The 57,671-nt window shown below is 33.6% G+C and carries 54 protein-coding genes and 2 tRNA genes (2 of these 56 cut by a window edge); 26 read left to right on the top strand and 30 right to left on the bottom strand.

Annotated features, from left to right (window positions below; all coding sequences use genetic code 11):
* Both C4S35_RS16295 and C4S35_RS15560 read right to left on the bottom strand, forming a co-directional pair.
* A protein-coding gene (locus C4S35_RS16295) for a GNAT family N-acetyltransferase (RefSeq protein WP_103998886.1) crosses the window boundary here: on the bottom strand, window positions 1-96 show its 5' portion. The gene continues 192 nt to the left of window position 1, outside the view; only the first 96 of its 288 coding nucleotides appear in the window; it begins with the start codon at window positions 94-96; its stop codon lies beyond the left edge, outside the window.
* A 3-nt stretch (window positions 97-99) separates the two neighbouring features.
* Window positions 100-255, bottom strand: a complete 156-nt coding sequence (locus C4S35_RS15560) for a hypothetical protein (protein ID WP_159916637.1) — start codon at window positions 253-255, stop codon at window positions 100-102.
* A gap of 532 nt (window positions 256-787) precedes the next feature.
* Between C4S35_RS15560 and C4S35_RS03685 the strand changes: the two genes are divergently transcribed.
* The 3 genes from C4S35_RS03685 to C4S35_RS03675 all read left to right on the top strand — a co-directional run bounded on the left by C4S35_RS03685 (window position 788) and on the right by C4S35_RS03675 (window position 4,736).
* Window positions 788-2,755 (top strand): S9 family peptidase, encoded by a 1,968-nt coding sequence (locus C4S35_RS03685; protein WP_244175193.1) that lies wholly within the window; start codon window positions 788-790, stop codon window positions 2,753-2,755.
* Window positions 2,756-3,404: 649 nt separating this feature from the next.
* A complete protein-coding gene (locus C4S35_RS15555; RefSeq protein ID WP_159916634.1) occupies window positions 3,405-4,007 on the top strand; it encodes a sensor histidine kinase in 603 nt (200 codons plus the stop codon).
* A 6-nt stretch (window positions 4,008-4,013) separates the two neighbouring features.
* Window positions 4,014-4,736, top strand: a complete 723-nt coding sequence (locus C4S35_RS03675) for a LytR/AlgR family response regulator transcription factor (RefSeq protein ID WP_103998884.1) — start codon at window positions 4,014-4,016, stop codon at window positions 4,734-4,736.
* 106 nt (window positions 4,737-4,842) lie between these two features.
* On the opposite strand, the gene C4S35_RS03670 is transcribed toward C4S35_RS03675, so the two are convergent.
* Window positions 4,843-6,069, bottom strand: coding sequence for a 3-deoxy-D-manno-octulosonic acid transferase (locus C4S35_RS03670; RefSeq protein WP_103998883.1), 1,227 nt, complete (start codon window positions 6,067-6,069; stop codon window positions 4,843-4,845).
* A 168-nt stretch (window positions 6,070-6,237) separates the two neighbouring features.
* Between C4S35_RS03670 and C4S35_RS03665 the strand changes: the two genes are divergently transcribed.
* Both C4S35_RS03665 and galE read left to right on the top strand, forming a co-directional pair.
* Window positions 6,238-7,368, top strand: coding sequence for a DegT/DnrJ/EryC1/StrS family aminotransferase (locus tag C4S35_RS03665; RefSeq protein ID WP_103998882.1), 1,131 nt, complete (start codon window positions 6,238-6,240; stop codon window positions 7,366-7,368).
* 6 nt (window positions 7,369-7,374) lie between these two features.
* Complete coding sequence (galE, locus tag C4S35_RS03660) at window positions 7,375-8,388, top strand: UDP-glucose 4-epimerase GalE (protein ID WP_103998881.1); 1,014 nt, start codon at window positions 7,375-7,377, stop codon at window positions 8,386-8,388.
* Window positions 8,389-8,540: 152 nt separating this feature from the next.
* On the opposite strand, the gene C4S35_RS03655 is transcribed toward galE, so the two are convergent.
* From C4S35_RS03655 to C4S35_RS03605, 11 genes are all read right to left on the bottom strand, one after another.
* On the bottom strand, window positions 8,541-8,792 hold the full coding sequence (locus C4S35_RS03655) for a hypothetical protein (protein WP_103998880.1): 252 nt from the start codon (window positions 8,790-8,792) through the stop codon (window positions 8,541-8,543).
* Between the two features lie 115 nt (window positions 8,793-8,907).
* Window positions 8,908-9,780 (bottom strand): ACP S-malonyltransferase, encoded by an 873-nt coding sequence (gene fabD / locus C4S35_RS03650; RefSeq protein WP_103998879.1) that lies wholly within the window; start codon window positions 9,778-9,780, stop codon window positions 8,908-8,910.
* A gap of 229 nt (window positions 9,781-10,009) precedes the next feature.
* On the bottom strand, window positions 10,010-10,165 hold the full coding sequence (locus C4S35_RS03645; protein ID WP_167386504.1) for a (4Fe-4S)-binding protein: 156 nt from the start codon (window positions 10,163-10,165) through the stop codon (window positions 10,010-10,012).
* Window positions 10,166-10,219: 54 nt separating this feature from the next.
* Window positions 10,220-10,534: an OsmC family protein gene (locus tag C4S35_RS03640; RefSeq protein ID WP_103998878.1), complete on the bottom strand. Its 315-nt coding sequence runs from the start codon at window positions 10,532-10,534 to the stop codon at window positions 10,220-10,222.
* 92 nt (window positions 10,535-10,626) lie between these two features.
* Window positions 10,627-10,911, bottom strand: a complete 285-nt coding sequence (locus C4S35_RS03635) for a GNAT family N-acetyltransferase (RefSeq protein WP_103998877.1) — start codon at window positions 10,909-10,911, stop codon at window positions 10,627-10,629.
* Between the two features lie 11 nt (window positions 10,912-10,922).
* Entirely contained in the window at window positions 10,923-11,639 is a 717-nt protein-coding gene (locus tag C4S35_RS03630) for a pirin family protein (protein ID WP_103998876.1), read from the bottom strand.
* Between the two features lie 283 nt (window positions 11,640-11,922).
* Complete coding sequence (locus C4S35_RS15925) at window positions 11,923-12,156, bottom strand: cyclic nucleotide-binding domain-containing protein (protein ID WP_244175185.1); 234 nt, start codon at window positions 12,154-12,156, stop codon at window positions 11,923-11,925.
* Between the two features lie 244 nt (window positions 12,157-12,400).
* Window positions 12,401-12,727 carry a DUF6370 family protein gene (locus tag C4S35_RS03620; protein WP_103998875.1) on the bottom strand — a complete coding sequence of 109 codons (327 nt, stop codon included), beginning with the start codon at window positions 12,725-12,727 and terminating at the stop codon, window positions 12,401-12,403.
* Between the two features lie 4 nt (window positions 12,728-12,731).
* On the bottom strand, window positions 12,732-13,892 hold the full coding sequence (gene purT / locus C4S35_RS03615) for a formate-dependent phosphoribosylglycinamide formyltransferase (protein WP_103998874.1): 1,161 nt from the start codon (window positions 13,890-13,892) through the stop codon (window positions 12,732-12,734).
* 259 nt (window positions 13,893-14,151) lie between these two features.
* Entirely contained in the window at window positions 14,152-15,339 is a 1,188-nt protein-coding gene (locus C4S35_RS03610) for a pyridoxal phosphate-dependent aminotransferase (RefSeq protein ID WP_103998873.1), read from the bottom strand.
* Between the two features lie 75 nt (window positions 15,340-15,414).
* Entirely contained in the window at window positions 15,415-16,509 is a 1,095-nt protein-coding gene (locus C4S35_RS03605) for a fatty acid desaturase family protein (RefSeq protein WP_103998872.1), read from the bottom strand.
* Window positions 16,510-16,613: 104 nt separating this feature from the next.
* On the opposite strand from C4S35_RS03605, the gene rsmG reads away from it, so the two are divergent.
* On the top strand, window positions 16,614-17,243 hold the full coding sequence (gene rsmG, locus C4S35_RS03600; protein WP_103998871.1) for a 16S rRNA (guanine(527)-N(7))-methyltransferase RsmG: 630 nt from the start codon (window positions 16,614-16,616) through the stop codon (window positions 17,241-17,243).
* 120 nt (window positions 17,244-17,363) lie between these two features.
* Here the strand turns inward: rsmG and pruA are convergent, their stop codons facing one another.
* From pruA to C4S35_RS03585, 3 genes are all read right to left on the bottom strand, one after another.
* Window positions 17,364-18,992 (bottom strand): L-glutamate gamma-semialdehyde dehydrogenase, encoded by a 1,629-nt coding sequence (gene pruA / locus C4S35_RS03595; protein ID WP_103998870.1) that lies wholly within the window; start codon window positions 18,990-18,992, stop codon window positions 17,364-17,366.
* 324 nt (window positions 18,993-19,316) lie between these two features.
* Window positions 19,317-19,703: a Co2+/Mg2+ efflux protein ApaG gene (gene apaG / locus C4S35_RS03590; RefSeq protein WP_103998869.1), complete on the bottom strand. Its 387-nt coding sequence runs from the start codon at window positions 19,701-19,703 to the stop codon at window positions 19,317-19,319.
* Window positions 19,704-19,784: 81 nt separating this feature from the next.
* On the bottom strand, window positions 19,785-21,044 hold the full coding sequence (locus C4S35_RS03585) for a type IX secretion system plug protein (protein WP_103999097.1): 1,260 nt from the start codon (window positions 21,042-21,044) through the stop codon (window positions 19,785-19,787).
* A gap of 174 nt (window positions 21,045-21,218) precedes the next feature.
* Between C4S35_RS03585 and C4S35_RS03580 the strand changes: the two genes are divergently transcribed.
* Window positions 21,219-24,029: a M16 family metallopeptidase gene (locus C4S35_RS03580; protein WP_103998868.1), complete on the top strand. Its 2,811-nt coding sequence runs from the start codon at window positions 21,219-21,221 to the stop codon at window positions 24,027-24,029.
* A gap of 74 nt (window positions 24,030-24,103) precedes the next feature.
* Here the strand turns inward: C4S35_RS03580 and C4S35_RS03575 are convergent, their stop codons facing one another.
* The 9 genes from C4S35_RS03575 to C4S35_RS03535 form a co-directional block, all read right to left on the bottom strand.
* Window positions 24,104-24,937, bottom strand: coding sequence for a class I SAM-dependent methyltransferase (locus C4S35_RS03575; RefSeq protein WP_103998867.1), 834 nt, complete (start codon window positions 24,935-24,937; stop codon window positions 24,104-24,106).
* Window positions 24,937-25,755 (bottom strand): type I methionyl aminopeptidase, encoded by an 819-nt coding sequence (map, locus tag C4S35_RS03570; protein WP_103998866.1) that lies wholly within the window; start codon window positions 25,753-25,755, stop codon window positions 24,937-24,939. Before map ends, C4S35_RS03575 begins: the two co-directional genes overlap by 1 nt.
* Window positions 25,756-25,799: 44 nt before the next feature.
* Window positions 25,800-27,188: a TolC family protein gene (locus tag C4S35_RS03565; protein WP_103998865.1), complete on the bottom strand. Its 1,389-nt coding sequence runs from the start codon at window positions 27,186-27,188 to the stop codon at window positions 25,800-25,802.
* Window positions 27,188-28,534, bottom strand: coding sequence for an HlyD family secretion protein (locus tag C4S35_RS03560; protein ID WP_103998864.1), 1,347 nt, complete (start codon window positions 28,532-28,534; stop codon window positions 27,188-27,190). Before C4S35_RS03560 ends, C4S35_RS03565 begins: the two co-directional genes overlap by 1 nt.
* Window positions 28,528-30,198 carry a peptidase domain-containing ABC transporter gene (locus C4S35_RS03555; RefSeq protein ID WP_103998863.1) on the bottom strand — a complete coding sequence of 557 codons (1,671 nt, stop codon included), beginning with the start codon at window positions 30,196-30,198 and terminating at the stop codon, window positions 28,528-28,530. Before C4S35_RS03555 ends, C4S35_RS03560 begins: the two co-directional genes overlap by 7 nt.
* Window positions 30,199-30,210: 12 nt before the next feature.
* On the bottom strand, window positions 30,211-30,882 hold the full coding sequence (locus tag C4S35_RS03550; protein ID WP_103998862.1) for a TetR/AcrR family transcriptional regulator: 672 nt from the start codon (window positions 30,880-30,882) through the stop codon (window positions 30,211-30,213).
* 125 nt (window positions 30,883-31,007) lie between these two features.
* Window positions 31,008-32,525 (bottom strand): 2,3-bisphosphoglycerate-independent phosphoglycerate mutase, encoded by a 1,518-nt coding sequence (gene gpmI, locus C4S35_RS03545; RefSeq protein WP_103998861.1) that lies wholly within the window; start codon window positions 32,523-32,525, stop codon window positions 31,008-31,010.
* Window positions 32,526-32,665: 140 nt separating this feature from the next.
* On the bottom strand, window positions 32,666-35,083 hold the full coding sequence (locus tag C4S35_RS03540; RefSeq protein ID WP_103998860.1) for a DUF5916 domain-containing protein: 2,418 nt from the start codon (window positions 35,081-35,083) through the stop codon (window positions 32,666-32,668).
* 186 nt (window positions 35,084-35,269) lie between these two features.
* Window positions 35,270-37,663, bottom strand: a complete 2,394-nt coding sequence (locus C4S35_RS03535) for a DUF5916 domain-containing protein (RefSeq protein WP_103998859.1) — start codon at window positions 37,661-37,663, stop codon at window positions 35,270-35,272.
* 189 nt (window positions 37,664-37,852) lie between these two features.
* Between C4S35_RS03535 and C4S35_RS03530 the strand changes: the two genes are divergently transcribed.
* From C4S35_RS03530 to C4S35_RS03520, 3 genes are all read left to right on the top strand, one after another.
* Window positions 37,853-38,575 carry a murein L,D-transpeptidase catalytic domain family protein gene (locus C4S35_RS03530; RefSeq protein WP_103998858.1) on the top strand — a complete coding sequence of 241 codons (723 nt, stop codon included), beginning with the start codon at window positions 37,853-37,855 and terminating at the stop codon, window positions 38,573-38,575.
* A 604-nt stretch (window positions 38,576-39,179) separates the two neighbouring features.
* Window positions 39,180-39,252, top strand: a tRNA-Gly gene (locus C4S35_RS03525).
* Window positions 39,253-39,300: 48 nt separating this feature from the next.
* Window positions 39,301-39,373: transfer RNA gene (locus C4S35_RS03520), tRNA-Gly, on the top strand.
* Between the two features lie 60 nt (window positions 39,374-39,433).
* On the opposite strand, the gene pepE is transcribed toward C4S35_RS03520, so the two are convergent.
* Complete coding sequence (pepE, locus tag C4S35_RS03515) at window positions 39,434-40,141, bottom strand: dipeptidase PepE (protein WP_103998857.1); 708 nt, start codon at window positions 40,139-40,141, stop codon at window positions 39,434-39,436.
* Window positions 40,142-40,385: 244 nt separating this feature from the next.
* On the opposite strand from pepE, the gene C4S35_RS03510 reads away from it, so the two are divergent.
* From C4S35_RS03510 to C4S35_RS03470, 9 genes are all read left to right on the top strand, one after another.
* Complete coding sequence (locus C4S35_RS03510) at window positions 40,386-40,592, top strand: hypothetical protein (protein ID WP_103998856.1); 207 nt, start codon at window positions 40,386-40,388, stop codon at window positions 40,590-40,592.
* Window positions 40,593-40,598: 6 nt separating this feature from the next.
* On the top strand, window positions 40,599-41,075 hold the full coding sequence (locus tag C4S35_RS03505; protein WP_103998855.1) for a hypothetical protein: 477 nt from the start codon (window positions 40,599-40,601) through the stop codon (window positions 41,073-41,075).
* Window positions 41,062-41,829, top strand: a complete 768-nt coding sequence (locus tag C4S35_RS03500; RefSeq protein WP_103998854.1) for a carboxypeptidase-like regulatory domain-containing protein — start codon at window positions 41,062-41,064, stop codon at window positions 41,827-41,829. The genes C4S35_RS03505 and C4S35_RS03500 overlap by 14 nt, the downstream gene beginning before the upstream one ends.
* On the top strand, window positions 41,816-42,544 hold the full coding sequence (locus C4S35_RS03495; RefSeq protein WP_103998853.1) for a peptidase associated/transthyretin-like domain-containing protein: 729 nt from the start codon (window positions 41,816-41,818) through the stop codon (window positions 42,542-42,544). The genes C4S35_RS03500 and C4S35_RS03495 overlap by 14 nt, the downstream gene beginning before the upstream one ends.
* Window positions 42,534-43,289 (top strand): BamP family beta-barrel-assembly machinery protein, encoded by a 756-nt coding sequence (bamP, locus tag C4S35_RS03490; RefSeq protein ID WP_103998852.1) that lies wholly within the window; start codon window positions 42,534-42,536, stop codon window positions 43,287-43,289. Before C4S35_RS03495 ends, bamP begins: the two co-directional genes overlap by 11 nt.
* 125 nt (window positions 43,290-43,414) lie before the next feature.
* A complete protein-coding gene (locus tag C4S35_RS03485) occupies window positions 43,415-43,918 on the top strand; it encodes a DUF6702 family protein (protein ID WP_103998851.1) in 504 nt (167 codons plus the stop codon).
* A 65-nt stretch (window positions 43,919-43,983) separates the two neighbouring features.
* Window positions 43,984-46,227 carry a M1 family metallopeptidase gene (locus tag C4S35_RS03480; RefSeq protein WP_103998850.1) on the top strand — a complete coding sequence of 748 codons (2,244 nt, stop codon included), beginning with the start codon at window positions 43,984-43,986 and terminating at the stop codon, window positions 46,225-46,227.
* Between the two features lie 110 nt (window positions 46,228-46,337).
* Window positions 46,338-46,664 carry a Sec-independent protein translocase subunit TatA/TatB gene (locus C4S35_RS03475; protein WP_103998849.1) on the top strand — a complete coding sequence of 109 codons (327 nt, stop codon included), beginning with the start codon at window positions 46,338-46,340 and terminating at the stop codon, window positions 46,662-46,664.
* Window positions 46,664-47,233, top strand: coding sequence for a phosphatase PAP2 family protein (locus C4S35_RS03470; RefSeq protein ID WP_103998848.1), 570 nt, complete (start codon window positions 46,664-46,666; stop codon window positions 47,231-47,233). Before C4S35_RS03475 ends, C4S35_RS03470 begins: the two co-directional genes overlap by 1 nt.
* A gap of 158 nt (window positions 47,234-47,391) precedes the next feature.
* Here the strand turns inward: C4S35_RS03470 and C4S35_RS03465 are convergent, their stop codons facing one another.
* Window positions 47,392-48,033, bottom strand: coding sequence for an O-methyltransferase (locus C4S35_RS03465; RefSeq protein WP_103998847.1), 642 nt, complete (start codon window positions 48,031-48,033; stop codon window positions 47,392-47,394).
* An 80-nt stretch (window positions 48,034-48,113) separates the two neighbouring features.
* On the opposite strand from C4S35_RS03465, the gene rlmN reads away from it, so the two are divergent.
* The 6 genes from rlmN to dnaG all read left to right on the top strand — a co-directional run bounded on the left by rlmN (window position 48,114) and on the right by dnaG (window position 55,576).
* Complete coding sequence (rlmN, locus tag C4S35_RS03460) at window positions 48,114-49,157, top strand: dual-specificity RNA methyltransferase RlmN (RefSeq protein WP_103998846.1); 1,044 nt, start codon at window positions 48,114-48,116, stop codon at window positions 49,155-49,157.
* A gap of 210 nt (window positions 49,158-49,367) precedes the next feature.
* The gene (locus C4S35_RS03455) at window positions 49,368-50,345 is read left to right on the top strand and encodes a polyprenyl synthetase family protein (RefSeq protein WP_103998845.1); all 978 of its coding nucleotides are present in this window, start codon (window positions 49,368-49,370) and stop codon (window positions 50,343-50,345) included.
* Window positions 50,346-50,565: 220 nt separating this feature from the next.
* Window positions 50,566-51,126, top strand: coding sequence for an RNA polymerase sigma factor (locus C4S35_RS03450; protein WP_103998844.1), 561 nt, complete (start codon window positions 50,566-50,568; stop codon window positions 51,124-51,126).
* Window positions 51,113-51,832 carry a hypothetical protein gene (locus C4S35_RS03445; RefSeq protein WP_103998843.1) on the top strand — a complete coding sequence of 240 codons (720 nt, stop codon included), beginning with the start codon at window positions 51,113-51,115 and terminating at the stop codon, window positions 51,830-51,832. Before C4S35_RS03450 ends, C4S35_RS03445 begins: the two co-directional genes overlap by 14 nt.
* A 34-nt stretch (window positions 51,833-51,866) precedes the next feature.
* Window positions 51,867-53,462: an OmpH family outer membrane protein gene (locus C4S35_RS03440; protein WP_146059511.1), complete on the top strand. Its 1,596-nt coding sequence runs from the start codon at window positions 51,867-51,869 to the stop codon at window positions 53,460-53,462.
* Window positions 53,463-53,593: 131 nt separating this feature from the next.
* Window positions 53,594-55,576: a DNA primase gene (dnaG, locus tag C4S35_RS03435; RefSeq protein ID WP_103998841.1), complete on the top strand. Its 1,983-nt coding sequence runs from the start codon at window positions 53,594-53,596 to the stop codon at window positions 55,574-55,576.
* A gap of 162 nt (window positions 55,577-55,738) precedes the next feature.
* Here the strand turns inward: dnaG and C4S35_RS03430 are convergent, their stop codons facing one another.
* Together C4S35_RS03430 and nadE are read right to left on the bottom strand one after the other, a co-directional pair.
* Window positions 55,739-56,368 (bottom strand): response regulator transcription factor, encoded by a 630-nt coding sequence (locus tag C4S35_RS03430; RefSeq protein ID WP_103998840.1) that lies wholly within the window; start codon window positions 56,366-56,368, stop codon window positions 55,739-55,741.
* 102 nt (window positions 56,369-56,470) lie between these two features.
* Entirely contained in the window at window positions 56,471-57,262 is a 792-nt protein-coding gene (nadE, locus tag C4S35_RS03425; protein WP_103998839.1) for an NAD(+) synthase, read from the bottom strand.
* 95 nt (window positions 57,263-57,357) lie between these two features.
* On the opposite strand from nadE, the gene gldB reads away from it, so the two are divergent.
* Window positions 57,358-57,671, top strand: partial view of a gliding motility lipoprotein GldB gene (gldB, locus tag C4S35_RS03420; RefSeq protein ID WP_103998838.1) — the 5' portion only. The gene runs 643 nt beyond the window's last position; the window shows 314 of its 957 coding nt (coding positions 1-314); its start codon is at window positions 57,358-57,360; its stop codon lies off the right edge, out of view.

Below are 57,671 nucleotides of genomic sequence, written 5' to 3'. Positions count from 1 at the left end.
ATACAAATCGTCTAAGATGCCTATTCTGCTATGGTATTCAAAGCTGAAACTGAATGTTATGATTACATAACCGACTACCGCGTCATTCGTATAGATTAATTAAGCTAAACCAAACTCAGAATTGTCGGTAAATTGCCGGAATAACGCCTTTGATTTTTCGATATCTATAGGGTAGCCTTTTATGGCATAAAAATCTACCATCATAGCGGTAATGAGATCAATATTATTTTTGTCTAGCGGTTTAAAATGGATCATCTTGCTTTTTTTAAGAGCTGTAAAGGTAGGCGATATTGGTTTTGTTTGTATTTAATAACCTTGGTAACCGTTCGTCATTTCGATATAGCCGTTCGTCATTTTTTGTAAGAATACAAGTTGAGGTCGCTATATATTTGTCTCATCAAAACAAACTAACAAACAAAAAATAAAAACATGAAAAAAGAAAGTCTTAAAAATAGGGAAATTAGTAGCGTATGCATTATTAGGGTTTATAATAGTTTTTCAGCATAATACAGGATTCCATTTTTAATTAGTTAAAATTGAAATAAAATTTTAATGACAGGATCAATCAAATCAAATCAAATCAAATCAATCAAATCAATCGAATCATGAAAAAATTAAATTTTAAGAGAGTAGTTAAAAGTGTAATACTAATATTAGTTTGTATTGTCCTTGGAATTTTTATAAGTGGGGCAATGGAGGGTATAAAGGAGGTTTTGTAATAAATAATAAATCAAATCAATCAAATCAAATTATGAAAAAAAGAATAGTAGTAATTGCACTGGCAATTATGGGAATGTCAAGTGCAAATGCACAAATGGCCAAAACAGAAATCACTAAGCCTGGTGATGCTTCTCTTCCATCGTCAAAAGAAGAGTTAGAAAAGTTATCCACTTTTGAAAAAGGAACTTACAAATATAGTGTGGAGGATTTCTTTAAAAAACCAAAAGCATCAAATTTTCAATTGTCCCCTGACGGCAAGTTTCTTTCTTATCAAGAGAAAGATGTCTCAGGAAAAAATCATGTATATGTTAAAAACACAAAGACTGGCGAAGTTGTCTTGTCAATAAAAGAAAAAGAGGAATTGATTAGAGAGTATTCTTGGATAAACAATGAAAGGCTTGTGTATTCAATGGACAAAGGAGGGAATGAGAATTACCATATTTACGCCACTAATTTAGATGGCTCTAATGCCATTGATTTAACACCTTATGATGGTGTAAAAGCTGGAATTTTGAAAACACTTAAGGAACAAAAAGATTATTTGATCATTTCAATGAATAAAGACAATCCGCAAGTTAACGAGCCTTATAAAGTTAATGTTGTTACAGGGCAACTGGAGAAATTACATACAAATGATGATGTGAGTATTCCGATTGTGGGTTATGATTTTGATAAAGATGGTAATTTAAAAGGATTTCACCGAATTGTTAATGGTCTAGAAAATCATTATTACTACAAAAGCAACGGTTCTAAAACGTATGAACACTTTAATAATGCTAATTGGGATGAAATTTTTAATGTGCTATCTTTTAATTACGCTACGGAAAATCCAGATGATGCCTATATATTGACCAATTTAGATTCTGACAAGATCAGAGTTGTTTTGTATGACTTCAAAGAGAAGAAAATTCTAAAGGAAATATACTCGAATGATACTTATGACGCTACTATTTTAAGTTTGTCAAGAAAACGAAATTATGAAATTGATTACGTTGGTTTCAATGGAGAAAAAGTTGAAGTATTGCCTGTTAGTAATACTTTTAAAAAATATTATCAAAAATTGAAAAAAGAATTTGGAGACCAACAATTTTATTTGATTGATAGAACAGAAGCAGAAGATAAATATTTGATATTGGTAACTAGCGATAAAATACAAGGAAAGTATTTTCAGTATGATGTTAAGCAAGATAAAGTTACTTTCCTGTTCGACTTACTCCCGCAATTAAAAGAAGAGGATATGGCTGGAATGCTCCCGATAACTTTTAAAAGTAGAGATGGTTTGACCATTCATGGATATATAACCTTGCCAAAAGAAGCACTAAATGGTAAAAAAGTTCCATTAATTGTAAATCCCCATGGAGGGCCTCAATCAGTAAGAGATTCTTGGAGTTTTATAAAAGATGACCAATTATTCGCTAGTAGAGGATACGCTACTTTACATGTGAACTTCAGAATTTCTGGGGGTTATGGTAAAGAATTTATGAGAGCAGGGTTTAAACAAATTGGCCGAAAAGTTATGGATGATATAGAAGATGGGGTTCAATATGTTATCGAGCAAGGGTGGATTGATAAGGATAGAATGGCTATATACGGGGCCAGTCATGGCGGATATGCAACTCTTATGGGATTAGTAAAAACGCCTGATTTATATGCTTGCGGGGTGGATTATGTTGGGGTATCAAATGTTGAAACTATTCTTGCCTCTTTTCCTGCGCATTGGAAGCCATACTTGAAGATGTTTAAGGAAACATGGTATGATTTGGATAACCCAAAAGAAGCTAAAATATCCCGTTCTGTTTCGCCAATTTATCATGTTGATAAAATTAAAAAACCTTTATTTGTAGTTCAAGGGGCTAATGATATAAGAGTTACAATCAAAGAAGCAGATCAAATTGTAACGGCACTTAGAGCTAAAAATTTCCAGGTCCCTTATATGGTTAAATACAATGAAGGTCATGGTTTTGGACGGGAAGAAAATAGAATTGAACTTTATAAAGCTATGATGGGATTTTTTGCTCAACATCTTAAAAAATAAAAATTAATTTTAAAAAGTATAACTTTGGCGAAGTGTCTGTGCTTCGCCAAATTTTTTAAATATTTATTATAATTTTAAACTCGAAAAAAAATGGTGAAACTTATTTTAATAACAGTAATAAAGTTTGTGGAGTATTGCACAGAACTGACATCATAAAAAGAAAACTAAGGTGATGGAAAAAATCTCAAATAGAAAAAATACTTTTTGGGTTATTCAAATTTTTATCTGGACAATTCTGTTGGGATTTATATTTATACCTCAAATGTTAGATCCTAAAAAAAATGTTTTAGGATATGAAAAATGGCAATTGGTTTTGGATTATGTATCCTTTACTATAGCTATACTTATTGTGACTTATTCAGTAAGGTATTTTTTTAACAAAAACATTGATTTTGAAAGTTTTACTAAAATTGATTTTTTTAAAATAATTGTAGTGTTTGTGATCTCAATTGCTACATATTATTCATTCATTATGGGGTATAACTATTTAATGCTTACGTATGTGTATAAAAGGCCAGAAGTTTTAAATCACCCCAGCCAAACTTTAGTGGCAAATATTATATTCATCATTTTGTTTTCTATTTTGTTTTTTTTATGGATAATTTCATATTCTGTTGTTAAGGCTATCTTGCTTTTAAAGGACAACAAAATGAATCGGTTAGAGTTAGAGTCTACGCTCAAAGAGTCACAAATCAATGCTTTGAAAGGACAAATTAACCCGCATTTTATGTTTAACAGCCTAAACAATATTCGCGGTTTGATTCTGGAAAATCCAGCTAAATCAAGGGAAATGATTACCAGATTGTCCGAGATGTTACGGTATTCTTTGACCAAAAGCGAGAACAATACCATTGCTTTAGATGAAGAAATTGAAATGGTCGAAAACTTTATCGCTATCTCAAAAATTCAACTGGAAGACCGATTGCAATTTGTTGCCGAAATAGAAGAAACGACTTTGAAATTGCACATTCCACCTATGATTATTCAAATGTTAGTTGAAAATGCCATTAAACACGGAATTTCGCAAATAAAAAACGGTGGTATTTTACTGTTGAAAATCAAAGAAGAAAACACCGATTTACACATTCAAGTCAACAATACAGGGCAACTGTCGCAGCAAAAAGGTACAACCCAATTAGGTCTCAAAAATATTCAAAGAAGATTACACTTAATTTATGGCGAAACAGCAACTTTTTCACTAAGTGAAGTTGAAAATGAAGTTGTTGCCAAGATAGTACTACCTATTTCTTAGTAACTGATGAAAAAAATAAAAGCTGTCATAGTAGAAGATTCCCGTTTGGCTCGCAATGAGCTGAAGGAATTAATAAAAAATCACCCTGAAATTCAAATCATTGGCGAAGCCGAAAATGTGGATTTGGGATTTGAACTCATCAATGCTGTTCAGCCCGACTTGCTTTTTCTGGATATCAACATGCCTGAAAAAGATGGTTTTACCTTGCTTGAAATGCTCGATAATGTACCTATTACGGTTTTTACGACTGCTTTCGATGAGTATGCAATCAAGTCTTTTGAGTATAATGCGCTCGATTATTTATTAAAGCCAATTAATCCAATAAGGTTTGCACAAGCGATAGAAAAAGTAAATACCAATTTGATTGAAAAGGCCGAAAAAAGTGAAAAGAAGCTGGCTTTGGACAATCAAATTTTTATCAGAGATGGTGAAAAATGCTGGCTGGTAAAAATCTCGGACATTTACTTGTTTGAAGTGGATGGTAATTACACGAAAGTATTTTTTCAAAATGAAAAAGCGATTATCAACAAATCATTAAACCAAATTGAGGAAAAACTTCCCGAGAAATTTTTCTTTAGAGCAAATAGAAATCAGATTGTAAATGTGCAATACATTGTCAAAATCGAAACGTGGTTTAGCGGAAATCTTTTAGCAGAGCTTCCAAAAGAAATTAAAGTGGAGATTTCCAGAAGACAAGCCAGCAATTTCAAGGAAAAGCTGAGTTTGTAGCCGCAATCATGGAATAAGACTTATAGAGATACAGATTCTACAAATTGTAACAAATTAAACAGTGACACTTTGTTGAATTTATATCTTTTCGTGTTTGAATTCGAGTTTATAGTCGACTCGTAATAACTTTGGTTGCGCCCTTATTCATTTGTACAAAAGTACTGCACATGTGTCCTTTTTCATTTCGGATGTGAGCATTGCGTATTAGGTTTTCAAGGGCTTCGTTCAATTCTTTTTGATTGGCAACCGCAACACAGGCATCCATATTGACCAGCGCGATTGCTTCTGCAAAATGGGAATAGTTGGGTCCAATAATGATTGGAACTCCAAAGGTTGCCGGCTCTAATACATTGTGAACTCCGGGATTCCCGAAACCGCCGCCGACATAAGCAATATCCGCATAACTGTAGATTTTTGTCAAAATGCCAATCGTGTCAATAATAAACACATCGAAATCAGCGAGATTCCGTCCTTCTTTTTCAGAGAATAAAACAGTTTTTTTGGTGATGCTGTTTTTTAAATTCTGAATTTGTTCTTCTTTTATGTTATGTGGCGCAATTATAAATTTGACATTGTATTTGTTAGAATTGATAAAATTCACTATTAAATCTTCATCTTTTGGCCATGAACTTCCCACGACAATAGTGAGTGTGTTGTTTTTAAAATCAGAGATAAAATCCAACGAATTGTCTTTTTCTAAAATTGTGGCCACTCGATCAAATCGGGTGTCACCAGAAACAGCAACATTACTTTTCCCTAACTGCTGCAGTAGCTTTTTAGAAGTTTCATTTTGAACAAAAAAGTACGTGAACGCATCCAGCGCTTCTCGGTAAAAACCGCCATACCATTTGAAAAACAGTTGGTTCTTTCTAAGAATTCCAGAAACTAAATAGGTTTTAGTATTTAATTTTTTGAGTTCAAATAAATAATTAGGCCAATACTCATATTTGATAAAAAACACTAAATCAGGATGTATAAGTTTCAAAAATTGTTGTGCATTTTTCTTAGTATCTAATGGCAAATAAACCGTGACATCCGCAACCGTATTGTTTTTACGAACTTCATAACCTGAAGGCGAAAAAAAAGTAACTACGATTTTATGGGAAGGAAATTTTTCTTTAATTTTTTCGATTACCGGAAGTCCTTGCTCGTATTCACCAAGTGATGCGGCATGAAACCAAATCGTTTTATCAGAAGGTTTTATTTTTTGTTCCAAAGTTGGAAAAGCAACTTTTCGACCGTCCACAAAAAGTTTAATTTTCGGACTGAAGGTAGCGACTAGTTTTAAGGCTTGTGAAGCGAAAACCACAAATAAATTATAAAGGAAAAGCATCGTTAAAAATTTGTGTGCTAAATTACATCACTTTGAATAATTTTCATTGTAATAAGTCATTAAATAACTATTTTTGTTCTACGTTTAAAAAAGGTGTTTAGCAACTTCAAACCTTAAACTAACGTCATCCTTAAATCAGTTAAAGGATAAATTTTAAAGAAAATCTCCATGAAAAAAATTCAAATGGTTGACTTAAAAAGTCAATATGATAAAATAAAGGATACTGTAAATGTGTCTATTCAAGAAGTTTTAGATACCAATACCTATATTAACGGACCGCAAGTTCATCAATTCCAAAAATCTTTAGAAGACTATTTAGACGTAAAACATGTAATTCCATGTGCAAACGGAACTGATGCGTTACAAATTGCTATGATGGGATTAGATTTGAAGCCTGGAGATGAGGTAATCACTGCTGATTTTACTTTTGCCGCAACTGTTGAAGTGATTGCCTTGTTGCAACTTACGCCGGTTTTGGTAGATGTGGATATCCATAATATGAATATTTCTATCGAAGGAATAAAACGCGCCATTACACCAAAAACCAAAGCGATTGTTCCCGTACATTTATTTGGACGCGCGGCGAATATGGAAGCAATTATGGCTTTGGCCAAAGAACATAACCTATTTGTAATAGAAGATAATGCACAAGCTATTGGAGCCAATTGCAAGTTTTCTGATGGGACAAAAAAGAAAGCTGGAACGATAGGACATGTAGGATCAACATCCTTTTTTCCTAGTAAAAATTTAGGATGTTATGGTGATGGTGGAGCCATTTTTACAAACGATGATACTTTGGCCCACAAACTTCGTGGGATTGTAAATCACGGAATGTACGAACGCTATCATCATGATGTAGTAGGAGTGAACTCACGTTTAGATAGTGTACAAGCCGCAGTTTTGAATGCAAAATTACCTTTGTTAGATGCTTACAACAAAGCAAGGCAAGACGCAGCCAGAAAATATTCGGCAGCTTTTGAAGGACATAAAAATATTGTATCGCCAAGTATATGTGACATTTGTGACTGCCATGTTTTTCATCAATACACATTGAGGATTGTGAATGCAGATAGAGATGGCTTGATGCAACATTTGCTTGACAAAGGTATTCCTTGTGCGATTTATTACCCAATTCCGTTGCATGCACAAAAAGCATATTTAGATGCAAGATATAAAGAAGAGGATTTTCCTGTAACCAACCAATTGGTCAAAGAAGTAATTTCGTTACCAATGCATACAGAACTAGACGAAGAACAAATTAAATTTATCACGGACAGCGTTTTAGAATTTTTGAAATAATAGATCATGAAAATACTAGTAACAGGAGGTTTAGGTTTTATAGGATCTCATACAGTAGTCGAATTACAAAATGAAGATTTTGAGGTACTAGTTGTAGATAATCTTTCTAATACTTCTTTGAGTGTATTAGACGGAATTCAAGCCGTTACAGGAAAAATTCCTGCATTCGAAAAATTAGATTTGCGTGAAAAAGATAAAGTGCAGGATTTTTTCAAAAGACATCATGATATTTCTGGGGTAATCCATTTTGCTGCGTCAAAGGCAGTTGGTGAGAGTGTTGAAAATCCTTTGTTGTATTATGAAAACAATATCAATGCGTTGGTATATGTTTTGCAGGAATTACAAAAAAAACAGGAAGCCAGCTTTATTTTCAGCTCCTCTTGTACTGTTTATGGTCAAGCCGAAAAAATGCCTATTACTGAAGATGCATCAATTCAAACGGCTATGTCACCTTATGGAAATACCAAACAAATAGGGGAAGAAATCATCACTGATGTAGCAAAAATATCTGATATCAATGCCATTCTATTGCGCTATTTCAATCCTATTGGAGCACATCCATCCGCTGAAATTGGGGAATTGCCTATAGGCGTACCACAAAATTTAGTGCCATTTATTACACAAACCGGTTTTGGTTTGCGAAAAGAATTATCCGTTTATGGAGATGATTATCCTACTCCTGATGGAACTTGTATTCGTGATTATATCCATGTAGTCGATTTGGCAAAAGCTCACGTAATTGCTTTAAAAAGGTTATTAAACAAAAAAAATCTAGCCAAAGTAGAAACCTTTAATCTGGGAACAGGGACAGGAAGTTCCGTTCTTGAAGTCATTCATACTTTCGAAAAAGTTAGCGGTAAAAAATTACCTTACAAAATAGTTGCCCGTAGAGAAGGTGATATTATCTCAGCATATGCCAATACCGATAAAGCTAATACTGTTCTAGGCTGGAAAGCACATTCCACCTTAGAAGAAGCGTTGACAAGTGCCTGGAAATGGGAACAAAAAATTAGAAGTTAGTTCAGTCTGCAGTTGCAGTATTCAGTTTAGAAAATAGAAATCCCAAATTATCAATATAATTTGGGATTTTTTCTGCTTAAGGAAAACTGCGGCCAAACATTGATTTTCTTAATTTATAATTCGTTAAGGCCTTCAATTCAGTTTTTTTGGAATTATTTTTTTCCTGCTTCTTTTAATTTTTCAGCGGCTTCATCCATTTTTTCAGCTCCTCTTTCAAGAGTTTCTCCAGCTTTAACCTTAGTAGAATCAACTGCAGCGTCAACTTTTACAGCTGCTGTATCCATAGCCTCTCCCATTTCATTCCCAACTGCTTCAGTGGCCTCTTTTACTTCGTCTTTTGTTTCTTTTTTACAAGAAGTCATTAAAGTGGCAATAAATGCTAATCCTAAAAGTGCTTTTTTCATTTTTTTTATTTTAATAAATTAATAATTGAGATGAACTCATATTATAAAGATAAAAAAAATCCCCACAAACTGATGTTCACTAGGATTTAATTTGTAATCATTTCAAAATTGAATACTATGCATTCGCAGTTACCGCTTCTTTATCGATTTTCCCAATCAACCCAGCTAATACTTTTCCTGGACCCACTTCGGTAAACAAAGTAGCTCCGTCTTTTATCATTTGTTGTACGGATTGTGTCCATTTTACTGGAGCAGTCAATTGTATGATTAGGTTTTTCTTGATCTCATTAGGATCAGAAACCGCAGTTGCCGTTACGTTTTGATAAACCGGGCAAATAGGAGTAGAGAAAGTAGTTGCTTCAATAGCAGCGGCCAGTTCTTCTCTTGCCGGTTCCATCATTGGAGAATGAAAAGCACCTCCAACAGGTAATAATAAAGCACGTTTTGCTCCAGCGGCTTTCATCGCTTCACAGGCTTTTTCTACCGCAATCGTTTCTCCTGAAATTACTAATTGTCCTGGGCAGTTATAATTTGCAGCGACTACGATTCCGTCAATCGAATCGCAAACTTCTTCTACGATGTTGTCCGCTAATCCTAAGACGGCAGCCATAGTCGAAGGTTTTATTTCGCAGGCTTTTTGCATCGCCAAAGCGCGTTGGGAAACCAATCGCAGTCCGTCTTCAAATGATAAAGAGCCATTTGCTACCAATGCTGAAAATTCGCCCAATGAATGTCCCGCCACCATTTCTGGTTTGAAATCTTCCAAAGTTTTAGCCAAAATAACCGAATGTAAGAAAACAGCTGGTTGCGTAACTTTGGTCTCTTTCAATTCCTCGGCCGTACCTTCAAACATGATATCTGTGATGCGGAAACCTAATATTTCGTTCGCTTTTTCGAATAATTCCTTTGCCAAGGGGGAGTTTTCATATAAGTCTTTGCCCATTCCGGTGAATTGTGCGCCTTGACCTGGAAATACGTATGCTTTCATTGTTGTCGGTTTAAATTTGTGGGGACAAAAATAGTATTTTTTTTAGGAGCACCAACTTTTGTTCTACTTATGAATATTTCTCCTGCTGTACGCTGCAATCTCTGCGAGGATTTCCGCTTCCATCAGGGCTAAAAAGAAACTATAGGATTTCAAGAAACAAGAAAAGCGTTGAATATGTACACAACGCTTTTCTTTCAAAATGAAATTTATTATTTATTCTTGTACTACGTTAACGCTCCCATGGACATTTCTTTACCGTATCGATAATTTTTTTTGTCGAAAAATATTCAATTTTAATCCACGATTTTTCTCTAGGTTGAAATACAGCGGGATTATTGCGAACGGAGTTGCCCGATTGAATGCATTTACCAAATTGCCATACCACGGTAACTTCAGCATTGGTATACTCTTTTTTTTATGTTTTCTGGATCCTTAATTACTAGTTGCTGTTAACAGTTATCTTTCCTTTTAAAACTCTGGAAACGGGACATTTTTCTGCAATTAAATATAATCGCTCTTTTTGTTCTAAAGTAATTTCAGTCGAAAAAGATATGTTTCGGGAGATTATAATCGTCAAATCATCCTCCGTTTCTTGCGTTGCATTCAATATATTATTGATTTCTAGAATTAGCCAGCCTTTTCTGTCAATATACATGCGTAAAGTCGATAAAGTGCAGCGTTCTAAAGAAGCAAGAAGAAAGGAGTAGCGATTTGGAGTAAGATCGTTTCGATCTGCACTTTTCCGTTGATTCATAATTAGCTGACCGTTTCGCCATGAAATGGTACACAAATATTTTTGTACTCCAATATGCCCGGTAATATTTTTGTCTACCAAGTTTTGGATAATTATAAAACGTCTCTAAATTCAGGGGTTTTGTCAAAAACACTTTTAACAAACGGGCATAAAGGAAGAATTGAAATGCCTTTTTCTCGAGCAAATTCGACTGCTTTTTCCACCAATTTCTTTCCATACCCTTTCCCGTTATTACCGGGATTTACTTCGGTATGGTCAATGATGATTTTATTTTTACCAGCAAAAACAAATGTCATTTTGGCTTCTATTTTATCATTTATTGTAATATAAAACGATCCTTTTTTTTCGTCGTATTCTAATTCTGGGATTTCACTCATAATAAAAAAAATTAATGTTGCATCGGGATTTCCATCAGTAAGAACTCGGCATCTGAGGTTACTTTAATTTCCAAAGAATTGGTATTCCAAATTCCAAAACCATCTCGAGTTTCTAACTCTTGTCCGTTAATAATTACAGTTCCTGAAAGGATAAAAGCATAAACGCCATTTCCCTCTTTTTTCAAATTGTAAGTTGCTGAAACGTCTTTGTCAAATTTACCCAAATGAAACCAAGCATCTTGATGAATCCAAACACCAGAATCGTCAGCATTTGGAGAAAGAATTTGTTGTAATTTGTTTTTTCGATCTTCAGGATTTAAAGTAATTTGTTGGTAACGTGGTTCTACGTTTTGTTGGTTCGGATAAACCCAAATCTGTAATAATTTAGTTCTTTGATCGGCATTTGGATTAAATTCACTATGTTTCACCCCAGTTCCGGCGCTCATAACTTGAATATCGCCACTTTTAATGGTTTCAGTATTTCCCATGCTATCTTTGTGTGCTAAATCGCCTTCAAGAGGAATGGTGATGATTTCCATATTATCGTGTGGGTGCGTTCCAAAACCCATTCCAGCTGCAACAGTGTCGTCATTTAAAACACGAAGTGCTCCAAACTGGACTCTTTCCGGGTTGTACCAACTGGCGAAACTAAAACTGTGGTAAGCATTCAACCAACCATGATCAGCATGACCACGTGTATTTGCTTTGTGTATAATTGTATTTTCCATGATTAAATAAATGTAGTAATTATTATGATACAAATTCACAATCATTGCGTGAAGAAAGTACTTAAAGTAGTTTAAGAAAATCAGTATTCAGCAAAAAAAAAGCGGTCAGTACTCAGTAAAAAAAGTATTCAGGAAAATTTTACAGTCTTAATAACTAAATACTAGAACTGATGAATGAACACTACTTTCTCAGCAGGCTCGACCTCATTTAACTAAAGAATTCGAGTGTTACACCAATATAAGAAGCAATTTGTTTCTGCGGTACTTTTTGAATCAGACTAGGCTATTTTCTGCAAAATTTCTCAACACGCTCTTTTACGGATAAACTTAAATTATCCATTAATCGCTCTTGGTTTGCCACCAATGAATTTTCAGTTAGAATTCTAATAAAGCGTTCTAGTTTTGGAATTTTTATATAAAATTGTTCTTGATTTTCTTTTAAAAGCATAGCAACTTCGGTTTCTGCTAAGACTTCAATAAAAAGATTACCAGTTGTTTGTGAAATCAAGTTATACATATTGACAATTTACCAACCTGCACCGGCAAAATTTAAAACATGCTCTACAATATTGTCATTAATATTGAAAATTTTCAAGATTTCTGCGTTCACAAAATAAGAATGTTTACAAAATTGCCCTGAATTTAGCAATAGGCTCATGGCTTTAAAATTGTGTATTTCAATTTCAGAAAAAAAAGCTTTTCTTCCGCTGGAGTAAGAATTATATGCTTGGAATATTTTGAAGAATTAAAGACAGATCTAATTATTTTTTCTTTTCCTCAGGAAGTAATTTAAATTCTGAAACTACAAAACGGTTGCCTTTTATTTCACCGACAACTGCTGCTTTTCTAATGGCAGCGCAAAAACCATCGCTAGCATGTGCATCACCATGAGAATCAATAGAAGTTCCATCTACAAAATAGCTTTTTCCGTCAATACGAACGGCTAACTCACAACCGTGTCCTTCCATTGCAAATTGACATTGTCCGCAAGCGGCATCTACAATCTGGGTTTTTTGCTTTTCTTTTTTATCTTGAGCATTAGCTGAGACTGCTAAAAACACAAATAGTATTGCTATTATATTTTTCATTTTTTTAAGAATTTACTTTTACTAAGATAGCTGCTTTTTTGGCACGTTCGACAATTTCCTCAATCGGCGTTTTTAAAGTGTCATTGATTAGTGCTACGCCCATTCTTCGGTACGGTCTTGAGGTTGGTTTGCCAAAAATCCTGAAATCGGTTTTGGGTAAAGCAGCAATCTTTTCGATTCCGGTGTACGTTGGGTTTGTTGAATTTTCTGAAGCTAAAATTACGGCACTTGCTCCTGCTTTTTCTAAAGTAATTTCAAAAATTGGTAAACTTAAAATGGCTCGTAAATGCAATTCGAATTCATTAAAGTTTTGCGTTCCCGCCAAAGTTACCATTCCGGTATCATGTGGACGAGGTGATAATTCCGAGAAATAAACGCCGTCATCCGTCAAGAAAAATTCCACTCCAAAAAGTCCTGCGCCACCCAAAGCTTTAGTTACTTTTTCAGCCATATCTTGCGCTTCGTATAAATCCTTGTCGGAAATTCTGGCAGGTTGCCAGCTTTCCTGATAATCACCTCGTTCTTGACGGTGACCAATTGGAGCACAAAAGAGTGTTGGATTATTATTTTGTACCACCGTCAATAAAGTAATCTCCGAATTGAATTTTACAAAAGCTTCTACAATAACTTCAACGACATCACCACGGGAACCTTCCACGGCATACTTCCATGCTTTTTCAATATCGGCTTCGGTTTTTATGGTGGATTGCCCTTTTCCGGACGAAGACATTAATGGTTTTACAACACAAGGCATTCCAACAACTTCAACTCCTTTTCTTAGTTCCTCGGCAGTTGTGGCGTAGCGATAATTGGCGGTTTTTAACCCTAATTCTTTGGAAGCTAAATCCCGAATCGCTTTTCTGTTCATGGTGAAATTTGCCGCTTTCGCCGAAGGAACTACAGTAATTCCTTGCTTCTCGTAATCGTAAAAACGCTCGGTACGAATGGCTTCTATTTCAGGAACAATGAAGTCAGGTTTGTGTTTGGCGACAATTCGATCTAACGCTTCTCCATCCAGCATATTGATAACTTCAAAATCATGGGCGACTTGCATAGCGGGAGCATTTTCGTAACTGTCCACCGCAATTACTATTTGTCCAATGCGTTGAGCTGCGATGACAAATTCTTTTCCTAATTCGCCTGAGCCGAGAAGTAGTATTTTCATTTTTTTGAAGTTTCAAGTTACTTAATCGTGTAAAAACGATTTAAATTGGAAGCAAAAATAGTGTTTTTTTGCGTGAGGGATAGAAGTGGAAATCCTTTTTTATCTCGTTTTTTAACGAGGTAAAAAAGATTGCAGCGGATAGCCCGACCCTTGTGGTCACGCCCAAATACGACAAAGCCCCAAGAACATCTTGAGGCTTTGTTGGTATAATTGAAGTTGGACTTTTTGATTTTCCAGCATTTGACTTTATGAGTTTTGACTATAGTGCCAAAGCATCTTTAATTCTTTTTAATGCTTCTTTCAATATCTCGTCGCTAGTTGCGTAAGAGAAACGGATACAGTCAGGATTTCCAAAAGCGTCACCCGTTACCGTTGCTACATTAGCTTCGGCCAAAAGGTACATTGATAAATCCATTGCATTTTTGATTTCGGTTCCTTTCAATGTTTTTCCGAAGAAAGATGAAACGTCTGGGAATACATAAAAAGCACCTTCAGGAACGTTGATTTTTACTCCTGGAATGTCTTTTAATAATCCAACCACTAAATCTCTGCGGCTGTGGAATGCGTCAACCATATATTTTAAAACACTTGGGTCAGCATCTAAAGCTGTAATAGTCGCACGCTGTGCAATACTGTTAGCGCCACTAGTTACTTGTCCTTGAATTTTTGTACACGCTTTAGCGATGAATTCAGGAGCTCCAATATATCCGATTCTCCATCCTGTCATGGCAAAAGCTTTGGCAACGCCATTTACAGTGATTGTTCTTTCTAGCATTCCTGGAATAGATGCGATACTGCAAAAAGTTCCTGAGAAATTGATATGCTCGTATATTTCATCAGCAACAACGTAAACGTTTGGATGTTTCTCCAATACTTTAGCTAATGCTGTTAATTCTTCTCTATTGTAAACAGATCCGCTTGGATTACAAGGAGAACTGAACCACATCATTTTTGTTTTTGGTGTAATCGCCGCTTCTAATTGTTCTGGTGTTATTTTGAAATCCGTATCTACAGAAGTTGGAACTTCTACAGGAACTCCACCGGATAATTTTACGATTTCGAAATAAGAAACCCAATAAGGTGCAGGCAAAATTACTTCATCACCGTCATTCAACATTACTTGTGCAATGTTATATAAGGATTGTTTTGCTCCTGTTGAAACTACAATTTGAGATGGTTTGTACTCTAAATTATTGTCTCTTTTAAATTTTCTACAGATTGCTTCTTTTAAATCAGCATATCCTTCCACTGGGGAATAGGTACTGTAATTTTCGTCAATCGCTTTTTTTGCCGCTTCTTTGATGAAGTCTGGCGTATTGAAATCAGGCTCGCCTAAACTTAAGCTGATAATATCTTTTCCTTGCACTTTTAGTTCTCTGGCTAAAGCTGCCATTGCTAATGTTTGTGATGTGGCTAGGTTGTTAATTCTGTCTGAAAGTGGATTCATTTTTGTTAATGGTTGTAGTTTAATATTGTGTTGATATGCATTGTAGAGATGCACTGCATTCCATCTTTAAATCGATTACGTAAGTTCTGGTTTCATTCCCAATTCTTTCAAATGTTTGAAATGAGCAACAACAGCACTTCGCATCGTTTTATATTCGTAATAAGGCAAGTTACATTCTTGAGCAGTTTCTTTAACGATTTTTGCAATTTTTCCGTAATGAACATGACTGATATTTGGAAAAATATGATGCTCTATTTGGTGATTTAATCCTCCTGTGTACCAGTTTACAATTTTGTTTTTTGGAGCAAAATTAGTCGTGGTAAATAATTGGTGAATGGCCCAAGTATTGTCCATTTCCCCTAATTCATTTGGGGACGGATTAGTGGTTTCGTCCACAACGTGTGCCAATTGAAAAACAACACTTAGAATTAATCCTGCGGTATAATGCATTACAAAAAAACCAATAAGTACTTTCCACCAAGTGATTCCTATAATGATAGGCAACACAATCCAAATAGAAACGTAAATTACTTTAGTGATTATTAAAGTGGTCCAAAGTATTTTTGGGCTCTTAGCTTCTCCGTATGATAATTTTCTTTTTAGGTAACTTCTCATTTGTTTAAAATCAGTAGTTATGGCCCAATTAAAAGTTAGTAGTCCATATAAAAAAACAGAATAATATTGTTGAAAACGGTGAAAATTATACCATTTTGCATCTTTTGTAAAACGAATTACGCGACCTGCATCTAAATCTTCATCATGACCGGGAATATTGGTATAGGTGTGGTGCAAGACATTGTGTTGTACTTGCCAGTTGTATACATTTCCGGCAAGAACATAAATAGTACCTCCCATGAATTTGTTTACCCAATTTTTATTGGAATAAGAACCGTGGTTTCCATCGTGCATTACATTCATTCCTACTCCAGCCATTCCAATTCCCATGACAATCGTTAAAAGAAGGTGTGCCCAAAAAGGCATGCCAAGTGTTAGAATTAAAAAATAAGGCGCAAGAAAAACGGTAATCAAAATTACGGTTTTCAAGTAAAGGCTCCAATTCCCAGTTTTTTGGATATTGTTTTCTTTAAAGTAATTGTTTACCCGCGAGTTAAGTGTTCTAAAAAATTTTAGATTGTCTTGCTTTGCAAATGTAGGTGCCGTATTGATCATATGATTTAATAAAGTTCAAAGGTAATTATTATAAATTTTTGGATATACAAAATTGAGACAAATATTTTAACTCTAAAGTATTACTTTTGTTAAAAAAATAGAACATGGACGAGATTCTTAAGTATTTTCCTAATTTGACTGATATTCAGAAAGATCAGTTTCAAAAATTGGATTTTCTATACCACGATTGGAACGAAAAAATAAATGTCATTTCCAGAAAAGATATTGATGCTTTATACACCAAACATATATTACATTCTTTGGGAATTGCCAAAATCATAAAATTTGAACCGGGAACTTATGTTCTTGATGTGGGAACTGGAGGAGGATTTCCTGGTATTCCTTTGGCCATTCTTTTTCCTGAAACGCGTTTTCATTTGATTGATATTATTGCAAAAAAAATCAAAGTGGTTCAGGCGGTTGCCGAAGGCTTAGAATTGAAAAATGTAAAAGCCGAGCAATTGCGTGCCGAATTAGTGAAAGGTGATTTCGATTTTATAGTGAGCCGTGCCGTGACTAATATGCCAGATTTTGTTTCTTGGGTAAAAGATAAAATTAAAAAGAAAAACAAACACGAACTGAAAAATGGGATTCTGTATCTAAAAGGAGGTAATTTAACCGAAGAATTAAAGGACTTTCCAAAAGCAACAGAATATAATTTATCCGATTTTTTTGAAGATGAATTCTTTGAAACTAAAAAAGTGGTGCATGTACCGTTGAAGTTTACGAGTTAGGTCATTGCTTCGTTACTCGCAATGACAGTAATAAAACAAACCCCCTAGAAATTCAAATCAATTGAATTTCTATGGGTTTTTACATATCTAAATGAGATTGCGTAGTTCCTCGCAATGACTTTATTCTCCTAAAAACGCGTATCTGTAATCTTCTGGAGTGATAAAAGTTTCTTTGATAGTTCTTGGAGAAGCCCAACGCAATAAGTTCAATGCTGAACCTGCTTTATCATTCGTTCCAGATGCTCTTGCACCACCAAAAGGTTGCATTCCTACAACTGCTCCAGTTGGTTTGTCATTAATATAGAAGTTACCGGCAGCATTTTGCAATTTGGTGGTCGCTTGCTCAATTGCATAGCGATCTTGACTGAAAACCGCACCTGTTAAAGCATATTCTGAAGTCGTATCAACTAATTCCAAAGTTTCTTCCCATTTGTCGTCTTCATAAACGAAAATCGTCATTACAGGTCCGAATAATTCCGTTTCCATTGTGGAGTAATGTGGATTTGTTGTTACGATAATTGTTGGTTCAATAAAATAACCAACTGATTTGTCGTAATTACCTCCAACGATAATTTCCGCATCATCATCTTTTTTGGCTTGGTCAATAAAACCAGCCAATTTATCAAATGAACCCTCGTGAATAACTGCCGTAATGAAATTTCCGAAATCTTCCGGAGAACCCATTTTCATGGATTTTGTATCTGTGATTAATTGTTCTTTTATCGCTGGCCACAAACTTCTTGGAACATACGATCTTGAAGCGGCAGAACATTTTTGACCTTGAAATTCAAAAGCACCACGAACAATTCCTGTCGCGACTTGTTTTGGATTGGCACTTGGATGTGCAATGATAAAGTCTTTTCCTCCAGTTTCTCCTACAATTCTTGGGTAGGTTTTGTAATGGTGGATGTTTGTTCCAATTTTTGCCCAAATATCTTTGAATACATGAGTTGAACCTGTAAAGTGAATTCCTGCAAAATCACTACTGGCCAAAACAGTGTCAGTAATCATCAAAGCATCTCCAAAAACAACGTTGATAACGCCATCAGGAACACCAGCTTCTTTAAATACTTCAATAATGATTTGTGCAGAGAAAACTTGGCTGTCGCTTGGTTTCCAGATCACAACATTACCCATCATTGCAGCACTTGCGGGAAGATTTCCGGCAATAGCAGTAAAGTTGAATGGAGTAATCGCGTATACAAAACCTTCAAGAGGTCTGTATTCTAAGCGGTTCCACATATCTGAATTTGAACTAGGTTGATCACCGTAAATTTGCGTCATGAATTCTACGTTGAAACGTAAGAAATCAATAAATTCACAAGATGCGTCAATTTCTGCCTGATGTATATTTTTAGATTGTGCAATCATAGTTGCAGCATTTATTCTTGCTCTGTAAGGACCTGCAATCAATTCAGCTGCTTTCAGGAAAATGGCTGCTCTTTGTTCCCAAGCCATATTTGCCCATGCTGTTTTAGCTTCCAATGCGTTTGCAATTGCTTGCTCAACATGTGCTTTTTCGGCTAAATGATAGGTTCCTACGACGTGTTTGTGATCGTGAGGAGCGGTCATATTTTTTGTGTTTCCAGTTCTAATTTCTTCGCTTCCAATATATAATGGCACATCGATTTTAGAATTCCACATTTTTGTGTAAGCTGCTTGAACAGTTGCTTTTTCTGGTGAATTTGGTGCGTATCCTTTTACTGGTTCGTTTACCGCTTTTGGTACATGAAAAAATCCTTTTAACATATTTGTAAAATTATAAAATTAGAAATCCTTGTAATGTGTTTTTAAATAATACACAAAAGTACGAAGGATTGTTTGAAAAATAGACATTTTTTGGCGTAAACTAAAAGTGAGGCTTTAAGATGGAGTGTTTTAGCCAAGATAGAAATGGAAAGCTTTTTGTGGTCTCGTTATATTTCTTATTGTGAAGTATCAGCGACTTTAGAAGCTCCTTATTTTACTTAAAAAAAATAAGTGAGGCGACGAAAACTTAAAATGAATTGCTTCACCTATTCGTACTTTCAGGCACGGGTGCTGGATGAGTTACTAAAAAAATAAAAATGAATTCTAATTCAAGGCAAAAGGAGCGCATAATCTGAAAGTAGGCACTATCACTTTGAAATTTTTTGTGGAGGTAAAATTGATCATGTTGAAATAACCCTTCATTGCGCCATAAGGAGACGACAATAAGCATCCAGAGCTGTATGTATGCAATTCACCTGGTTTAAGAACTGGTTTTTTACCAATAATTCCTTCGCCATCTACAATTTCTATGTCATTTAGAGAGTCGAAAATTTCCCAATGACGAGAAATTAACTGGACAGAATCTTTACTGTGATTTTCGATTGTAATTTCATAACTGAAAGCAAAGTGAATCTTATAGTTTTTGAAGTAGGTTCCTTCAAAACTGGTCAATACCGATATTTTTATGCCTCTTGTTATTTGAGAAACCATAATAAATAAATGATTTAGGTGCTTAATACTGACAAATTTACGAAAAATTGATTTCGTTTCCCTGTTTTTAGAAAAGTTTTTTTAGTTGATGATATTTAATGAGTTGGCAATTCCTTTCCCGATTACTCGATCATACCGATCCTTGTTTTCTCGGTAATAAACGATTACCGAATATTCATTTTCTGTTTGATAGAAATTTCCGTCAATCGCATTTTCATGGTCAATAATTCCTTTACTGTCTGCAACGGTATATTGAAAATTTGTAAATCCTTGTTTAATCAAAAGGGCTTTTTCATAGATTCCTTTTTTAGGATTATAATCCATTTTATACTCTGGGATCAGATTGTAATTATTGAACATTCCGGTGATGTAAATGTCTTTATTAATTCTGAAAGCCGCAGCCGAAAGACTAAAATATACCCAGACATAATCGGCTTCGATTTCGTTCTTTTCAGCATTAATGTTTTTAACCACAAAATTCCCATTGATATCTTCGGTAACAGAATAGGGGAAATTAGTTCGGGCATTATTGGTATATAAATAGGAACCGTAGATTTCATTATCTGCATTTACTCTGGCAACATTATTATTTGCTGCCCGAATATCTTTATTTTCAAAATATAAAAACTCATTTCCAGCCCAAAATTGGGTTTGAGTATCATATTTATAGACTAAATCATTCCCGATGGTATATTGAGGGGCAATGTTTTTAATAGCATTGTTGAACTGTCCATTTTGAAGCAACATGATTTTTACATTTTTTAATGGATTTTGAAATGTAATGGTATTGGATTTTACAGTAAATTCTAAGTTGTGTTTAAAATCTAAATTACTGACGGTTCGCGCTCTTTTTACTTGAATAGGCACGGTAGCTAAATCTTCATAGAGAATGAATTTTCGGGAAAAAATAACTTCTTTACCTTCATTTAAAATTTTGAGAATGTAATTTCCGCTAAGTAGTAATTGTGTAAATTGATTTGGGATCGATAATCTATAGTGCGAATAGATTTGCAAGGTGTTGAAAGAATTAGTGTAATCTATGATTCTTTGGTTATCAAAACCTTTTAAATACTCGCTTTTAGGTATTTCCGAAGGTGTCCAATTGTAGTCACAATGCGTTATTTCGTAATAATAGTTTGCCTCGTTGCCAAACAAATCATCAAATTGCAGTTGAAATCCCTCTCCTAATTTTACTATCGGAATTACATTTTGGTTGCTTTGCGAAAAAGAAATGGTCTTTATATTATACGGTGGAACTACTTCATTTTCTGCTTGCGCAAAAGTGTAACAAGAGAAAAAAAGTAGGAATAGCGAAAATATTTTGAAAAAGGTTTTTATCATCTTTTTTGTTGCTTGTGCCTTGTAAATATAGTAATTCGAATTCATTTTAATTAGGGTGTTGGTGGGATAAAAACGCAAAATTAATTTGTGCGTAATTTCCGTTAAATTTTTCATAATAATTGATGAAAATTAAAATTTTATTTTTTAGTTTTGACTAAAAATAAACCAAACAGTATGAAACAACTTAGTAAATTAGCTTTGGGGCTATTACTATTTCCAGCTGCGATTTTCGCACAGGAAATTGATTATTCAAAAGCAATTCCTTTTGATTCCAGTGTAAAAACAGGAAAACTTAAAAATGGTCTTACTTATTACATCAAGAAAAATGCCAAACCAGAGAACAAAGTCGATTTAAGACTTGTTATCAACGCAGGTTCTATCCTTGAGAATGACGATCAACAAGGGCTGGCTCACTTCATGGAGCACATGAGTTTTAATGGAACGAAGCGTTTTCCAAAAAACAAATTGGTTGATTATCTACAAAGTATTGGTGTGAAATTTGGGCAACATTTAAATGCTTACACGAGTTTCGACGAAACAGTTTATTTTCTTCCAATACCTTCAGATAGCCCAGAAAAATTAGAGAATGGTTTTAATATCATTGAAGATTGGGCCTTTAATGCAAACCTGACTCCAGAGGAAATTGATAAAGAAAGAGGTGTTGTGCTTGAAGAATACCGGTTGGGCCTTGGCGCTCAAAAAAGAATGATGGGTCGTTATTTGCCAAAAATGATGTACAAATCACATTATGCGGATCGTCTGCCAATTGGTAAAAAAGAAATTTTACAAAATTTTAAATACGACAAAATTGTAAGTTTCTATAAAGATTGGTACCGCCCAGATTTAATGAGCGTAATTGTTGTTGGAGACATTGATGTAGCCGAAATGGAGAAAAAAGTTATTGCTCACTTCGCAAACTATCAGAATCCTAAAAATGAAAAACCAAGAAAAACTTTTGAGGTGCCAAATCACAAAGAAACTTTCGTAGCAATTGAAAGTGATAAAGAGGCAACAAGCGCGCAAGTTCAATTGGTATATAAGGATTATGGTATGCCAAAACCCGTTGTAACTATTAAGGATTTTAAAGATTATGTAGTTGAAGGGCTATTTACCACCATGTTGAATTCAAGGTTGGGCGAGTTGTCTAATTCAGCCACACCGCCGTTTACCTATGGATATTCCTATCACGGTAAAACTTTTGCCAGAAACAAAAAAGCGTATCAGTCAGTAGCAATGTCCCAAGAAGATAAGCAATTAGATGCTTTGAAGGTTTTGGTTACTGAGAATGAAAGAGCTAAGAAATTTGGTTTTACGCAAGGAGAATTAGATCGATCAAAAGCAGAATTTTTAGCAACTATCGAAAAATCATATAATGATAGAAATAAAACTAATTCTGAAAGTTTTGTTGGTGAATACCAAGCTAATTTCTTAGAAAAAGAACCAACTCCAGGAATTGAATGGACATTTGGTACAATGAAACAAATTTTGCCTACAATTGAGTTGAAAGATGTAAATAATTTTATAAAAGAATATATAAAAGATGATAATCGAGTTATTATTCTAACGGGACCGGAAAAAGCAGGTCTTAAAAAACCTTCAGAGCAAGACGTTTTGAATGCATTAAAAGTGAATGTTGACCAAATTAAACCTTATGAAGATGTAGCTGTGGCAAAAGGCCTTTTGAGAGCAGACATTGTTTCAGGAACTATCATTAAAAGAGAAAGTAATGATATTATGGGTACAAAAACGTTGTTTCTTTCTAATGGAGCTAAAGTTACTTATAAAAACACCGATTTTAAAAATGATGAGATTCTTTTTGAAGCAGTAAGTTTTGGTGGAAGCAATTTGTATTCTAACGATGTGATGAAAAAAGTTCAGTTTGCCAATGGAGCCCTTACGGAAGCTGGTTTCTCAGGTTTAAAATTAAATGACATCAATAAATTCATGACAGGTAAAATCGCCAGTGTAAATCCTTATATCGGAAATACAACTGAAGGTTTGAGAGGGAAAACTACTCCTAAGGATTTAGAGTATTTGTTCCAAATGACGCATGCTTATTTTACAGATTTAAATTTAGACGTAACTGCTTTTGAGGGATACAAGCAAAAACAATCTGCTTTTTTTAAAAATATGGCATCACAACCCGGATTCTTTTTTCAACAGGAGTTTTTAAGTTATTTAAACAAGGAAAATCCAAGATTTAATGGCTTGATTCCAAATGAAAAAACTTGGGGAGAAACGGATTATACATTAGCGTACAATAAATATAAAGAGCGTTTTGCCAATTCAGGAGATTTTGAATTTTATTTCGTTGGAAATGTAGATGACAAAACAATGGAAGCATATGCTACTAAATATTTAGCTTCTTTGCCTTCTACAGATAAAAAAGAAAAAGCCACTGATTTAGGGTACAGAATGCTAAAAGGTGATTTGAAAAAAGTGGTAAATAAAGGGACTGATCCGAAAAGTTCTGTAACTATCATGTATTATGGTGATGCTATTTATTCTGAAAAAGAAGCTGCAGCTATGGAAGCTTTAGGAGAAGTTTTGACTATAAAATTAATTGAAGAATTAAGAGAAAATGAAAGCGGAGTTTACGGAATCAACGCAAGAGGAAGTATGAATAAAGTGCCAAATGGTTCTTATAATTTTAGTATAGGGTTTCCATGTGGTCCAGAAAATACGGAGAAATTAACGGCTTCGGCATTAAAAGAATTGCAAAAAATAATTGACAACGGACCTGAAGCAAAAGATGTTGTTAAATTTAAGGAAGCGGAATTGCTTGACTACAAAAAGAATATTAAAGATAATAGATACTGGTTGAGCAATTTTACGAAATCATTTGTAAATGGAACAAATCCAAGTGAGATTCTTCAAACGGAAGCAAAAATCAGTGAAATAACTGCAAAAGACATTCAGAATGTTGCCAAAAAATATCTGACAAAAGATAAAGTGGTTGGAATGTTAATGCCGGAGAAAAGCTAATGACCTTTATTATTTAATACTAGAAAGCCCGCTAAATATTTTTAGCGGGCTTTTTATTTATTGGCTGTACTTGTTTATTTAAAACATACTGGAATAATTTCCCCTTTGGCCAAACAATATTTTTCTACTAATTCAAGTGCTATTTTATTGGTGTAATCTTCTTCTATTACTTTAAAGCCGATGCTTCTTAATTTATCAAAATAATCTCGCCCATAAATACGAACGTGATCGTATTGTCCAAAGATTTTAGCGCGTTCCTTCTGATCTGTAATGGTATCATCAGCAAAAGTAGTGGTTCTGGACAAATCCTGTGGAATTTGTAAAATCGCCATTCCGCCAGGTTTCAAAACCCGATATAACTCCTGCATTGCCTTAGTATCATCCGGAATATGCTCCAAAACGTGATTGCAAAGTATCACATCATATTGATTGTCCTCGAAAGGCAAATCGCAAATATCTGCTTTCACATCGGCCAAGGGCGAAAATAAATCGGTTGTGGTGTAATCCAGATTTTTTTGATTTCGAAACAATTTATAAAACGCTTGTTCCGGTGCAAAATGCAATACTTTTAATGCTGAATTTGTCTCAGCATCTCTTAATTTTATTTTTTTAGGATTACTAACGGTAGAATCTGAAGCGAGTTGAGATTGAAAAAAATCAGTTTCCTCATTTAAATACAACCATAATAAACGGTGTCTCTCTAATGAAAGTGTACTTGGCGAAAGCACGTTGTTTCTTTGTGTTCCGTAACCGTAAGGAAGAAACATTTTGAAACTTTTCCCGTCAATAGGATCAGTGAATGTATTCCCTTTTAATGCAAAGGCAAGAACGGGACGCGCTACATAACTTAATCGTATCAATAATGGACGGGGGATGGTATTGAGTATTAATTTAAAAAGTTTTTTCATTACAATACCAAAGGTGTTTTTCTAAATTCATCCTCTTCATTACTTACAATCCCTAACGCTTTATAAATGTATCCAAAAGTAGATAGAATCTCCGGCTTCCCGTCGATAATTGCAACATCATGTTCAAAGTGCGCGCTTGGTTTTCCATCGGCAGAAAGGATTGTCCAACCGTCTTTAAGTTGTTTGATATTTCGTGTTCCTAGATTTATCATAGGTTCAATTGCCACTACCATTCCTTCGACAAAAAGCTTTCCTCTTCCTTTTTTACCATAGTTAGGCATTTCTGGATCTTCATGCATTTTTTGTCCAACGCCATGTCCCACTAATTCACGAACGACGCCATAACCATGGGCTTCGGTATATCGCTGAATTGCATTTCCCACATCTTCAACACGATTCCCTAATCTCAATTCTCGAATTCCTACATATAGAGATTCCTTGGTTATTTGCAATAATTTTTTGGTTTCCGGAGCAACTTCGCCAATTTCAAAACTATACGCATGATCTCCATGGTATCCATTTTTATAAGCGCCACAATCTACTGAGATTACGTCGCCACTCTCTAATGGTTTGTTATTTGGAATTCCATGGACTACTTGTGCGTTCGGACTCATACAAAGTGAGTTTGGGAAACCATATAATCCAAGAAAACTTGGTTCAGCTCCGTGGTCACGAATGAATTCTTCGGCTAATTTGTCCAAATATAAAGTGGTTACTCCTTCTTTTATTTCAGAAGCAATCATTCCTAATGTTTTTGATACGATCAATGCACTTTCGCGCATCAATTCTATTTCTTCACGTGATTTTACTATAATCATAATTTCGAATTTTCAGTTTGCAAAAGTACGATTTTATAAATTATTTAATCCGGATTGGCCATAATTTTAAAAAGCTCTGAATTTGAGATGTAAAATCGGTTCTCTAAAGCAATTTGAGAAAGTTGTGCGCTGACTAAATTATTTTCCCGTGTATTGATTAAAAACAAGGAACTTTCTCCAAAGGAGAATAAGCGTTCTTCAGAATTGAGCATGGTCATGTTATCCTGAACTAAATCTTTAATGAGGTCTTTCTGTATTAAAAGGGAAGCAATCTCCAGTTTCTGAGCATTGATTTTATTAGTCAATTGTACTTTTTCTAAATCCAATACAAATTCAGTTTCTTGTACTTTGTATTTTGCCAATTTCAAACTTCCACGCTCTTTTCTTAGAAATAAAGGAAAATAAAAATCCAAGCCTATTTTGTAATCCTGAAATTGATAATTATCTAGGTAACTGGGTTCCGCTAAATAGGAGTAGCCCACATCAATTTTTGGTAAAAGCATATTGGCTTTCAATTTTTTTTCCACATTAAGTATATCGATTTTGCTTTGTAGTGCATTTATTTTTGGATGATTGGTGATGGAGAAATCAGTATTCAACAAATCATTTGTTTTTAAACTTTCCTGAATCGTGAATTCTAATTGTGTTTCGGGAATCAGTTCCTCTGCTAATTCAAGCGGAATATTGTTTTCCAACCAAAGAAAGTTGGCAATTTCTAATTTGGCTTTAGCTAATTTAAGCTTGGAATCTTCTAAATTCAATAGTCGGTTTTTCACAATGATTCCTGCTTCAATACTGTCAATTGCAGGCTTATCTCCTTGTATTATTAAAGTTCTAATTCCTTTGAAACGTGTTTGCGCATTTTTATTATAGTCTTCATACAACTTTACTTCGTTGAAGTTTTTCTTCCAATTAAAATAAGTTAAAGAGGCATCATACAAAACTGCTATTGCTTGCAATTTTCTTTCTGATTGGCTCAATTTCATTTGCATTTTTGCTTTACGAACATCTGCCATTCTTTGGTTAATGAATAATCCTTGTCCAAGTGGAACGGTTACCCCTACCGAAGTTAATCCTTGATTAGGAAGTGTGTTTTGGGGATTCAAATAAACACCTTCACTGTTGTCAAAACCCGCTTTAATCTCAATACCATACCAAGTTGGTATTTTGAAACTACTGTTCAAAATCGAATAATATTCCTTGTCTTTGAATTGTTTTTTGCTGAAATCTACCTCGATTTTTGGGTCAAATCCACCACGTGCCATCATTAAATTGGCTTGTGCTTTATTGATTTCTAAGTTGGCATTTTTAACTAATGGATGGTATTTTTTTACATAGCCCAGAAATTCGGTATAGGTGAATTCTTTAGTAGCAAATTCTTGCCCAAAAGCGGCAAAACCAAATAATAAAAAAGCGAAAAGGAGTTGTTTCATTATTTCTTTTCTTTTGTTATTTTTGTTGAAGTTTTATAATAATTAGGAGGAAAACCATTCAGTGTTCGCCATATTTCAAACCATATTGGGACATTGTCTAATAATGCAATAGTTTGGGCTCCGGAACCAATGCTTAATTGTTTAGGCCAATTTGCCTCGGAAGAATCAGGTGCAATTAATACTCTGTATTTGCCATTTTCACTGATGAAATTTTCGATGGCTACGATTTTACCCCCAAAAGTGCCATAAGACATATCTGGCCATCCTGAAAAAACAATTGTAGGCCATCCGTCAAACCATACACGTACTTTTTCTCCTTTGCTTATTAAAGGCAAATCGATTGGATTTACAAATGTTTCCACAGCAATATCATAATCAGATGGCATGATTGTAGCGATAGGAGTGCCTTCTTTTATGGTTTCCCCTATACCGGATTGCAGCGCCCTGTTGATGTAACCATTTTGTGCGGCTTTGATATAATACATTCCGTTGCGAATACTGTAATTAGCATATTGATTTTCTAATTTATTGACTTGTGCATCAGTATCATATTGATTACTTAAAGCCGTGAATTTATCACTGTTGACTTTAGATACTTTTTCTGAATACTCAGCAGTTATCCTGTTGATTTCTACTTTAGCATTTATAAATTCATTTTTGCTGGTTAAGTATTTGTTCTCTTGTGTAATGATTTTTGCTTCAACTTCTTGAAGTTTTAATTTCTTGTCTTCGGTATCGCTTAATGGTTTTAAACCTTCTTTGTTGAGTTGTAATGACCGGTTGTATTGGGTGTTTGCAATTTTTAATTGCGTTTTAACGGCAACCAGATCCATACTGTCGCTTTTTATTTTCAAAAGCGATTGTTTGATTTTGTTTTGTGCTTGTTCTAGTTTTAAAGTTTTCTCAGTTTCAATAGCTTGAATTTGACTCGAAAGAGTGTTTACTTTTGAACCATAAGATTGCAAAGATTGTTTCTTGGCATTTATTTGTTTTTTGGTATTTTCGACTAAATTAGGATCCATGTAATCCTCTTTAATCTCCGATATAAAAAGAATTGTATCGCCTTTATTGACAAAATTACCCTCTTGAACATACCATTTTTCAATTCGACCGGAAATAACACTTTGAATGGATTGGGGCCTTTGACTAGGTTTTAATGTTGTTACCGCTCCAGTTCCTGAAATGTTTTGTGTCCAAGGTAAGAAGAGAGCAATTAATCCAATTATTGAAACTCCCGCAATAATTCTGTTCAAGATTTTATAATGCGGCCTGTTTCCTAAATTTTTAACTGTTTCATATCGATCAAGTGACTGTAGTTTTGTTTTGTTTTCGGATATGTTTAGCATGATGTATTAGTTTTTGAGTCGAGTTGAATTAATCCGTTTTTCATGATAATTCTTCGGCTGCATTTGGTTTTCCAATGCGGATTTTTTGAGGAAACTATAATGGTCCATTTATTTGCATCATCAGTGATAAAATCAATAATTTCATTAGCTACTTTTTCATCCATGGTATCAGTTGGATCTTCGTAAAAAAGTATTTTAGGCTTGCGAATTATACTTCTTGCTAATAAAATCTTTTGTGCATTAGAAGAAGATAATTGTTTTCCCTCCGGAAAAATCCTTGAATCTAATCCTTTGGGTAATGATTTTATAAATGTGCTGAGTTGAACACCATCAATTGCCCATTTTATATCTTCAAACGGTATTGTTGCATCGTTAAAAGTAATATTTTCTAATATAGTACCTTCAAATGGAGTTTCACTATGGATTATGCTGCCTATCTGAGATCGGTATTGTTTCATGTTTATGTTTCTAAAAGTATCATCATTGATGTAGAAAGAACCAGATATAGGTTGTATTAAACCAGATAGTAATCGAATAAGGGTTGTTTTTCCTGAACCATTCTCTCCTTCAATTGCTATTTTTTCTCCTTGCTCAATTTTGACAGTGATTGCATTTAGAACGTCGTTTTCGGAATCAGGAAATTTAAATTTAATATTTTCTGTTTCCAAAATGATATTCGTGTAGCACGTTTCGTTTTTAATTATTGTGTCTTGTTCTAATTCTAAATCAGTTACTTGTCCTATTTTTTCGATAGAAGTTAGTACATCGTACAAGGTTTCCAGTCCGATAATTATTTTTTCAACCGAATTAATGACTAACAGAATAATGATTTCTGAAGCAACAAACTGTCCGATATTCATTTGCTGAGACAATACTAAAAAACCTCCTATCGATAATAAACTAGCAGTAATAATGATTTTAAAAACAATTAATTGAGTGAATTGTCTTTTGATTATATCAAAATGTTTTTCTCGGTTGCTGAGATAATCGGCTACGATAGAGTTGTTTTTTTGGAGAGCAAAATCATAATTAAGTTCATTTCTGAAACTGAAATTATTTCGCGCCATTTCCTGCAACCAGCCAGCAACTTTGTACTTAAATTTTGATTCTTTCATGCTGGTTTCCAATCCTGATTTATACGAAAATTTGAAAATGAAATAGAGCAAAAAAAGCAGTAACATTCCAAAAATAATGAAGTAAGGGTGGTATAATGACAACAATAGTATTCCAAAAACAATTTGAAGCAAGGCTGCTGAAAAATCGATTAATAACTTTGAAGTTCCTTTTTGAATTGTCATAGTGTCAAAAAATCGATTGGCTAATTCAGGCGGATAGTTATTGTATAACTGGTCTGGTTTTATTTTAGGTAGGCGTGCCGCAAATTCAAAAGCAGAACGGACAAATATTTTTTGTTGTAAGTTTTCGGTAATTCGCAGTTGCATTAGAGATAAAACACCTACCAAAGCTACACCAAAAACAACCAATATAATAAGTACAATCCAAGAAGCACTGACTCTTCCAGATTGAATAAAATTGATAATCGCCTGAATTCCTAATGGAAGCGACAAACTGATTAATCCAGCAAAAATGGCATAGAAAAATATCTGAGAAACATCTTTTTTGTCTAATTCGAGTAAGTTGTAAAATCGTTTTAAAGAAGTCATAATTATTTTTTTTTAGCGTAAAACGTTTTCTGTAAGGTTAAGATAGAACTGGGTTGTGCTTATGGAGCTGTTACAATTGGTTATGGTTGTTAAATGATCGGTCAAAAAATGTTGGTGTAAACTGCCCTCCACAATTGTTGATACTAGCGATTTTGCATACGGATAGGTAGGATTAACCTCGTTTACAATAGTTACAATTCTACTAATAACTCTTTTATAAATCATGAAAAAACCTTCTTTGTTTTCTTGATCGACCTCTTTAGTATGAAGCGTTTTTGTAAATTCGGCAATAATGATTTTGTTCAAAATAGCCTCATTGATATGTTCGGTGCTGCTGTCATCTGCTACTTTTTCGGTAACAATAGTTATTGCTTTTCTGAGTTTTTCTTTTGGATCAGTAATATTTGTCGTGGCAAAAACTAGTTTATATTCCATCCAGCTCCAATACCAAGACGATAAATAAACCAATAGTTTGTGTTTATTTTCAAAATAGCGGTAAAGAGAACTTTCATTAGAACCAATTTTTTCGCCAAGCTTTTTGAAAGTAAAATTGTCAAATCCAATTTCATCAATTAAAAGGATGCTGTTTTCTATAATTTTTTTTCCTAAAGGGGTCATTTCTGGATCCTTAACATAGATTTTTTCGTTGACTTGTATTTTTATATTCGATAATATTGCATACATAGGTAATTCTATTTTTATGCAAATATAATAGTATTACTATTAGTAATGAAATTTTAACTTTTAATTATAAAAAAAAAACCACTCGATTGGAGTAGCTTTTTGATGAACATACGAATTAATTAGACTTACAATAAAGAATGACAGGTCATCACTGCCGGTTTTTCAACTCCCATCAATTCTAAAATTGTTGGAGCGATATCACCTAAAACGCCATCATGAATTTCTTTCAAATCTTTGTCTACTAAAATAATTGGCACAGGATTCGTGGTGTGCGCTGTATTAGGACTTCCATCAGGATTAATCATAGTTTCGCAATTTCCGTGATCTGCAATTACAATAGTCGTATAATTATGAGCCAGCGCTGTTAATATTACTCTTTCAACACATTTATCAACGGCTTCACATGCTTTTATTGCAGCACTCATAATTCCGGTATGACCTACCATATCGCCATTTGCAAAATTAAGACACACAAAATCCACTTCTTCTTTTTCAAGTTCAGGAACCAAAGCATCAGTCAATTCGAATGCGCTCATTTCTGGTTGTAAGTCATAAGTAGCTACCTTTGGTGAATTTTTCAAAATCCGACATTCACCAGCAAAAGGTAATTCTCTACCACCAGAAAAGAAGAAAGTCACGTGGGGATATTTCTCGGTTTCAGCAATGCGAATTTGTTTTTTGTGTGCTTTTTCTAAAACTTCACCAAGGGTTTCGGTAATGTTATCTTTATTATACACAACTTTTACGTTTTTGTACGTTTCGTCATAATTGGTAAGCGTTACATAATACAAATTCAATTTGTGCATGTTTTGTTCATGACAATCCATTTGAGTAAGAACTTCAGTAAGTTCCCTTCCTCTGTCAGTTCTGAAATTGAAGAATATAACAACATCATCTTCTTCAATAGTAGCTAGTGGTTGGTCATATTCATCAACCATAACCATTGGATGAATAAATTCATCAGTTACATTAACTTCATAACTTTCTTCAATTGAAGCAACAGCGTTTGTAGAATGTGTTCCAATTCCGTTTACCAATAAATCGTAGGCGAGTTTTATTCTTTCCCAACGTCGGTCACGATCCATCGAATAATATCGTCCAATTACCGAAGCTATTTTAACAGTTGTATTTTCAATGTACGATTGCAAATCCTGAATATAGTTTTTACCGGATTTTGGATCAACATCACGACCGTCAGTAAAGGCATGAACGAAAACTTTTTGCAGCCCGTATTGTTGTGTTGCATCAATTAAACCTCGCAAGTGTGAAGTATGGGAGTGAACACCACCATCAGAAACCAGTCCTAGAAAGTGTACTTTTTTATTGTTTTCTTTAGCATATATAAAAGCATCAACTAATACTTGTTCTTTTGCCAAAGTGTTATTTGCAACGGCAAGGTTTATCTTGGCTAAATCCTGATATACTATTCGGCCAGCACCTAAGTTCATGTGTCCTACTTCGCTATTTCCCATTTGTCCTTCTGGCAATCCTACATTTAAGCCATCAGTTCTAAGTTGCGCGCTTGGAAAATTTTTGTAAAGACTATTTATAAATGGAATATTTGCATTATCGATTGCAGACACTTTCGGGTCAGGAGATTTTCCCCAACCGTCTAATATCATTAGAATTACTTTTTTGTTCATTATAATATATTTTATACAAAGATAAAGTATTTCTAAAAATGTTCGAAGTAATCAAAACGACTATTATACATTCAGGAATTAACATCGTCAAAAAACAATAATTTTGTTAAAGAAAAGGTCTTTTTTTGAAATTAATGCAACTAAAATTTATTTTTCACTTCGTTGTAGTCAATAAAATAACGAAGGCTTATGGAAAAAACGTGTTTTAGTTGATCATTAGTCAATAAAGTAGTGACTTTTTTCCCAAAATCTTTATCTATTTCTCTCTGAAAATTGGCCGCATTATTTCTGTATAAAATGGAAATTTCACTTCCTGGGGCGAACCACCAAGAATAGGAGATGTCACCATTCCAAGAGAAAAAACTAGAGTTCTTATTTTGGGTGTAAGTAGTATAATCCGCTAATCGGCCGTTTTGTTGCAATGATAAGAAGTTTTTGTTTTCGGCATAGGACCAATAATGACGCAGGGAAAGATTAAAAGTCATTTTACTGTTTATAGAATATTTCCCGGAAAGTGAGTTGGAATAGGTAATGACATTTCGATTGGCAAAAATAATGGCATTAGCCGTAGATGCATTTAAATCATCATCAATACTGTCTACAAAACCTTTATTATTGTTCTGTCTAAAAAAGTTAAAGTTGTAATTCAACGAAAATTTGTCATTGAAACGGTATCTTGGGCCTATGTCAATGCCAAAAGAATTTCTTCCGGGTTCACTCAATACAGCAAATGAAGGATTGATGTCGATAGCAAACTTATTATTGTAATTTGAAGAAAAGTAGAACCATCCGCCCAATCTTTTTGGAGAAATCAAATACCTGTTTTCCGTTCTGGATTCATAATAATCATGGGATTCAATTGGACTGGCATTTATCCCTAAACCAAAAAAATGGTTTTTTTTGTTAGTCGAATTGATGTTTAGATTGAGCCTATTTCCTTGAATTTTTCCAGTCTCTTTTTGAAACTGGGTGTACAGATTGAGATTTACTCGGAACGAATTGAAATATTTTGTTGGATTTAAAATTCGATAACTTGCATTTCCATTTATTGAATAATAGTTGGTTTCAAAATTGATTCCTAAGTCATTATTATCGAAATTTTTTGACACTATTTCTGTTCCTACACTGTATCGGTATTTTCCGGAAGTTTCGCCAAAGTTCAACGATGTTACTGTTCCTTTTTTATCTTGAAGGTCATTTATGTAACTGTATTTGAAGTTTCCGGAAAGATTATAAGTGTTTTTCTTGGTATTTAAATCCCAAACTAATGCGGAAACATTTCCATCCCGAAAACTGCCATTTCTAGTAACATTAGTATTGATAAATGAAACAGAAGAGTTTTTTCGGAAACGCTGATCCAAAACCAAAACGTTATAGTTTGCTAGTGGTTCAACCACTTCTTTCCTTATTTCTTGAGTATTGTTGTTTTGTATGGATGCATAAGTTTTTTCAGTAACTGCATTTAAAATTCCTATTCCAAGACCATTCTTTGTTCTACCTGAAACTTTTAAAGCATTGATAAGATTAACGCTTGAAGGATTTTCAATAATTTTCTCGTTGCTGGAAAAGGTTGGATAATTTGATGGCCTTCCGCCAATTCTTCTGGAATACAATAAATTTCCTTTGCTAAATAAATCAGTTCCTTCTGTAAAAAAAGGTCTATTTTCATTGAATTGTTGTTCGAACGGACCTAAATTTAAAATTTGATCATCGTATTTTGTCTGTCCAAAATCTGGAATAAGAATCATGTCCAGCGTAAAAGCATCATTAATTCCGTATTTTATATCCAAACCACCTTTAATGGTACCGTAAGTTTTTTGCCCCTTACCTGCATTTACATAAAAAGAGGAATAAGGCAGTAAAAAGAGTCGAGTAGGGGGTTTTATGTTTTCAATCCCTTCCAGAGTTCCACTTTGCTGGGTGAAAGTTCCAAGTTTGGAATCAATAAAGTTCCAAGAGTATTTGTGTTTGTCGCGTTGTATTTCTCTAAAAAAGTTAAGTCCCCAAGTTTGTTTGTTTTCACTCGAAAAACGAAGTGCAGCATAAGGAATTCGCATTTCAACAACCCAGCCAAAATCAGTGATTACGGCTTTGCTTTTCCAGACTGCATCCCAAGAATAATCTTCTCCAGTGGTATCTGTTCCTAGACAGTCTGCCTGTCCATCTGATGCTGAAACAATAAAACGAAAATCTTGTTGCCCGTCATTAAAACCATTTATAAAAACCCCAAAAAGATCCGAGGACCCAAAATTATCTCGTTGTGAAATTTCTTTCATGATTTTGGTTGGTTCGTTGTCATACATTAATGCCGCAACATAGATGGCGTCATTGTCATATAAAACTTTTACTTCAGTTTTTTTATTTTCTGGAATTGCCTTGCCGTTATCAGGCTCAAACATAATGAAATCTGACGCTATTGGAGCTGATTTCCATGCTTCTTCCTCTATTTTTCCATCAATGGTTATGTTTTCTGAAATAGACTTAGTTTGCAATGTTTTTTTTTGGCCATAGCCAAGCATTGAAACGCAGAGAACGATTGTAAGAAGTAATTTTCTCATGTAATTTTGATTGATATGGTTGATTGATGAAATTTTATTCTTTTGATTTAATTTTAATAATAGACTATGTTTTTAAAAATTTGTTACAGTTTTTTAAGAAAAAGTTAAGCTGTATTTTATTGCATAAAAAAATGAGGTTGAAAACAACTCGTTCTCAATCTCATTTTATAAAGAGAGTATGTAGGTTTAAAATTTATTTTTCACCACATTGTAATCAATAAAATAACGAAGACTTACTGAAACTATATTGGTTAGATTTCCGTTAAAAACACTTTTAAAGTTAGTATTCAAATTCTTTTCAACAGTACGGGCTCTTACAAGTGCATAGTTTCGGTACAAAAATGAGATTTCGCTTCCTGGCGCAAACCACCATGAATAGGATAAATCAAAATTCCACGAATTAAAATTTCGGTCCTTATTAGCAGAATAGGCAATGTTTGGAGTTAAATAACCGTTGTTTTGTAGTGTGAAAAATTCATGATTTTGTGAATAAGACCAGTAATAACGGGCAGTAAGATTAATAGTCATTCTGTTGTTTATAGCATATTTTCCTGTTATGTCATTTTGTAGTATTTCCCTATTGCGCTCTGCAAAAATAATTCCTGCCTTGTCAAAAGCCACCCAACCTCTGTCATTTTTTTTACGGGTGTAATCTAATACGTAGGATAACGAAAATTGATCATTAAACCTATATTTTGGGCCTAAAGCCAAACCATAAGTGATTCGGCCTTCTTGGTCGTATTTTGTGAAACTTGGTGTAAAATCAAAAGTAAAAGCATTGTTGCTGTTAAATTCAGTTCCAAAATAAGAAGAAATTCTTCTTGGGATTTGCAGATACCGGCCATTTTCTCGTGGCTCATAAAAATCGAATGTTTCCACGGGAGTGATAACCAAGGCCAGTTCAAAGTAATTGTTGTTTCGTGATCTGGCTTTTATGACCGTTTTATACCAATCCTCTTGCAATTTACCGGTTGTATTCTGAATTTCTAAATTCAATTCCTGTTCTATCTTAAAAGTATTAAAGAATTTTGTAGGGTTCAAGATTCTATAACTGGCATTCGCAAAAGCACTATGATAATTTGTGTAAAATATAATTCCTAAATCATTGATGTCATAATCTCGGGAAAGATATTTAGCAGATAAAGTATATCGATATTTACCACTTGTTTTTGCAAAGTTTACGGAAGTTTTAAAGCCAGTGTAATCTTCGATTGTATTGATAGAACTATATTTGAAATCGCCATATAAATTATATGTATTAGCTTTTGTATTCAGGTCGAATAGTAGTGCGGATACATTGGCATCCCTAAAATTTCCATTTCGGGTGGTATTGGCATTTACAAAAGAAACCGATGAGTTTTGGTTAAAACGCTGATCCAGAACTAACATATTGTAATTAGTCAGTGGTTCAATAACTTCTTTTCTGGTTTCGTTGGTGTCATTGTTTTGTATAGTAGCAAAGGTTTTCTTGGTAATGGCATTCAAAAAGCCTATTCCCAGACCTTTCTCCGTCCGACCAGATATTTTTACAGCATTGATTAATTTGACAGTGTTTGGGTAATTTATGACTTCTTCATTATCTGCTATTTGTGGTTCTGTGCTAGGTGCACCGCCAATTCTTCGGGAATAAAAGAGTCCGCCTTTGCTAAATAGATCCGTTCCTTCAGTAAAAAAAGGACGATTTTCATCAAGTTTTTGTTCAAAGGGCTCGAGGTTTAAAATAGCATTATCAAATTTTGTCTGTCCAAAGTCGGGTACTAAAATAGCATCTAATGTAAACGAATCATTAATGCCGTATTTTATGTCTAAGCCAGCTTTGAATGTAGTGCTGGATCCTATGTCATTCTGTTGGTAATAGGCAGAGGAGTAAGGAATAAAGAAAAGACGCGTAGGAGTTCTTATGTTTTCTATTCCTTCAAGTATTCCCGCTTGTGGAATTACTGCGCCAATTTTGGTGTCCACTCGATTCCAAGTATATTTTTGAACATCTCGTTTTATTTCACGCATAAAATTAATGCCCCATGTTTGTTTTTGAGCATTCGAAAATCTTAAAGCGGCATATGGTATTTTCATTTCTACAACCCAACCAAAGTCAGTGAGTGTTGCTTTACTGTCCCAAATGCCATCCCATGTAAAATCCTCACTTTCTTCTGTTGCTAAACAGTCCATTTGAACTCCGGCTGAACTTACATAAAATCTAAAATCCTGCTGGCCATCATTAAATCCGTTGATGTAAACCGAAAAAACATCTGAAACTCCAAAGACATCTCGTTTAGTTATTTCTGTTTTTATTTTGCGAGGTTCATTGTCATGTAATACAGCGGCAACATAAATAGCATTATTATCATACAATATTTTTACATCTGTTTTTTTATCTGCACTAATAGATTTTCCATTATCAGGTTCATACATGATGAAATCGGTAGCCACCGAAGCGGTTTTCCATATTTCTTCATTTATTTTTCCGTCAATTGTAATATTTTCGGTTATAGATTCTGTTCGAAGAACTTTTTTTTGACCATAGTTATTAATACTGCAAAGAATTAAAAAAAGTAATGATAAATAATTATGTTTTTCCATGAATTACTGTTGTATGTGAACAAAAATAACAAAATTATTATATAATGTATTTTTATTTTCAAATTTGTAAACAATATTTTTCAATTTATTTTGTTATATTATAATTAAATTTATCATAATTTTTGTTTCAACTATGAATTTTTGCGTATGTTTGCCATCCAAAAATAACACTTAATACAAAGATATTCAATGATTTATAAGATATTTCCTGCTATTTTGTTTTTGCTTTTTTCGTTTTCGACAAGCAAACCAAATCTTTCTGAACCAAAGACCACTAAAACGGTAATATATGCCAAAACAATAACCACTAGCTTAGATGCTAAGGTTGAAATGGTGTATAATAGTTTACATTCAAATGAATTTGGCTTGCCTAAATTAGAAAGCTTTACGGAAGCTTTGAAAGGTTTTTATTTGCTGAAAGAAAAAGGATTAATTCAGAAAGATATTTTGACTTTAGTAGATTTTAGTTTGTCATCAAGCACCAAAAGACTTTGGGTTATCGATTTGACAACAAATACTATTTTGTATAATTCTCTTGTTGCACATGGAAGAAATACAGGTGAGGATTTTGCTTCTTCTTTTTCAAATGCAGCTGAATCATATAAAAGTAGTTTAGGATTTTACTCCACAGGTGAAATTTACAATGGAAAACATGGAATGTCACTCAAGCTTGATGGATTAGAAAAAGGAATTAATGATAATGCAAGAAACAGAGGTGTAGTAATGCATGCTGCAGAATATGTTTCCAATTCATTTGTAAAAAACAATCATAGATTAGGAAGGAGCCAAGGTTGTCCTGCTATACCGGTAGAATTATCTAAGAATATTATCAATGCGATAAAAAACAAATCGTGTTTCTTTATTTACCATCCTTCAAGAAGTTTTAAATTGGCATCAGAATTAGTTTCATAAATTTTTGAGCATTACAATATGTTCTCCAATATTTTCGATTTCAAATGGCATACCTTTTATCTGGTATGTCATTTTTTTGTAAAAACCAATCCCTTCTTTTCTGGCATGTAACCAAATTAAATTTCCATTTCGGTTAATGCATCATTTTTCGAAATAGACTAAAAGCGCTTCACCCAATCCTTTTTTTTCTGTAATTTTCTAAAATAGCAATCGCCTCTAATTTGGTATTGAATTTTTTTCTGCAAATAGAGCTATGGTATTTTTAAATAATGAAATTACCCAGCTTAATTTGTTTTCGAGGAAATACCAAAATGAAGGGCAGTAACTATATTGTTGGTGTCAAAGAAAATTTTTCTATTGGTTTTTCAAGTCGAAACGCAGGATTACGTGTCGGAAAGGTTTCTTTTCTAGCTATTTCTCTGATGTTTTGCTTTTTTTAAAAAATAAATTTTCAACGAAATAAAGGTGTAATAATTTCATATTAAATTCTTTATGTCTAAGATGCACTTTGTTAAAAAGCTAAGAAGTGTAATTTTATGATTTTTTTCAAAAAAAAAACTTGCATTGAACTTGTTTTATTCTCTATATTTGCACCGTTGTTAATGCGAAAGTAGCTCAGTTGGTAGAGCTCCAGCCTTCCAAGCTGGTTGTCGCGAGTTCGAGCCTCGTCTTTCGCTCTAAACCTCAAATTTTTAGTTTGAGGTTTTTTATTTTACTGTTTTAATGCGAAAGTAGCTCAGTTGGTAGAGCTCCAGCCTTCCAAGCTGGTTGTCGCGAGTTCGAGCCTCGTCTTTCGCTCTTCAAAGCCGAAACTTAATTGTTTCGGCTTTTTTTATTTATTCTGATCTCGTTTCAAAATCATTTTATAAAGCTCAAATCAGATCCACTTTCTAATTCTTCAGGAATTTGATTTTGCCTAAAAAGTCTGGCTGATAAATTGCCTTTTAAAGTTATTTTTTCACCTTTAACGTCCAGCCAGCTTCCTTCTCGTAATCCTAAAACTGGGACGGAGTTAAATGCATGAAATTCTTTGATTCTTGTTTCGCGTGTTTCGCCCATATGTGTTGATTGTTTGTCAGAATCTAAATAATGGGGATTCAAATTGAAAGGGATCCAGCCTAAGGTTTTAAAACTCGGCGGATAAATAATAGGCATGTCATTAGTGGTTTGCATTGTTAATCCGCAAATGTTGCTTCCCGCACTTGTACCTAAATAGGGAGTTCCATTTTTCACTGTTTCAGCAAGAACGGTCATGATATTGTTTTTGTACAATTGGGATACCAACAAAAAAGTGTTGCCACCACCGGTAAAAATTCCTTGTGCATCTTGAATTGCTAATGCTGCGTCTTCAAATTCATGAATTCCTTTGATCGCAATGTCTATTTTGGCGAAAGCCGAGGCTACTTTTGCAGTATATTCTTCATGTGAAATACCTCCAGGACGGGCGTAAGGGATAAAAAAAATCGTTTTGCAGTCCTTGAAATGCAACTTCAATTCAGGCAAAAGATAGTCTAAATAGTCTCCGTCGTGAAGGGTTGAAGTGCTAGCGATAATAATGTTTTTCATTTTTATTGAGGTGAAAATAGTTTGGGATAAAGATATTAAATCATGCTTTTTAAAATTGTATTTTATAATGTTTAATTAACATATTTTTACCAAGTCATTAGTAATTAATTTAGAAAAGAGTAAGATACTTTTACTATTCTTACAATAAGTTAAATTTGAATGTAAACTGTTGACTAGCTCTGTATGCGTTTTTTTTATTTTGATGGCAACTGAGGCATGAGCGCAAGAGCCAATTTCTGAGAAATTGAACGGAAAAGTTATTGCGAGTTTGTCAAACCGGGAAGGGATTTATGTCATTAATTTAAAAACGGAAAAAGCTGTAATTACCAATGAAGAGGGACGTTTTTCGATACCCGCTGCAGTTGGCGATACACTACTTTTTTCCGCTGCACAATTTAAAATGATGGGAGTTGCTTTAATAACGGAATATTTTCAGCAAGATTTATTTTAGGTTATAATGAATCCAATTGTGAATCAATTAAAAGAAGTTATTGTTAAAACATATTCAAACATCAACGGGATATCATTGGGAATTATTTCAAACAATCAGAAAAAGTATACTTCGGCTGGACGAAAATTACATACCGCTACTGACCTTAATGCTTCGGCGAGTGTGAGCGTGATGACTGGTGGTTTGATCTCTGTGGATCCTTTATTAAATTTTATTTCCGGAAGAAGTAAGATGCTTAAAAAAGAAATAGAGGTTGAGAAGAAAAAATCCTATTTGAAAAAACTGCATAATTTATTTGATATCGATTATTTTGTAGGTAAGTTGAAAATCCCTTCTGAATGTGTAAAAGGATTTGAATATTATGTTGTAGAAAATGAAAGATTTACAACAATTTTAAAATTGAATAATAAAACAATGAATACATTTCTACTTGAAGAATTAGCTAATAAATTTAACGAAATTATAGCCAGTGAAAATAAATAATACACTACTGTTAGTTTTCTTTTTTCTGATTCAAATTATTTTTGGACAAAATAGTAATGAAAAAGAAATTCTGGGTAAAATCACCGCTGATTCTGTTGCTGTTGAAGGCATAAATATATTGAATTCAACAAATCAAAGAGGGACTGTTTCAGATAGAGATGGTTTTTTTTCGCTACTTGCAAAAGAAGGGGATATTTTAGTATTTTCAGCTGTGAATCTTACTACTTTATATCGAAGAATAAATAAGCAAGATTTAGTTTTTGATAAAATTAAAATTCAAATGACTCCCAAGAGTATTATGTTAGAAGAAGTTATTATCAATGAAAATTCGAAAATTACGGCTGAGAACTTAGGGATTATTCCATATGGTCAAAAGAAATATACTGCAGCGGAAAGACGCTTAGAAACTGCAGGAGATTTCAAACCTATTATGCTATTGAGCTTATTAGGCGGATCAATGCCGTTCGATCCGCTGATAAATAAGATTAACGGAAGAACAAAGCGCCTTAAGAAGTTGGTTGTTTTGGAAAAAAAAGAAGAATGTGTCAAATTAATTTCTGAATTATACAATCAAGAATATTTGACAGGCAAGCTAGGAATACCTGCTGATTATGTAAATGGGTTCAAATATTTTGCAGTCGAAAATGAAAAATTTACAATTATTTTGAAATCTAATAATAAAACAATGACCTCTTTTTTGATTGGGGAATTAGCCGCTAAGTACAACGAAATTATAGCCAGTGAAAATAAATAATACACTACTGTTAGTTTTCTTTTTTTTGACTCAAATTATTTTTGGACAAAATAGTAATGAAAAAGAAATTCTGGGTAAAATTACCGCTGATTCTGTTGCTGTTGAAGGCATAAATGTATTGAATTCAACGAATCAGAGGGGGACTGTTTCAGATAGAGATGGTTTCTTTTCGTTATTTGTAAAAGAAGGGGATATTTTAGTATTTTCAGCTGTGAATCTCGTAACTTTACGTAGGAAAGTCACTAAAGGAGATTTTATGTCAAATGGAATTCAAATTCAAATGATAACCAAAAGCATTGCTTTAAAAGAAATCGTTATCAATGAGAATTCAAAAATTACTGCTGAGAACTTAGGGATTATTCCATATGGTCAAAAAAAATATACACCAGCGGAAAGGAAATTATATACCGCAACTTCTGGCGGTGGTATTGACGGTTTGTTAAACACAATTTCTGGACGTAAAGCAATGCTTAAAAAAGAAATTGTCGTAGAGAAAAAAGAAAATTCGTTATTCAGACTTGAAGTTCTTTTTGAAAATAAATATTATATAGAATCCCTAAAAATTCCTGTTGACTACATAAGAGGATTTCAATATTATTGTGTGGAAGATGCCAGATTTGCGGAAGCATTAAACACTAAGAACAAAACGTTAGCGATGTTTTTGATTGTCAGTTTAGCTGAAAATTATAATAAAACCATTGAAAATGAAAAATAAAATAACAATCCTTATTTTGTGTTTATTTTGTCAATTTTGTTTGAGTCAGGTATTGACAAGAAAAACGTTGCATGGTCAGGTAATAAACGATTCTATTAAGTTAGAAAATGTCATTGTTTTTAATGTGAATTCTAAAACAGGGATGCTTATAGGCTCCAAAGGGTTTTTTAATATTCTAGTAAAAGTCAATGACACCTTAGTTTTTTCAAGTTTAGCATTCAAATCCAGAAAAATCATTCTTACTGAAAAACAGATTTCCGCTCCAATATTGAGAGTCACGTTAGAGGCTTACACGAATCAATTAGCCGAAGTGATCGTACCTGTAAAAAAGAAAATAAAACCAATTAACGGAAATACACAAGCAATTGTTGATAAGCAATATTTTGATGATGAAAAGTCTTCTCCAAAGAATAGAACAATGCCATCCGATGGAACTATTGAAAATGGAATGAACTTTGTCCGAATTTACAAAGATGTTCTAAAAACATTAAGAAAAAATAATCCAGAGATAATAGATTATACACAAAATAAAAGTTTTACCGAAGTTGCTTTGAAAAAGGTTGGGTATGATTTCTTTGCCAACACATTGCAATTAAATGATGATGAAATTAGACTTTTTCTGATTTTTTGCGAGAATGATCCTAAATCAAAAATGCTTATTAAGGCCGAAAATGAATTCCAATTAATTGACTTTCTTGTTACTAAAAATAAGAAGTATAAAAAAATCACTGCTATTGAAAACTAAAATTATTCATTTTTAGGAATTAAATCATAATAGACTTTATGAAAATTGATGGTATAATTTTTGTTTACAGTATTAAAAATAAACCTTAAAAACGAAGAGTTTAAAAGAATTACTACTTTTGCCAAATGAAAAAAACAATCCTATACACCTTTTTCGGACTTTTGATTTTTACCACATCAGCTTTTAGTGTTCATAAATTTTATATGGCAATATATCAGGTAAATTATGCTCCCGAAAAGAAAATGCTGCAAATTACTTCTCGTATTTTTATGGATGACTTGAATAAGGTTTTAGAGAAAAAGTACAACAAGAAATTGAATTTAGGTACTGATAAAGAAACAGCTGAGGAAATAGTGTTGTTAAAAAAATATCTTGCAGAAAATTTTTCTATTAAGGTAAATGGGCAGTCGAAACCCATGACTTTTTTGAGCAAAGAAGTCGATGGAGATGTTTTAATATGTTATTCTAATATAAAAGGAATATCCAAAATTAATTCTCTTGAGATTTCTAATTCCGTTTTAATAGATTGGAACACAGAACAGCAAAACATCACTCATGTTACCATTCTCAATACAAAAAACAGCATACTCTTTACGGATTCTTCAAGGAATAAAGTGTTAAAATATTAATATTGCAAGTATGTTTTGTTAAAAATTGCTATTTTCACAAATTGAAATAACTACCGTTTATATTTATGAAAAAAATATCTTTATTATTGTTTCTTCCGGCAATTTTATTAGCCCAAGAAAAAGCTACAACAGTAACCCCAAAACAATCAGGAAAGTACGACACAAACAAGTTCAGCCAGATGTATGATTTATTAGCAACGCCTAATATGTTTCGTACTGCATCAGGAGCTCCTGGACCAGCCTATTATCAGCAACAAGCGGATTATAAAATAGACGTGGAATTGGATGATAAAAATGCAAAATTAAGTGGTTCTGAAACAGTGACTTACTATAATAATTCTCCGGATAATTTAGAGTATTTATGGGTGCAATTAGACCAAAATCAGGCAGCTAAAAATTCACAATCCCCATTGGCCGAAGGTGAAAAAATAGAACAAGTTTTGCCCGCGGAAAAATTTGCAAATAAGTATTTGAAGCAAGGTACAGATCGTGGGTTTAAAATTGAATATGTAAAAGATGCGAAAGGAAATCCGTTGTCTTATGTCATAAACCAAACCATGATGCGTATTAATTTGGTTACTCCTTTGAAACCAGGTGAAAAATTTATATTTTCTACTAAATGGTGGTACAATATTAATGATTACATTCAAGATGGAGGTCGTTCCGGTTATGAACCATTCGAAAAAGAAGGAAATAAATTGTATGTAATTGCACAGTTTTACCCTAGAATGGCCGTTTATAATGATGTTGAAGGTTGGCAGAATATGCAATTTTGGGGAGGTGGAGAATTTGCTTTGCCTTTTGGAAATTTTGATGTGAACGTTACCGTTCCAGCAGATCACGTCATGGATGCGACAGGAGAATTGATGAATAGAAGCGAAGTTTTTACACCAGCACAGGTTAAAAGATACGAGTTGGCTCAAAAATCATTTGACAAACCCGTTGTAATTGTAACGCAAGCTGAGGCTGAAGTCAATGAAAAAGGATTTTCTGATAAGAAAAAGACGTGGAAATTTAGTGCTAAAAACGTAAGAGATTTTGGTATTGCCACTTCTAGAAAGTTTATTTACGATGCAATGGCAGTGCAGTTGAGCAATAAAGTGGTTATGGCTGAATCTGTTTATCCGAAAGAAGCGAATCCGCTTTGGGGAGAAACTTCTACCAGAACAGTTGCTCATACCTTAAAAAGTTATTCATCCCACACTTTCGATTATCCTTATCCAAAAGCAGTTTCTGTTTCAGCGGAAGATCAAGGAATGGAATATCCTATGATTTGTTGGAATTATGGACGTCCAGACGAAAATGGCGTGACAAGCGAGCGTACAAAAAATGGAATGATTGGAGTTGTAATACATGAAGTAGGACATAACTTTTTCCCTATGATTGTAAATTCTGATGAACGTCAATGGACTTGGATGGACGAAGGATTAAACTCGTTTATGCAATATATGGCTGAACAAGAATTAGGAACTAATTTTCCATCTAATCGTGGAATTCCTAGTAAAATTGTTCCTTACATGAGTGGTGATCAAAAAATATTGGAGCCTATTATGTCTAACTCTGAAAACATTATTCAGTTTGGTAATAATGCTTACGGAAAACCAGCTGCAGGTTTAAATATTCTTAGAGAAACCATCATGGGAAGAGAATTGTTTGACCATGCCTTCAAAATATATGCGAACAGATGGAAATTCAAACATCCAACGCCAGAAGATTTTTTTAGAACAATGGAAGATGCTTCGGCAGTAGATTTAGATTGGTTTTTTAGAGGATGGTTTTACTCGACTGATTTTGTTGATATTGGTATAAATGAGGTAAAACAATATTATGTTACTGAAACAGCAACTGCAGAATTGAAAGATGTCAAGGTAAGAAAAGGACGTTTTGGTTTGGATAAAGGGCCATTTGTATATTTAGTTTCTGATAAAAGCGCCGAATTAAATTTGGCATCAAAGAAACCATTGAAAGTGGAGGAAGTAAAATTACTTTCGGAATATGTAAATCAAAAATTTTCGGCTGAAGAAAAAGCGAATCTAAAAGTGCCTAAGTATTTTTACGAAGTAGAATTCAATAAGCCTGGAGGAATGTTGATGCCGATTATTGTTGAAATGACTTATGACGATGATACGAAAGAAGTTTTTAAATATCCAGCGCAAATCTGGAGAAAGAATAACGATACTGCGAAGAAAGTATATGCTACTGAAAAAGCAATAAAAAAGATTCAGATTGACCCAAAATTAGAAACAGCAGATATTGATGTAACCAATAACACTTGGCCAAAAGTTGAAACGAAAACGAAATTTGATTAAGGAAAAATAAAAATAAAAAAAAGGCTCAATTTTGAGTCTTTTTTTTATGAAAAATTTAAAACACAAAGTTTCAAAAAATGATATCTTTGTATTATTAAAAAATAGAAAATATGTTTGGCATAGGTGGAGGCGAATTAATTTTTATCATGTTTATTGTACTAATGCTTTTTGGTTCTGATAAAGTGCCTGAAATAGCACGTTCTATGGGAAAAGCAATGGCACAAATAAAAAATGCGACCAATGATATAAAAAGTGAAATCCAAAAAGGGGCTGAGGCTAATGGATTTGATGCGAAATCATTGACTGACATGACAGGAAATATTTCATCAGAAATCAATAAAGCTAAGGAAAATCTTCTTGGAGAAACCGCTACCCATATTGAAAAAACGAAAGAAATAATTGATGACGTCGCAGGTCCAATTAAGCGCCAAATGTAATGTTGGAAAAATTACTTTCCCTTGATACCCAATTATTTATTTATTTGAATGGTTTAGGTTCAGAAACATATGACCCGCTTTGGTTAATGATTACCAAACAACTTAATTGGTTGCCGTTTTTTTTACTATTGGCTTATTTGATTTTTAAAAAATTAGGTGCAAAGCAAACCTTGATTTTACTTTTGTTTGTAGCCGCTTTGATAACTATTACAGATCAAACAACCAATTTATTTAAAAATGGCTTTCATCGATTGCGTCCTTGTAATGATCCTTCAATCAATACTTTTATTCGAGTAGTAAAAAAGAGTTATTCGTTTAGCTTTTTCTCGGGTCATGCTGCAAATACAATGGCTGTAGCCACCTTTTTATATTTTAATTTTAAGAGTAAAATTAAATACTTCGGTTTTCTTTTCTTCTGGCCTTTAATATTCGCTTATAGTAGGATATACTTGGGGTTGCATTACCCAATAGATATTCTTACAGGTTATTTTTTCGGATTTATTTTCGGCTTTATGATGTTCATTATCTACGGGCTAGTTCAGCAAAAATATTTTACTGCGCCCAAATAATATTTTTTTTAGGAGCTTTTTCCTGCTGTTTGCTATATCTTTTCTAGTCCTGAACTTGTTTCAGGATCCTGAAACAAATTCAGGACTAGAAAAGGATGCCGCTTCCATCAGGGCTAGGGCATTCGTTTCCAAAATGTCTTTTTAATGCCAACAGAAATCTAAATCACCCGACTCACCGTCAATCCATCGCGAATAGGCAATAAAACGGTTTCTACTCGAGGGTCGTTTTTTAATAACTCATTATATTCCATTATAATTTTGGTACTTAAATCATTAGGTTGCAGCGGTTCTAAAACTTTACCGCTCCACAACACATTGTCGGATAAAATAATCCCGCCTTTATTCATTTTTGAAAGAATCAATTCAAAATAGTTGAGGTAATTTTCTTTGTCGGCATCGATAAAAACCAAATCAAATTTTAAGTCAAGCGTTGGTATGATAGCAACTGCTTGCCCAAGATGTTGCATAATTTGTTTTCCCCAAGGCGATTTATCAAAATGTTTTCGCTGAAAATCAACCAATTCTTCTTTGATGTCAATCGTATGAAGTTGCCCGCCTTCCTGCATACCTTCACATAAGCACAATGCCGAATAGCCAGTGTAAGTGCCTATTTCAAGAATATTTACAGGACGAATCAGTTTAGACAACATACTTAAAACACGTCCCTGAAAATGTCCGCTTAACATGCGAGGCAACAAAATCTTCTGATAGGTTTCTTTATTGAGCGCTGCTAATAATGCAGGTTCTTTTTCAGAATGTTGTTCGATATAGTCTTCTAATTCTTGGGAAATGAAATGCATTTTTTTAAATTTTTCACAAAATTACAAATAACCAAATTCACAAATAACCAAAACCTCAAAATACTTACTAACTTTGCGCCATGCAAATTGAGAAAAAAGACATACGAGCCTTATCAAAAGAACAATTACGTGAATTTTTTGTAGCCAATGGGGACAAATCTTTCCGAGGGAATCAAGTTTATGAATGGTTGTGGAGTAAAGGTGCTCACAGTTTTGATGATATGACCAATGTTTCTAAGGAAACGCGTACTATGCTTGAAGCTAACTTTGTAATTAATCATATCAAAGTAGATACCATGCAGCGTAGTGAAGACGGGACCGTCAAAAATGCGGTACGTTTGCACGATGGGTTGGTGGTAGAATCGGTTTTAATCCCGACAAACACAAGAACAACTGCTTGCGTTTCCAGTCAAGTGGGTTGTAGTTTAGATTGTAACTTTTGCGCAACAGCGCGCTTAAAAAGAATGCGAAATCTGGAGCCAGCTGAAATTTACGATCAGGTTGTTGCTATAGATAAAGAAAGTCGTTTGTATTATAATCATCCGCTGTCAAATATTGTTTTTATGGGAATGGGAGAACCGCTCATGAATTACAATAATGTTTTGAAAGCGATTGAAATGATTATTTCTCCGGAAGGTTTGGGAATGTCGCCAAAACGTATCATGGTTTCGACTTCGGGAGTGCCAAAAATGATTAAGAAACTGGCAGATGATGACGTAAAATTCAAACTCGCCGTTTCGCTGCATTCTGCAATAGATGAAATTCGTTCTCGAATCATGCCTTTCAGTGAAAATTTTCCTTTGGCAGATTTACGCGAATCATTAGAATATTGGTACAGAAAAACCAAAAGCAAAATCTCCTACGAATATGTAGTTTGGAAAGACATAAATGACAACAAAGAGTCTATTGATGCATTAGTGAAATTTTGTAAATACGTTCCTTGTAAAGTAAATCTTATTGAATACAACCCAATTGACGATGGAGAATTTCAGCAAGCTTCCGAAGAATCAATTAATGCGTACATAAAAGCACTGGAAGCAAGCGGAATTGTGGTCAAAGTGCGAAGAAGCCGCGGAAAAGATATTGATGCTGCCTGTGGGCAACTGGCCAATAAAGAAGCATAAAATGGTATCCACGAATTATGCAAATTCACACGAATAATTATTGATTTGAATTACGTATTTTTTTTTCAGCAATACAATTTCGAGGAATTCAACTTAAATAATTAATAGAATTTGCGTCAGTTCAAGTAATTTGTAAATAAAATTTTTAAAAGCAAATGCTGTGAAATAGTTGCTGTTTTTTTATTTGGAAAACAGTATATTTGATCTCGAATGAATATTACTTCACAAATAAAACAGCCCATTTTCAACGAAATGGAACTTTTTGAAAAAAAGTTCTACGAATCGATGACTTCACAAGTGGCTTTACTCAACAGAATCACTTATTATATCGTTAATAGGAAAGGGAAGCAAATGCGTCCTATGTTCGTTTTTCTGACTGCTAAAATGGTTTCGGCAGGGATGGTAAACGAGCGAACCTATCGAGGTGCTTGTGTCATAGAATTAATTCATACAGCAACCTTGGTTCATGATGATGTAGTGGATGACAGCAATCGCAGAAGAGGTTTTTTCTCGATCAATGCACTTTGGAAAAATAAAATTGCAGTACTTGTTGGAGATTATTTGTTATCAAAAGGCTTACTGCTTTCTATTGATAATGGCGATTTCGATTTGCTTCGAATTATTTCTGTCGCTGTTCGCGAAATGAGTGAAGGCGAGTTACTTCAAATAGAAAAAGCCAGACGACTTGATATTACAGAAGATATTTATTACGAAATTATTCGACAAAAGACAGCCACACTTATCGCTGCCTGTTGTGCTCTAGGGGCAAGATCCGTTATTGAGGATGAAATTCAGGTAGAAAACATGCGCAAATTTGGAGAACTCATTGGGATGGCTTTCCAAATAAAAGATGATTTATTCGATTACACGGATGAAGCTATTGGGAAACCAACAGGGATTGACATCAAAGAACAAAAAATGACATTGCCTCTTATTCATGTTTTGAATACGTGTACTTCCAAAGAAAAAAGCTGGTTGATTAATTCCATTAAAAACCATAATAAGGATAAAAAACGCGTGAAAGAAGTTATTGCTTTTGTAAAAAGCAATAACGGTTTGCTTTATGCGGAACAAAAAATGGTTGAATTTCAGCAAGAAGCACTTTTATTGCTGGAGAATTATCCAAATTCGGAGTTTAAAGATGCATTAATTTTGATGGTCAATTACGTCATTGAAAGAAAAAAATAATTCTTTTTTAAAATATTTTCTCTCGTTTCCTATTGATTTTACTGAGTTTTTTGATTTTCAAGTTGTAAAATCAAAAAATTTTCTCCATAAGATGCAACCTTTTGGCATTGTCAATCGTCTATGTTAATAGAGATGAGGTTCAATATCAAGCATCAATTGCAATAGTAATGAGAAATATTGAAATTGAAATTGAAATTGATTTTTGCCATTGAAATTATTTATGAAAGTAATCAACTTACATCACGAGGAAAATGAATTAATCCAGTTAGCTGTCGAAAACAATCGGCTGGCGCAACAGCAGATTTATACCCAATTTTCTCCAAAAATGTTAAGCGTTTGCCGCCAGTACATAAAAGACATTCATCAGGCCGAAGATATCATGATTACTGCTTTTATGAAAGTGTTTACGAATTTGAAAAATTTTCAGCACAAAGGAAGTTTCGAAGGTTGGATTAGGAGAATCATGATAAATGAATGTATTTCTTTTATCCGAGTCGAAAAAAAACTGAAATATAGTGAAGAAGAAACCTATTTTGAAGAAAGTTTCAATAATATCGAAAGCCAATTTTCAATAGACGATATTCAATTTTTGATTGATAGTTTGCCGGATGGCTATAAAATGGTTTTCAATTTATATGCTATTGAAGGATTCAAACATCACGAAATTGCCACTATGTTGGGGATTAATGAAGGAACATCAAAATCGCAATTGTCACATGCCAGAAAAATGCTGCAGGGACAGATTAATACGTTAAAAAATTACAATAATGGAACCGAATAAATTAGAAACACAGTTTAAAGAGCAATTGAATTCTAGGGAAATCAAACCATCAGAAATGGCTTGGAGCAAACTGGATGCAATGCTTACGGTCGCTGAAAAACCAAAAGCTAAATTTCCGTGGTTGCTTGCAGCGGCTAGTTTTGTTGGATTTTTATTGATAGGAACAGTTTTTTTTAATAATTCTGAAACTGTAAAAATAAATAAGGATACTCCGGTAGTTTTGGAACAAAAAACAAAGGTCAATAATTTAAATGAGCCAGAAATAATCAATGAAGCTGTTTTGCCAGACCAAATTCAAAAACCAACATTTAAGGAACATGAAGTTGTTGCGGATATTACTATTCTAAAAAAGCAACCAAAGCTACTTAATATTAAAGAGGAGGAGGTTTCAATCATCAATCCTGCAAAAGAGAATAATGCCATAGTTAGTTCTTTTGAAAACAAGAATTATTCGGCAAAAAGTAATAATAGATACGTTTCAGCAGAAAAATTATTGGCGGAAGTTAGCAATACTAAATTTGAACCAAAAGCTACTGACAGATCAATTGAAAAAACTAGAAAAGCTATTTCAATAAATCCAAACAGTTTATTATCAAATGCTGAAACAGAATTAAATCAATCTTTTAAAGAAGCAGCATTGGACAAATTCAACAAAAATTTTAATGCTATAAAAACAGTTTTAGTCAATAGAAATTACGAAGAATAATTAAAAATCAATCATCAATCAAAAAACGAAAATCATGCAGAAAATCATTTTAGTTACAATAATAATGCTGGTTGCGATGGCAACTAAATTAAGTGCTCAAAAAGTAAATTCAGAAAAATATCCGGTAGAATGGAGTTACAGACAACCGAAAATAGAAAGTTATGAAATAGGTCCTGATAAAAGCCCTGAATTTAACAATCAAAACATTTTAACAATTAAATCAGTTAAAAGCCAAATTATTGGTTTTGGGAATATTATGAAATCCATCAAATCTGATTTGTATTTAGGGAAAACAATTAAAATGACGGGTTATGTAAAAAGTAATAAAGTAAGATCGTGGGCTGGACTTTGGATGCGCGTAGATTATTATGATTCTGCTGTTCTCTCTTTTGATAACATGCAAAGAAGAGCCATCAGAGGGACAACTGATTGGACAAAATATGAAGTAGTTTTATTTGTGCCAGCGGAAGCAACATCGATATCGTATGGCGTTTTATTAAATGGAACAGGTCAAATTTGGTTTAAAGAAGTTACACTTGAAGTTGTTGATAATACCGTTCCTGAAACGGGTTTGGTAAAAGGTAGGGAACACGAAGGAATTTCATTCGAAAAAAGAGCAAAAACAATTGCCAATCAAATTAAAACAATAACAGATACTCAGAAAAATGCTTTAAAAACGGAAATAGATGCATTAGATAAAGAAGTTGCAAAAGGAATAATTTCTAAAGAAAAAGCGGAAGAACTCAAATTGAAAAAAGCGGAAGAACGCGCCGCTAATATTGAAACAAAAGTCGCTATTGAAGAAGATAAATTAAATCAATTGATTCAAGATAAAGTGGATGGAAAGTTTGAAGATGAAAATATATATAAAAGCGGCGGTACAAGTATCATTATAGGAGGTAGTACGGATTCTATTGGAAAGAATAAAAGAGAAATCAATATTACATCCATGAAAATTTATAACGGACAGTTAGATAAAGAAGATCGACAATCAAAACGAACAACAAGTCAGGTGGTTTTTGCAGCAGGATTGAATAATTTGGTGACTAATAAAAGTGTCGAAAAATCAGATTTTAGGTATTTGGGTTCTCATTTTTATGAATGGGGATTGACTTACAATACAAGAATTTTGAATAAGAATAATTTATTGCATGCAAAATATGGACTTTCCGTAATGTACAATAATTTGCGAGCTTCAGATAACAGGTATTTTGTAGTAGATGGAAATCAGACAAATCTTGAGGTAAATCCAATTCGTCATGATGATTCCCGTTTCAAGAATGTAAATTTAGTATTTCCAATGCATTTAGAATTTGACTTTACAAAGTGTAAAGTGAGAGATGGGAAGACTTATTTTAAAACACACGATAGTTTTCGTCTTGGTTTGGGAGGGTATATTGGAACAAATCTAAAATCAAAGCAACATATTAATTACGATACTGATGGGTTTAAGTCAAGAGAAATAACTAAAGGAGATTTTAATGTTGATAGTTTTATATATGGTTTGAGCACTTACATCGGTTATAAATCGACTAGTTTGTACTTGAAATATGATTTGAATCCTTTGTTTAAAGATAATTTGGTGAAACAAAACAGCGTTTCTTTAGGACTGCGTTTTGATTTCAATTAGAAATTGTTTTAGTTAGTTTTATACTTTGTAAAGCACTTTGAAAGAAGCACTTTTTTTGTTTTAGACATTACTTATGAACTTTGATTTGCGTATTTTTGTCTACTTTTTAACCATTAAATATTTTATTCAATTTGATTTCAAAAGCCACCATTGATACTGTTTTCGAAACTGCTCGAGTTGAGGAGGTTATTGGCGATTTTGTAAATTTGAAGCGTGCAGGAAGTAACTGGAAGGGCTTGAGCCCTTTTTCTGAAGAGCGTTCTCCTTCGTTTATGGTTTCGCCGGCTAAAGGAATTTGGAAAGATTTTAGCTCTGGAAAAGGAGGGAATTCCGTAGCTTTCTTAATGGAGCATTCTCATTTTACGTACCCCGAAGCCATTCGGTATTTAGCTAAAAAATACAATATTGAAATTGAAGAAACGGAGCAAACAGATGAAGAAAAAGCCATTACAGATGTTCGGGAAAGTATGTATTTGGTTTCTGAATATGCAAAAACCTATTTTAATAACACCCTTTTAAATTCTAAAGAAGGCAAAGCAATTGGGTATTCTTATTTTAAAGAAAGAGGATTTACGAATGACACTATTAAGAAGTTTAGTTTAGGATATTCGCCTGAAAGTTGGGATGCTTTTACCAAAGAAGCCTTAGGGAAAGGATATAAATTAGAGTTTCTGGAAAGTACAGGACTCACAATACCACGAGATGACAGGCCGTTCGATAGGTTCAAAGGGCGTGTAATGTTCCCAATAGAAAGTATGTCAGGAAGAGTTCTTGGTTTTGGAGGTCGTATTCTTACTAATGATAAAAAAGCGGCAAAATACCTGAATTCACCCGAAAGTGAAATTTACCATAAAAGCAAAGTGTTGTACGGTATTTTTCAAGCCAAACAATCCATTGCTAAGTTGAATAATTGTTATTTAGTCGAAGGCTATACAGATGTAATTCAATTCAATCAATCTGGAATTGAGAATGTTGTTAGTTCTTCTGGAACTGCCTTGACACCAGACCAAATTCGTTTAATAAATAGATTAACAAAGAACATTACGGTGCTTTTTGATGGTGATGCTGCAGGGTTACGTGCTTCTATCCGTGGAATCGATTTGATTCTTGAGGAAGGAATGAATGTAAGAGTGTGTACTTTTCCTGATGGGGAAGACCCAGACAGTTTTGCCAAAAAAACATCCTATGATGATTTAGTTTTATATCTCGAAAATAACGCTAAGGATTTTATTCAGTTCAAAGCATCGCTTTTGATGAATGAAGCGAAGAATGATCCTGTTAAAAAAGCTGATTTAATTAGAGATATGGTGGTGAGTATTTCGAAAATTCCGGATAGAATACAAAGAGAGATTTACATTCAGGAATGTTCTCGTATCATGGATATTTCGGAACAGGTTTTGGTTAGTACTTTAGCGCAATTAGTTCAAAAAGATGTTGCTGAGGTTGGAAAAAAACAAAAACAAAAAGAGTTGCAGAATGCTTTTGACTATGTTAAAAATGAAGACGCAGTTGAGACCGATAAAGTCGATTCTTTATATGGATTTGAACGTAAAATAATTGAAATCCTTTTACTTTACGGTAATAAAACTGAATATTTTGAAGAAGTTTTATTAAAGTCAAATGATGAAGGAGAAATAGTAGATGTTACTGAGATTAGAGAATTGAAAGTTTTTCAGAAAATATATTTGAGTTTGCAAGATGATGAAGTGGAATTTGCCAGTCCTATATTTAGGGAGATTTATAAAAATTTGATAGATTATTATTTGCAGAATGAGGATTCTGGACTTGAGAAATATATAAATCATTTTCAGTCCGGTATCCCGGTTGAAGTGACTAACATAATAATGGAGGATGAGAAAAATATATTGCATAATTGGGTAGGTCAAAATATTTTTCCTAAAACTAAAGAAGAAATGCTAAATCAGGATGTTTCTGATACATTACTTACTTTAAGATGGTTTTTACTCAGTGAAATTATAGAAGGGCTAAAAAATTCTGTCTCTAATGATCCAGATTCGAATAATATGGAATCACTTTCTTTAGTGATGAATTATATTGAATTAAGAGGGAAATTTTCAAAAAAATTAGGAAGAGTTGTGGTGCGTTATCATTAGAGGAATATGATTTTTTCCTCCAAATTAATATATTAAAAAGCTCTATATCATCTGAACCTGATTCAGATAATACAGAGCCTCTCTGTTTGACTATGTTTTACAACACATTAATTCATTCGTTTTCAAAAAATTAGGAAGAAGTAATGTCTAGATAGTATAAGACTAAACTATTTCTAATGTTTTTGCTTTGTTAACCAAATCGACTAAATTAGTGACATTCAATTTTGTTAAAAGACGTAATTTATAGGTACTAATTGTTTTTTCGTTAAGATTCAGAATTTCAGCAATCTCATGATTCTTTTTTCCATCACTCAAATAGCGTAAAACTTCCACTTCACGATTGGAAAGCTTGCGATATAATCGTTCGCTTTTACTTTGTTTTGCAATTAATGCCAAATTTTTCTTAACTGTTTCATTCATGATTATTTTTCCTTGATGGACTTTAATAATCGAAATACCTAAGGTCTCTAGTTTCTCTTTTTTGTGAATAAACCCAGAAACACCAGCTTTTATAGCATTAGGCGCATAAATTTGTTCTGAAAGACCACTGAAAATAATAATTTTAGTTTTTGGGAAGTTTTTCAAAAGATTTTTAACTTCAAAAATACTAGAAAGACCTTCCAATTCGAGGTCTAATATTAATACATCAATGTCCTTGGTAAGTAGTATATCCCGAACCATCAAAAAATTCCCAACATTGGCAACGATTGATATTTCTGCATGATCCTTAAAGTAAGATTTTACTCCAAAATGCACTACGGGATAATTGTCGGCTAAGCATACTTTTATCATAGTTTTAATTTTTAGTGTTGTTTATTTTTTGGATAGTAAATTTAATAAATAATTTCTGTAAATAACTGAAAATCAGCATTAAATGTAAATTATTTAGTTTATTTAGACTAAGCAAACTGGTATTGCTTTCATTTTATGTTGATTGATAGTATTTAATCGCTTGTAAATTTCGAAAACAGTTTGTTCTCTTCCTGAAAAATCGTTGGGAGCTTTTCCTGATTCATCTTGAATCATTGCCCATTCTAATTCATCGTAACTAGCTCCTAATTGTTCTTCATCGGTTCTTTCGTCTCCAAATAATCCATCAGTTGGAGAAGCTTCTAGGATTGAATTTGGTATTTTTAAATAACGCCCTAAAAGATAGACTTCTGATTTCATTAAATTAGCAATTGGACTTAGGTCGACGCCACCGTCGCCATATTTGGTAAAAAATCCAACGCCAAAATCTTCTACTTTATTTCCAGTTCCGGCAACTAATAATCCATAAATACCAGCGAAATAATATAAGGTGGTCATTCGTAAACGGGCACGAGTATTAGCCAGGGATAAATGAAGTTTATTCGTTTCTACATCAACTGGAACAATTTTCTTGAAAGATTCGAAAACAGAAGTTAAATCAGCTTCAATGCTGGTTACGTTTAAGAATCTATTTTTTAATTGTTTTATATGTTCCCGTCCGCGGCTTACATGGCTATCGGCTTGGTATATAGGCATTTCGACACATAAAACTTGCAAACCGGTTTGTGCGCAAAGGGTTGAGGTTACTGCTGAATCAACGCCACCAGAAATTCCAATAACAAACCCATTAACGTTTGCGTTTGCTGCATAGGTCTTTAACCAATCTACAATATATGTATTTGTTTTTTCAATTTGCATGGTGGTATTTTTAATCATAATAGTTTAGGTATTAAAAAGTAGGAATGTATATTTGCATATAATTCGAAGTTAACGATTCCCTATTATTTTGGCTACAAACTTAATTAATAAATATGAAAATACACCTGTTTTTGATAGTCTTTTGTTTCTTTTTTTTATCATGTAATAAAAAGCATACTATAGAAAATGCAGTTGATAAAATTCCTGTAGATGTTGAAGTAGTGCGTTTTGACAAAATATTTTTTGAAACTCCGGCTCAAGATTTAGGAAAAATTAAAAAAAAGTTCCCTTATTTCTTTCCTAATGGAAATGACAATAGTACATGGACTGATAAAATGCAAAATCCATTATGGCGCGAATTATATGGGGAAGTGCAAAAAAAATATGCCAATTTTAAACCTGTAGAGGAGGATTTAAATTTACTTTT

Origin of the sequence: Flavobacterium urumqiense (assembly GCF_900108015.1) — a bacterium.
Lineage (GTDB): Bacteria > Bacteroidota > Bacteroidia > Flavobacteriales > Flavobacteriaceae > Flavobacterium > Flavobacterium urumqiense.
The sequence above is the reverse complement of the archived record's forward strand: the minus strand, read 5'-3'. Positions and strand labels throughout refer to the sequence as shown.

What these genes read in the sequence shown, in the direction of transcription:
- C4S35_RS15560 (WP_159916637.1), bottom strand. Translation starts at nt 255, where the DNA reads ATGATCCATTTTAAACCGCTAGACAAAAATAATATTGATCTCATTACC.
- C4S35_RS03685 (WP_244175193.1), top strand. Translation starts at nt 788, where the DNA reads ATGGGAATGTCAAGTGCAAATGCACAAATGGCCAAAACAGAAATCACT.
- C4S35_RS15555 (WP_159916634.1), top strand. Translation starts at nt 3,405, where the DNA reads ATGAATCGGTTAGAGTTAGAGTCTACGCTCAAAGAGTCACAAATCAAT.
- C4S35_RS03675 (WP_103998884.1), top strand. Translation starts at nt 4,014, where the DNA reads ATGAAAAAAATAAAAGCTGTCATAGTAGAAGATTCCCGTTTGGCTCGC.
- C4S35_RS03670 (WP_103998883.1), bottom strand. Translation starts at nt 6,069, where the DNA reads ATGCTTTTCCTTTATAATTTATTTGTGGTTTTCGCTTCACAAGCCTTA.
- C4S35_RS03665 (WP_103998882.1), top strand. Translation starts at nt 6,238, where the DNA reads ATGAAAAAAATTCAAATGGTTGACTTAAAAAGTCAATATGATAAAATA.
- galE (WP_103998881.1), top strand. Translation starts at nt 7,375, where the DNA reads ATGAAAATACTAGTAACAGGAGGTTTAGGTTTTATAGGATCTCATACA.
- C4S35_RS03655 (WP_103998880.1), bottom strand. Translation starts at nt 8,792, where the DNA reads ATGAAAAAAGCACTTTTAGGATTAGCATTTATTGCCACTTTAATGACT.
- fabD (WP_103998879.1), bottom strand. Translation starts at nt 9,780, where the DNA reads ATGAAAGCATACGTATTTCCAGGTCAAGGCGCACAATTCACCGGAATG.
- C4S35_RS03640 (WP_103998878.1), bottom strand. Translation starts at nt 10,534, where the DNA reads ATGAATCAACGGAAAAGTGCAGATCGAAACGATCTTACTCCAAATCGC.
- C4S35_RS03635 (WP_103998877.1), bottom strand. Translation starts at nt 10,911, where the DNA reads ATGAGTGAAATCCCAGAATTAGAATACGACGAAAAAAAAGGATCGTTT.
- C4S35_RS03630 (WP_103998876.1), bottom strand. Translation starts at nt 11,639, where the DNA reads ATGGAAAATACAATTATACACAAAGCAAATACACGTGGTCATGCTGAT.
- C4S35_RS15925 (WP_244175185.1), bottom strand. Translation starts at nt 12,156, where the DNA reads ATGTATAACTTGATTTCACAAACAACTGGTAATCTTTTTATTGAAGTC.
- C4S35_RS03620 (WP_103998875.1), bottom strand. Translation starts at nt 12,727, where the DNA reads ATGAAAAATATAATAGCAATACTATTTGTGTTTTTAGCAGTCTCAGCT.
- purT (WP_103998874.1), bottom strand. Translation starts at nt 13,892, where the DNA reads ATGAAAATACTACTTCTCGGCTCAGGCGAATTAGGAAAAGAATTTGTC.
- C4S35_RS03610 (WP_103998873.1), bottom strand. Translation starts at nt 15,339, where the DNA reads ATGAATCCACTTTCAGACAGAATTAACAACCTAGCCACATCACAAACA.
- C4S35_RS03605 (WP_103998872.1), bottom strand. Translation starts at nt 16,509, where the DNA reads ATGATCAATACGGCACCTACATTTGCAAAGCAAGACAATCTAAAATTT.
- rsmG (WP_103998871.1), top strand. Translation starts at nt 16,614, where the DNA reads ATGGACGAGATTCTTAAGTATTTTCCTAATTTGACTGATATTCAGAAA.
- pruA (WP_103998870.1), bottom strand. Translation starts at nt 18,992, where the DNA reads ATGTTAAAAGGATTTTTTCATGTACCAAAAGCGGTAAACGAACCAGTA.
- apaG (WP_103998869.1), bottom strand. Translation starts at nt 19,703, where the DNA reads ATGGTTTCTCAAATAACAAGAGGCATAAAAATATCGGTATTGACCAGT.
- C4S35_RS03585 (WP_103999097.1), bottom strand. Translation starts at nt 21,044, where the DNA reads ATGATAAAAACCTTTTTCAAAATATTTTCGCTATTCCTACTTTTTTTC.
- C4S35_RS03580 (WP_103998868.1), top strand. Translation starts at nt 21,219, where the DNA reads ATGAAACAACTTAGTAAATTAGCTTTGGGGCTATTACTATTTCCAGCT.
- C4S35_RS03575 (WP_103998867.1), bottom strand. Translation starts at nt 24,937, where the DNA reads ATGAAAAAACTTTTTAAATTAATACTCAATACCATCCCCCGTCCATTA.
- map (WP_103998866.1), bottom strand. Translation starts at nt 25,755, where the DNA reads ATGATTATAGTAAAATCACGTGAAGAAATAGAATTGATGCGCGAAAGT.
- C4S35_RS03565 (WP_103998865.1), bottom strand. Translation starts at nt 27,188, where the DNA reads ATGAAACAACTCCTTTTCGCTTTTTTATTATTTGGTTTTGCCGCTTTT.
- C4S35_RS03560 (WP_103998864.1), bottom strand. Translation starts at nt 28,534, where the DNA reads ATGCTAAACATATCCGAAAACAAAACAAAACTACAGTCACTTGATCGA.
- C4S35_RS03555 (WP_103998863.1), bottom strand. Translation starts at nt 30,198, where the DNA reads ATGACTTCTTTAAAACGATTTTACAACTTACTCGAATTAGACAAAAAA.
- C4S35_RS03550 (WP_103998862.1), bottom strand. Translation starts at nt 30,882, where the DNA reads ATGTATGCAATATTATCGAATATAAAAATACAAGTCAACGAAAAAATC.
- gpmI (WP_103998861.1), bottom strand. Translation starts at nt 32,525, where the DNA reads ATGAACAAAAAAGTAATTCTAATGATATTAGACGGTTGGGGAAAATCT.
- C4S35_RS03540 (WP_103998860.1), bottom strand. Translation starts at nt 35,083, where the DNA reads ATGAGAAAATTACTTCTTACAATCGTTCTCTGCGTTTCAATGCTTGGC.
- C4S35_RS03535 (WP_103998859.1), bottom strand. Translation starts at nt 37,663, where the DNA reads ATGGAAAAACATAATTATTTATCATTACTTTTTTTAATTCTTTGCAGT.
- C4S35_RS03530 (WP_103998858.1), top strand. Translation starts at nt 37,853, where the DNA reads ATGATTTATAAGATATTTCCTGCTATTTTGTTTTTGCTTTTTTCGTTT.
- pepE (WP_103998857.1), bottom strand. Translation starts at nt 40,141, where the DNA reads ATGAAAAACATTATTATCGCTAGCACTTCAACCCTTCACGACGGAGAC.
- C4S35_RS03505 (WP_103998855.1), top strand. Translation starts at nt 40,599, where the DNA reads ATGAATCCAATTGTGAATCAATTAAAAGAAGTTATTGTTAAAACATAT.
- bamP (WP_103998852.1), top strand. Translation starts at nt 42,534, where the DNA reads ATGAAAAATAAAATAACAATCCTTATTTTGTGTTTATTTTGTCAATTT.
- C4S35_RS03485 (WP_103998851.1), top strand. Translation starts at nt 43,415, where the DNA reads ATGAAAAAAACAATCCTATACACCTTTTTCGGACTTTTGATTTTTACC.
- C4S35_RS03480 (WP_103998850.1), top strand. Translation starts at nt 43,984, where the DNA reads ATGAAAAAAATATCTTTATTATTGTTTCTTCCGGCAATTTTATTAGCC.
- C4S35_RS03475 (WP_103998849.1), top strand. Translation starts at nt 46,338, where the DNA reads ATGTTTGGCATAGGTGGAGGCGAATTAATTTTTATCATGTTTATTGTA.
- C4S35_RS03470 (WP_103998848.1), top strand. Translation starts at nt 46,664, where the DNA reads ATGTTGGAAAAATTACTTTCCCTTGATACCCAATTATTTATTTATTTG.
- C4S35_RS03465 (WP_103998847.1), bottom strand. Translation starts at nt 48,033, where the DNA reads ATGCATTTCATTTCCCAAGAATTAGAAGACTATATCGAACAACATTCT.
- rlmN (WP_103998846.1), top strand. Translation starts at nt 48,114, where the DNA reads ATGCAAATTGAGAAAAAAGACATACGAGCCTTATCAAAAGAACAATTA.
- C4S35_RS03455 (WP_103998845.1), top strand. Translation starts at nt 49,368, where the DNA reads ATGAATATTACTTCACAAATAAAACAGCCCATTTTCAACGAAATGGAA.
- C4S35_RS03450 (WP_103998844.1), top strand. Translation starts at nt 50,566, where the DNA reads ATGAAAGTAATCAACTTACATCACGAGGAAAATGAATTAATCCAGTTA.
- C4S35_RS03445 (WP_103998843.1), top strand. Translation starts at nt 51,113, where the DNA reads ATGGAACCGAATAAATTAGAAACACAGTTTAAAGAGCAATTGAATTCT.
- C4S35_RS03440 (WP_146059511.1), top strand. Translation starts at nt 51,867, where the DNA reads ATGCAGAAAATCATTTTAGTTACAATAATAATGCTGGTTGCGATGGCA.
- C4S35_RS03430 (WP_103998840.1), bottom strand. Translation starts at nt 56,368, where the DNA reads ATGATAAAAGTATGCTTAGCCGACAATTATCCCGTAGTGCATTTTGGA.
- nadE (WP_103998839.1), bottom strand. Translation starts at nt 57,262, where the DNA reads ATGATTAAAAATACCACCATGCAAATTGAAAAAACAAATACATATATT.